Origin of the sequence: Streptomyces sp. NPDC021749 (genome assembly GCF_040640655.1) — a bacterium.
Lineage (GTDB): Bacteria > Actinomycetota > Actinomycetes > Streptomycetales > Streptomycetaceae > Streptomyces.
This window is the reverse complement of the sequence record NZ_JBFACE010000041.1, coordinates 1-57,671: the sequence shown is the minus strand read 5'-3', so window position 1 is coordinate 57,671 and position 57,671 is coordinate 1. Positions and strand designations below refer to the sequence as shown.

The following is a 57,671-nucleotide window of genomic DNA, read 5'->3' as shown; positions in this document are numbered from 1 at the left end:
TGGGCCGCTGCTCGTAGGAGACCGGGGGAGCGGGCTGGGCGGCCCGGCTGGCCCGGAGGGTGACGGTCAGGACGGGCGCCGCGAGCCCGATCCCGGTCAGGGCCATGGTCACCGCCCGGGCGGCCGCCCGCAGCCGCGCCCCCGGCGGGGTCCCGGCCGCCGTCACCAGCCGCACCGCCAGCACCAGCCCGGTCGCCAGGGTCGCCATCGCCGCCGTGTAGAAGTTGCCCGCCCAGGCCAGCGCCACCAGCAGGGTGCCGGCCACCCAGCGGGTGCGCCGCAGGCACCAGTCCGCGGCGATCCCCAGCAGCGGCAGCGCCACCGGCCCCCACATCCACATCGGGTCCGCGGCGCCGTCGTTCAGCACCCAGGCGCACAGCGCGTACCCCACCGACAACAGCGCCCGCAGCGTCCCCGGCCCCGGGTGCAGCCGGCCGAGGAGGACGGTCATCAGGGCGCCGGCCGACCCGATGCACAGCAGCGTGACCAGGAAGACCGGGAGGTCGGCGAGTTCGCGCGGGAAGAGGCCGACGAGCAGCGAGAACGGGTTCATCAGATACGTGCAGAAGTCCGCGAGGAACGGCACCCCGTATCCGCTGCTCCAGTTGAAGAACAGATCGCCGGTGGTCCGGCCGTGCAGCAGGTCCCACAGCCGGGCGTGGAACGGCACGAACTGATTGCCGAGGTCGTTGACGGCGCGCGAGCGGGGGCCGAACGGGTAACTGCCGTACAGGGCCAGCCCCAGGCAGTACGCCCCCATGGACAGCGCCGCCGCGGTGAAGGGGGCGGGCCACCGCCTCGGCGGCCGGTCCGCCGCCGGGCGGCCCGGTCCGGGCAGCGGGCGGGAGACCTCCCGGGGCCGGAGCGCCTCTTGGGGGGTGACGGGCGTCGGAGCCACCGGCACTCCTCCACGGTCGGCGAACGGTCAGTCAAAGTTATATGTCTTAATAGTCCGTTTTGCCTTGCGGGAGTGCTGCGTATGCCGAGAGACACCGAGGACGACCCCCGCACCACACCGATGCCCCGCGCCGCCCCCGCCGTCTCGGTGATCGTGCCCGTCCACAACACCCTGCCCTACCTCGACCGCTGCCTCGGCTCCGTCTTCGCCCAGACCCTCGACCCCCGCCGCATCGAGATCATCGCCGTCGACGACGGCTCCACCGACGGCAGCGCCGACCGGCTCACCGACCTCGCCCGCCGCCACCCCCGCCTGACCGTCGTCCGCCAGGAAGCCTCCGGCGGCGCCGGCAGACCCCGCAACACCGGACTCGCCCGCGCCACCGGCGACTACGTCTTCTTCCTCGACTCCGACGACCACCTCGGCCCCGAAGCCCTCGAACGCCTCACCCGCATGGCCCGGACCCACGGCTCCGACGTCGTCTACGGCCGCATCGTCGGCGCCGACGGCCGCACCGCCCCCGTCGACCTGCGCACCACCAGCCCCGCCGTCTCCGTCTTCGACTCGCCCGTCTACTGGTCCCTCGCCGCCTACAAACTCTTCCGCCGCGCCTTCCTCGAAACCCACCGCCTGCGCTTCGTCGAGGGCCGCCTGCTCGGCGAGGACCTCCCCTTCGGCATCGCCGCACTGCTGCGCGCCCGCACCGTCTCCGTCCTCGCCGACTACGACTGCTACTACCTCCACGGCCGCGCCGACGACAGCAACGCCAGCCGCCAGGACGTCGACTGGCCCGACTACCTCCACTACATCGGCGGCGTCCTCGACACCGTCGCCGCCGAGGTCCCGCCCGGCCCCGACCGCGACAAACTGATGACCCGCCACTTCCACGGCGAGATCCTCATGCCGTTCGGCCCCGCCTACCTCGCCCGCACCCCCGCCGACCGCCGCCGGATGACGGCCGCCGCCCGCCCCCTCGTCCGCCGCCACCTCACCGACCGCCTACGCGCCGCCCTGCCGCCCCGGCTCCGGCTGCGCGCCCACTGCCTCGACGCCGGCCTCGACGACGCCCTGACCGCCGTCGTCCGCGCCGACACCGGCCCGGTCCCCACCCAGGTCGACCCGGACGGCCGGATCCACGCCCGCTACCCGTACTTCCGCGACCCGCACCACCCGCTGCCCGACGCCTGCTACGACCTCACCGACCGCGTCGTCCTCCGCCAGCGGCTGACCGGCTGCCACTGGACCGGCAGCGTCCTCCGCCTGACCGGCACCGCCGCCCTGCCGCACCTCGCCACCACCGCGGTCACCCTCGTCCTGCACCGCACCGACGCCACCCACCGCCTCCCCGCCCACTGCACCGACGGGCACTGGCAGGCCGCACTCGACCCGGCCACCGCCGCCGGCGGCGCCCCCCTCACCGACGGCCTCTGGGGCCTCAAGATCACCGTCACCGGGCACGGCACCGCCACCGAGGACGCCCCGGGCCCCGCCGTCGACCGCACCGCCTGGCTCGTCCCGGAAACCACCCCGTCCGCCGCCGACCTCGCCCCGCGCCCCCTCACGCCCGGACCCGCCACCGCAGCGCTCTTCCTCTCCCACCCGCACGGCCACCTCCACCTGCGGCTGACCACCCCGGAATGAGCCGCCACACCGTGCACCGGCCGCCGCACGGGCGCACTCTGGTAACAGCGGTTCCGGAGGTGATGGTGATGCTGCAGACAGCTGTCGGATGGCACGTCGAGCTGGAATTCGAGGAGGACAACCACCGCACGCGCGCGGCCGCCCTCGTGCGGCTCCCGGACGGCACCGAAGTCCGGTCCCACGGGTACGCCAGCCGCCACCCAGCCGACTCCAACCAGCCACGGGTCGGCGAAGAGGTCGCCGGCGCCAGGGCGCTCAACGACCTGGCGATGAAACTGCTGACCAAGGCCCACGACGAGATCGACGAGGCGTCCGGGCGGACGTCGTACCCGCTGACGACCCGCTGACCCCCGGCGGCCCGCCCCGCCCCCGGCGCCCGCCGGCCGGCGGTCAGGCCCCCGGGTGGTGGTGCCGCCAGCCCGCCCACGCCGACGTGACCATGTCGCGGACGTCGTGCCGGGCCTTCCAGCCCAGCTCCGCGGCGATCCGGTCGGCGGCCGCCACCACCCGCGCCGGGTCACCCGCCCGGCGCGGCGTCACCTCGGGCGTCACGTCCTCGTACCCGGTGACCTCCGCGATCAGACCGATCATCTCGCGCACCGAAACGCCCTCGCCGCGCCCGATGTTCAACGTCAGGTCCCGCACCGGGCCCGGCCCGGCGAGCTTCCGGGCCGCCGCGACATGCGCCTCGGCGAGATCGGCGACATGGATGTAGTCGCGGATGCAGGTGCCGTCCGGCGTGTCGTAGTCGTCACCGAAGATCCGCGGCGCGGCACCCGCCGTCAGCCGCTCGAACACCATCGGCACGATGTTGAAGACCCCCGTGTCGGCCAGCTCCGGGGCGGCCGCACCGGCCACGTTGAAGTACCGCAGACAGGCCGTGGAAATACCGTGCGCCTTCCCCGCCGCCCGCGCCATCCACTCCCCGACCAGCTTCGTCTCCCCATACGGGTTGATCGGCACGCACGGCGTGTCCTCCGTCACCAGCTCCACGTCCGGCATGCCGTAGACCGCCGCCGACGACGAGAACACCAGCCGGCCCACCCCGCCCGCCGCCATCGCCTCCAGCAGCGTCTGCAGCCCGTGCACGTTCTCCCGGTAGTACAGCAGCGGCATGTCGACGGACTCGCCGACCTGCTTCTTCGCCGCCAGATGCACCACATCGGTCACCTGGTGCTCCGCGAGCGTCGCGTCCAGCAGCGCACGGTTGAGCGTCGAGCCGACGACCAGCGGCACGTCCTCGGGGATCCGGGCGGCCACGCCCGTCGTCAGGTCGTCCAGCACGACGACCCGCTCGCCCGCCTGCCGCAGGGCCCGTACGACATGGGAACCGATGTAACCGGCACCACCCGTGATCAAGTAAGACATGATGCCCATCCTAGGAGGGGAAGAAGCCGGACAACGGGAAGGTCAGCGGCGCAGCCGGCGCGCCGCTATCCGCCAGACGCTGCGCAGCCCCGACGCCACCCGCAGCGACAGCGCACCGCCCGTCGTCGCATACGGCTGCACCAGCAGCACCGCATGCCGCCGGCTCGGCAGCACCCGCCGCCGCAGCCCCGGCCCGGTCGCCCGCAGCGCGGCCCGGAAACCCGCCCCGTCGGCACAGCTGACCTGCGCCATCAGGTCCCACGGCTCCGGATCCGCCGCCTTGCCGCCCCGCTCGGTCAGCGCCTCCAGATCCAGCACCACCTCCGCCGTCCAGCACACCGCCGCCGCACCGCCCGGCGCGCCCGCCCGGGTCAGGGCCGCGGTGTGCACCGGGCCCCGCCGGTCGTCCCGCCGCCGCAGCAGCTCCACATCGATGCTCTCCGGCCCCGCCGCCGCCAGCCGCCCGTACATGTCGTGCACCCGCAGCCGCAGCACACTGCGGCCGCCCACCGACGGCTCCGCGTCGATCGTCACCGGCAGCCGGCTTATCGGCTTCGTCCCCAGCGCGTCCAGCTCCACCTCGGGCAGGTCCGCCGACCACACCGCCCGCCCGTCGGCCTCCGCGTACGGCGGCAGCAGCCGCCCCGGACGGCTCGCCAGCTGCGTGATCCGGTCCAGGTCCCGCGGCGCCGGCGACGCCAGCACCACCCGCGCCAGCCACCGCGACGGCGCCCGCGCCGCCCGCAGCGCCGCCTCGTCGAAACCCTCCAGGTACTCCCGGGTCAGCCGCCACCACTCCGCCCGGTAGTCCGCCCCGCGGGTGTGCAGCTCCCGCGCGTACATCCGCAGGTCATGGTCGAGGAACTTGGTGGCCGCCGCCTGCGCCAGCACCGGCGACCCCGCCTGACGGAAGATCTCCACACTCGCCCGGTGCGCCGCGATCCGCGCCTCCCAGTTGGCGACGTCCTTGCGGTTCAGCGAGATCGACTGCCGCGCCGCCGACCGGCGCACATGCCAGACGTAGACACGCTCCGGCACCGTCGCGATCCGCGGCGCCGCCGCCAGCACCTGCGCGGTGAACACGAAGTCCTCGTACGTGAACCGGCCCTCGGGAAACGCGATCGCGTGCTTCGCCAGGAACTCCCGCTCGTACAGCTTGTTCACACACAGCGTGTCCCGCACCAGCTGCGGACTGGCCTCCGCCGACTCGTGCACCGCCGCCTCCCGGTACAGCCCCGGCTGCCACGGCACGTCCCGCCGCGCCGGCAACTCCCGCCGCACGCACGCCCCCGACACCACCGGCGCGTCATGCCGCAGCGCCGCCGACAGCAGCGCCCGCACCGCACCCGGCGGCAGCACGTCATCACTGTCCAGGAACATCACGAACCGGCCGGTCGCGGCCCCCAGACCCTCGTTGCGCGGCGTGCCGCAGCCACCGCTGTTCGCACTGCGGTGGATCACCCGCAGCCGCGGCTCGGTACGGGCCAGCTCGTCCAGGGCGGCTCCGGTGCCGTCGGTGGAGGCGTCGTTCACCGCGATCACCTCGGTGACCGTGTCACCGAAAGCCTCCTGAGCGAGCGCGGAACGCACCGCATCACCGACATGCGCGGCATCGTTGAACGCGATCACGACGATGCTGACCTGCGGGGAGGGCGTGATGGTGGGCCCCGGCAGCGGCTCAGGGGCTTCTTTCACAGTCACTACATCTACATTTCGTGTCGACAGCGTCTCTTGGCGCGAGCGGGGTCCGAACCCATATCCGATGGGTCAGAGGGCGAAACCCGCCGAGCGGTTGCACTCCTCGCCCCGCTTTTCCGCCGTATTGCCGTCTCGTGACCGGGCAGAGCACCGGGCTCGGGTGCGCAAGGCCCCGACAGTCCGCCGCGGACCCCTGCACATGCTGTAACGACGCGAATGGCGTGCGATGCCGATCCGCGCACGATCACCTTGCCGCGGACCGGCAACCCTCACCGCTCCATCACGTCCGCGACCCGCCCCGCCGCACCGCCGTCGTCCCGGTGGCAGAACACCGCACGGAAATCCGCATACGCCTCCGCGCTCTCCGCCGCCACCGCCCGAAGATCCCCCAGCGCCTCGACCAGCTCACCCGTCGACGACAGCAACGGCCCCGGCACCCGCGCCTCGAAATCCAGTGTGAACCCCCGCAGCGCATCCCGGTAATGCGCCAGATCCGGCGTCAGGAACACCATCGGCCGGCCGGTGTTCGCGAAATCCACCGCCAGCGACGAATAGTCCGTCACCAGCACATCCGCCACCAGCAGCAACTCCATCGCGTCCGGATACGCCGACACGTCCACCGCGAACGGCGCATGATGCCCCGGCAGCCGGTCCGCGACCAGCGGATGCCCCCGCACCAGCAGCACATGCCCGTCCCCCAGCTCCCGCCGCGCCAGATCGACGTCCAACGGCAGATCCAACCGGTGATGCCGCGCGTCGTACGCCACGTCGTCCCGCGGCGTCGGCGCATACAGCACCACCCTCCGGCCCGGCTCCAGCCCCAGCCGCTCCCGTACCGCCGCCGCCCGCAGCTCCCGGTCCGCCGCGAACAGCACATCGGTCCGCGGCAGCCCCGTCTCCAGCAGCCGCCCCGAATACCCCAGCGCCGACCGCAGCACCGGAGTGCTGTGCCCGTTCGGCGACAGCAGCACGCTCCACTGCCGGCTCACCCGCGGCCGCGGCGCCAGATGCGCCAGCCCCGCGCACAGCGTCCCCGCCAGATCCGCCCCGATCCGCTTCAACGGCGTCCCGTGCCACGTCTGCACGATCCGCTGACCGCCCCGCCGCGTGAACCACCACGGCAGATGCGTGTTCGTCACCACCCAGCGGCTGTGCGCCAGCGCCCCGTGCCACTCCGCGCTGCCCACCACCACCGCCCGCGCCGTCGCCGGCACCGCCGTCTGCGCGTCCCGCACCGCCCACAGATGCTCCACGTCCATCCCCCGGCGCACCAGCTCCTCGTGCACCGCCCGCGGCGAATCCCCGTACGACCGGCCACCGAAACTGCTGTACAGCACCGTGTCCCGCAGCGGACGCGAACGGTGCAGCACATAGTGCTGCTCCCTCAGCAGCCGCCGCCGGTACGGGCCCCGGTCCGCGGCCGGCACCGCCGGACCCGCCACCACCAGCACCTCGTCCCCCCGCTGCCGGTCCACCACCAGCGGCTTCCCGCGGACCGTGCACGACGCCGGCAGCCCGTCCAGCACCCGCGGCGCCACCCGCACCGGCGCGTCCAGCGGCGAGGCCGCCGCCCCCCGCTCCCGCAGATGCAGCGACCAGCCACCCTCCCGCAGCGGCACCGGGCCGGCCAGCGACGGCAACGCCCCCAGCGGCAGCCGCCCGTGGAACCGGCCCTCGTCATGCGTCACCGGGAACGTCAGCTCCGCCGCATGCACCGCGTGCTTGAGCACCAGCTCCGTCGCATGCGGCGCCGCCGCCGGCAGACCGCCCGCCACCAGCAGCGTCCCGTCCGACCGCCACAGCACCCGGTCCGCGTACGGCTGCGGCGTCCGGTCGTGCAGCACCAGATCCCCCGCCGGCGTGGCCGCCACCACCAGCTCCCGGCCGTGCGGCAACGGATACGCCACCGGTTCCAGCGCCGGATCACATGCCACCCGGTCCGTCCCGCCGTCCGGCAGCACCAGCTCCGCCAGCCAGCTCTCCGTATGCGCCGGCGGAATCAGCGACGGCGCCCCGTCCCGCGGCGGACGCGCCGCCGCCACCGCCTCCACCAGCACCCGGAACGTCACCTCACCCCCCTCCGCGGGCTCCGCCCCCACCGGGAACGACACCACCGTGCCCGTCCCCTGATGCGTCAGCCGCAGCCCCGACGGCACCGGCCCCGGCGCCCGCACCGCCACGTCCAGCGCACCGGCCGCCACCGACCGGTGCCCCGCCAGCCACCGGGTACGCCGCGCCACCGACAGCCGCAGCCCCCCGTCCTCGTACCGCGGCGTCACCCGCACCACACCCCGCGGCCCCTCGTCGGCCACCGAGCACGCCGCCGGCGCCGCCCCCGACCCCGACTCCGGCGCCTCCGGCGACGCCCACCGCACCCCGCTCGCCGACGCCAGCATCACCCCCACCGACCAGTCCCCCTCCTCCCACTGCCCGCCCCGCCGCAGCCGCGCCGGATCCACCCGCAGCTCGAACCCCGACCAGTCGTAACAGTGCAGCTCCTGCCCCGACTCCGCGGTCGCCTCCGGCATCGCCACCGTCCGCAGCGGCACCACGATCCGCCGCCGCCCGCACGACAGCACCGCCGTCCGCACCCCCACCGTGTGCCGGTGCGCCGCATCCACGTTCCGTACGTAGGCATGCCCCCGCAGCACCAGCACCCCGTCCCGCCACACCGCCTCCCGCACCCGCGCACACACCGGGAAGTCCTCCCGGCCCAGCCGCGTCACCCCCAGCGGCAGCTCCAGCGGCGGACTCACCGGCACCACCGCCCGCCGCCGCAACGGCGGCCCCGCCACCGCGAACCCCGCCGGATTCCGCGCCTCGTGCCGCAACAACGCCAGCAGATCCGCCGCCCGCCCCGCCCGCACCAGATACCACCGCATCCGCAGCTCCACCGGCAGCTGAGGGAACACCCGCGGATCCACCCCCGCCAGGAAATCCCGCGCACAGTCCAGGAACGCCGTCCGGGTCTCCGGCGCCGCCCCCGGCAACGCCGCCACCAGATCCGTCAGCCCGTCCGTCAGCTGGAACCGGTCGTAGTCCCGTCGGTACGCCTGCAGCTGCGGCCGCGACGCCTCACCCAGGAACCGCCGGATGCCCGCCACCGCCGCGAACCGCTCCCGCACCCCCCGCGGATCCGGCCGCCGGTGCCGCGCCGCACCCTCCGGCAGCCGCCAGTAACACACGTGCTCCCGCAGCACATCCACTGCACCGGCCAGGAAATGCGCCGGCACCGTCACCGCCTCGTCCAGGCACAACTCCCCCTCGGGGAAAGCGAAACCGTGCCGGTCCCAGAACTCCCGCCGGAACACCTTGTTCCGGGCGAAGGAATCCGCCAGCAGCGTCAGATCCTCCGTCACATGCGTGCCCAGCACCGTCTGCCGGCCCCCCGGATGATGCGCCGACTGACTCCGCCCCGCCGCACCCAGCCGGTACACGTTGCCCGTCGCCAGATCCGCCCCCGACCTCTCCAGCACCCCCACCAGGTCCTCGTACGCCCGTGGCAGCAGCACGTCGTCCGCATCCAGGAACGCCAGATAACCGGTGTGCGGAAAGGCGTGCCGGGCACCGGCGTTCCGCGCCGCACCGCACCCCGGCCCCGCACCACCCGGCACGTGCACGATCCGGAACCGCGGATCCCGCTCCGCCCAGGCATGCGCCACAGCAGAGGGCGGGCCCGCACCCGCGGGCCCGCCCTCCACCAGCACCACATCCAGTTCCGCCAGCGTCTGCGCCGCCACCGACGCCAGGCACTCCTCCAGATTCCCCTCCGCCCCCGCACCACGGGGAACCGGGACGACGACGGTGAGCCGGGGCTTCATAGACGGACCACGCCCTTCCTGTCTCTTGTGGGCGTTCAACTCACCACCGGCGGCACGGTCACCGGATCTGCGCTGAAAGGGTGAGCCCCCCTGGGCCAACCCCCGGTCAGCCCCCGGCCAGCCCCCGGGCGGGTCCCCGCCGGCGCCCGCGCCCCGCCGCCCGCCCGGAGACCTTCCGCCCACCGGGTCGGCGCGCCGCGGCCACCCCGCCCCGGCCCATGCCGTAGACCCGAAGCCGTACACCCGTCGCGCAGCGTTACGGCGCCCCCGCGCCGCGTCCCAGGGAAGGTGACCGCATCCCGATGCCCGGCCGAACCGACAGCCCCGCCCCCACCGACAGCCCGGATGCCCAGCCGCCCACCGGCGACCCCCGCACCACCCGCACCCCCCGCCCCACCGGCACCGCCCCCACCGCCTCCACCGCCCGCCTCCCCGCCGACCCCACCCGCCCCGGCCTCGCCCGCCTGCTGCCCACCCGCACCCCCTACCGCCGGCAACTACGGCGCATCGGCGCCGGCCGCGTCCTGGAAATCGGCTGCGGCGACGGCGACACCCTCGCCGGCTGCACCCCCGGCAGCGTCGGCATCGACCACGACCCCGACGCCATCGCCCGCTGCCGCACCCGCGGCCTGACCGCCTACACCCCCGACGCTTTCCTCGCCGGCCCCCACGCCCGCCCCGGCGCCTTCGACGCCCTCCTCACCGCCCACGTCCTGCACCACCTCGACGACGAACAGGCCGAAGAACTCCTCCGCGCCTACGTCCCCTACGTACGGCCCGGCGGCGGCGTCCTCCTCATCACCCCCCAGGAAGCCGGCCACCGCGCCGGCCCCCCACCCGTCCGCTTCACCGACTTCACCCTGCTGCGCGCCTTCGCCGCCACCGCCGGCCTCACCGTCCGCCGCACCTACTCCCACCCCCTGCCCCGCCCCGCCGGGATGCTGCTGCGCACCAACGTGTTCGTCCTGGTGGGACAGGTCCCGCGCTAGCGGAGGACGGCTACCGCGCCAGGCCCACCGCCCGGCCCGGCGAGCCGGAAAACCCGGAAAACACCGCCACCACACGCCGAAGCCGGGGCGGGCCGCCCCTACGGCAGCCCGCCCCGGCCTCGTCCCACGGTCGTCTAGCGCCCGCCCGCCCGCCTACGGGCCTTCACCAGCGCCCGGGCCACGATCGGCGGCAGCACCTCCCGCGCCACCTTCCGCACCGTCGCCCGCGTCGGCACCGGCGCCCGCCGCACCGGCCGCACCACCGGCCCGGACGGCGCCGCCGCCAGCGCAGGACCCGCCGTGGCCGCCCTGGCCGCCGACGGCGCCGGACGGTGCCGCGACACCGGCTGCACCGGCTCCTTCGCACCCTTCGCGCTCAACCGCACCAGCGGCGCGCCGTTCACGTACTGCACCTCGTGCCAGATGTCACCGCGCTCCTTGATCCACCCCAGCAGCGCCTTCTGGTACGGCTCCGGATCACCCCACGTGCCGTAGAACTTCGTCCCCGTGATGCAGATCGGCCGCAGCCCCTCATTGGCGACCGCCTGCCACGTCGCCGCCGCCACCCCCGGACAGTGCTCCGCGCGGTAGTCGTCCAGCACCACCACACCCCGGCCGGTCAGCAACTCCCGCACCGCCAGGATGTCCCCGTGCACATGCTCGTACAGATGCGACGCGTCGATGTGCGCGAACCGCACCGACCCCTTCTCCACGTGCTCGCTGACCAGCGAACTCAGCCCCTGCACGATCGTCGGCAACTCGTCGTGGAACGACAGGTAGTTGGCCTCGAAGGCACGCCGCGTCAACGACGCGTACGACTTCTTCATCTCCTTCGAGTTCGACGCGTCCTCGGCCGGCGAATCGAAGAGATCGCAGACCGTGAAGCGCTCCCCGGCGCCCAGCCGCGCACCGAGGAATATCGCGCTCTTGCCCATGTACGCGCCCAGTTCCAGCAGATCACCCGCCTCGGAACGCTCCTGCTGATACGCCAGGATCCAGTCGAACAACAACTGATCGGCAGTGAAGAACCAGCCTTTCACCTCGGACAACCGGGCAGGGCGCGGGAGTTGCTCGGCACTCTGGTCTGCGGTGGGGGCAGTCATGTGCGGTCCGTCTCCAGACGGTCGGGAACGTAGGCGGAATGCAACAGGCAAAGCGATGTGGCGGAACACATACGGACGCGTACGGAGTGTGCAGTTATGAACAGGAACGGAGTGTGCAGTTATGAACACGCCCGGCCCCGGCAGGGGGCGGCGCTCGGGCCCCGCCCCACGCAGGGACGGGCACACCCTCGTCCGGCACGGACGACGCGCCGGCGCCGCTACGCAGTCTCCACGACGGAGCCCCGTCGCACCATGCGTTTCACGGCAGTGACCGACATCGTAGGGGGACGGACATGAACGCGGGATAACAACGGACCGACCCGCAACCCACCCCCGTACGCCGTACGCCGTACGCCCCACGCCGCACGACACCCCGCCCCGGCCCGGCCCGCCGCACCCCTCACTTCACCGCGCCCGCCATCACCCCGGATACGAACTGCCGCTGGAACGCAAAGAAAACGATCAACGGCACCACCATCGACAGGAACGCCCCCGGCGCCAGCACATCGATGTTGTTGCCGAACTGCCGCACCTCCTGCTGCAACGCCACCGTGATCGGCGGACTCCCGCTGTCCGCGAAGATCAACGCCACCAGCATGTCGTTCCACACCCACAGGAACTGGAAGATCCCCAACGACGCGATCGCCGGACCCCCCAACGGCAACACCACCCGCAGGAACAGCCGCAACTCACCCGCCCCGTCCAGCCGCGCCGCCTCCAACAGCTCCCGCGGAATCTCCGCGAAGAAATTCCGCAACAGGAACACCGCGAACGGCAACCCGAACGCCGTGTGGAACAGGACCACCCCCGCCGTCGTCTCGAACAGCCCCACCGCCCCGAACAACTTCGCCACCGGAATCAGCGCCACCTGCACCGGCACCACCAGCAGCCCCACCACCACCAGGAACCAGCCGTCCCGGCCCGGAAAATCCATCCACGCGAACGCATAACCCGCCAGCGCCCCGATCACCACCACCAACACCGTCGCCGGCACCGTGATCTCCGCCGTCGTCCACAGCGAACCCATCACCTTGCCGTTCGACAGCAGCCGCTCGTAGTTGTCGGACGTCAGCTGCGCCGGCTCCGCGAACACCCGCCACCAGCCCGACTCGCCGATCCGCTGCGGACTCCGCAACGACGACAACAACAACCCCACCGACGGCATCAACCAGAACAACGCCACCAGCACCAGGACCACGCGCACCGCCCCACCACCGGCCCGCGCCGCCAGCCGTGCCGCCCAGGACGGCCGCGCCCGCACCACCGCCGCACCCGCCGCGCCCCCGCCCCCGCCACCGGCCCGGGCAACCCCCTCCACCGCCGTCATCGGCGACGCTCCTTCCGTATCCGCCGGAGATTCACCCACATCACCGGCAGCACGAGCAGCAGCAGAAACACCGCGATCGCACTGCCCAGCCCCTCATCGACATCCGTCCCGAACGACGACTGGAACAACTGCAACGCCAGCACATTCGCCGACCGCAGACTCGACCCCGGCGCGATGATGTACACCAGGTCGAAGATCTTCAGCACGTTGATCATCAACGTCACCAGCACCACCACCAGCACCGGCGCCAACAACGGCACCGTGATCCGGCGGAACACCTGCCACTCACCCGCCCCGTCCACCCGCGCCGCCTCCAACAACTCCCGCGGCACCCCCGCCAGCCCCGCCGCGATCAACACCATCGCGAAACCGGCCCACATCCACACATACGCCCCGATGATCGCCGGCGTCACCAACGCCGGCCCCAACCACTCCACCCCGCCGTACGCCGCCGCGAAATTCCCCGCCGGCAACCGCAACCGCGCCCCGTCCGCCCGCCCACCCGGCAACACGAACGTCCCGTCCGCCGCCGTCCGCGCCGACGCCACCACCCGGCCGCCCCGCACCGCCTCCACGGTCACCCCGGCCAGACCCTTCTCCGACCCGTCGACCACCTGCGGCCGACCCCCACCACCCCGCGTGAAGTCCAGCCACACCGTGCCCGTCACACTCCCGGGTCGCGCCACCGCACCCGCCGCCGGCCGCGCACCCCGCACATCGTCCGGCTGCACCGCCACCAACGGCAGCATCACCGGCGACCCCGCCCGCACCACCGACCGCGTACTGAACGACCCGCCCCCCGACGCCCGCAGCACCCCGTTCGGCCGCGGCCGCGCCCCCGGGAACGGCGCCGGCTCCGCGAACGTGTCATGCACCCCCACCCACACCGCATTGGCCACCCCACGCTCCGGATTCTGGTCGTACACCAGCCGGAAAATGATCCCGGCCGCCAGCATCGAAATCGCCATCGGCATGAAAACGACCAGCTTGAACGCCGTACCCCACCGCACCCGCTCCGTCAGCACCGCGAAGATCAACCCCAGCGCCGTCGACACCGTCGGCGCCACCACCACCCACACCACGTTGTTCCGCAACGCGGTACGAATCCCGTCGTCCGCGAACAACTCCCCGTAATTCCCCAACCCCACGAACCCGTCACCGGACGCATCGAACAGACTCCGGTACACGGAAAACCCGATGGGATACACCACCAGCGCACCCAACAACACCAACGCCGGCAACAAAAACACCGCAGCCACCCACCGCCGCGTCCCCGACACACGCCGCCCACCACCGACGCCCGCCGCCCTGCCGCCGCCTTCTACGGTCCTGCTGCTGCTCATCGTGAGAAACCCCCGGCAAGAAAGGAAACGGCACGGAAACGGCACAGAAAACGGCACAGGAACGGCGCGGGAAAGAGGACAAGGGGAGGGAGGGGAGGGGAGGGGGGCCGGGGCCTGGGAAAAGAGCGCACAGACGAAGAGGGAGGAGCGGCTGGCCTACCACCGGCCGACTGGTCACCGGCTGGGGGGCCGCCCCACCTGGCCACCGGCTGGCGGTCCGCCCCACTCAACCGGCCCCATTCCCTCACCCACCGAACGACTTGACCGCGTCCCGCTCCAGCCGCGCCTGCGTCCCCGCCACGTCCTTCGGGTTCTTCAGGAAGTCCTGCAAGTCCTTCCACTCACCCTGACCCGGCTTCCCGCCGAACGAAGCCGGCGCCTGATCCGACATGTCGAAGCGGAAATCATCACCGGCCGCGATCAGCGCCTCCGCGATCCTGCGCATCACCGCATCCCCGTACGCCGCCCGGTCGAGCCCCTTGTTGGGCGAAATGAACCCACCCGCCTGCGCCCAGATCCGCGCCGCATCCGTCGACGCCAGGAACGTCAGCAGCGCCTGCGCCGCCTTACCGCCCTTCAGCGCCACCGCCACATCCCCACCCGTCACCACCGGCGACTTCGCACCCACCGCCGGGAAAGGGAAAACCTTGGCGTCCGTACCGATCTTCGCCTTCGTCTGCGCGATATTCGCCGCCGCGAAATCCGCCGACGACACCATCGCCGCCTTCGGCGCGTCACCGCCACTGAACGTCTGCGTCACCGACGTCGGGAAGTCCGTCTGCAACGCCCCCGCATTACCGCCCGCCAGCAGATCCTTACGCCCGAAAAGCTGGCCGAGCGTGGACAGCGCCCGCTGCACCGAGGCATCCGTCCACCTGATCCGATGCTGCGCCAGTCGGTCGTACTTCTCCGGACCGGCCTGCGAAAGATAGATGTTCTCGAACCAGTCGGTCAGCGTCCAGCCGTCCGACCCGCCCACCGAGACCGGCTCCACCCCCGACTCGGAAATCGTCCGCGCCGCCTTCAGGAACTCCGCCCAGGTCTTCGGCTCCTTCACCCCGGCATTCCCGAACGCCGCCGCGTTGTACCACACCAGCGACTTGTTACTCGCCTTGAAATACACCCCGTACGCGGTGCCCTTGTGCGCCCCGAGGTCCCGCCACCCCTTGCCGTAATTCTTCGCCAACTGCGCCTTGGCCTCCGGCCCCAGCGGCTTCAACCAGCCCTTCCCGGCGAACTCGTTGAGCACCCCGACCTGCTGCAGCATCGCCACATCCGGCGGCCCACCCCCGGCAATCTTCGACCCGATGAAACCGGCCATGTCATCGCCGCTCGGCACGAAATCCACCTTCGCCCCGGTGCGCTTGGCGAACTCGTCCAGCACCTTGACGAAGTTCTCCCGCTCCGCCCCCGTCCACACCGCAGTCACCTGCAGCCGCTGCCCCGTCAACTTGGGCAACCGCACCGTGACCGCCGCACCCCCCTTCCCCCCGCCATCCTTCTTCCCCCCACTGTCCCCACTCCCACAGCCGGCCACCCCCACCGCCAGCACCACCCCCACCACAACCCCGGCCGCTCCCCGCCGCCGCAGCCAACCCATCCCTCGACCCCTCATCCCAAACCCCCAATTCCTCACGAATTCCTCACCGACTCCTCAACCAGCGCTGCCCTGTTGCTCACCGCTTGCTCACCGCGTCACCGCAGCCTGCTGACGCGACGTCGACCACACGCAGTGACACGTCCCGCCCGGTGCGTTTGTGGCCGTAATGCGTGGTGCTCGGTGCTTGGTGCTCGGCGCTTCGTGCTTGGTGCTCGTGCGCGGTGCTTGGTGGTGCGTGGTGCTACCCGGTTCGCCGGCTTAAGCGGCCCGTGGTCTCCTGCCCGTGGTCTCTTGGCCGTGTTCCCCTGGCCGTGCCCCCGGACCGTGGTCCCCTGACGCAATGCGCGGTGGTTCGATCACCCAGCAACCCCGGCACTCTGCGCCCCGTATGCCCTGTGTGTCCCGTATCCCGTGTCGTGCGCTGTGCCCCGTGCCCCGTGCGCCGCGTCTCGCGCCCTGAGATCGGTTGAAGCGAGCGCCCGTGGTGCGAAAAACCGTGGTTCCTGCCGCTCCCGGTGCTCCGTTCCCGGTGCCCCGTGCCCGGTTCTCCGTGCGGCTCGACTTGGCTCGGCTCGGGGTCGGCAACCTGACGCGGCGGTGCGCCGCCGTCACGCGGCTATCGCGTACCGCCCGCCCCGTACTGCCTCAGTCCGTGCCCAGCCATGCACGCTGTCCGCACGCTGTGCGACAGATCTGGTCTACGCCCCGCCCCCGGGCTCCGCAATACCGCGTCCAGCCCCAACTCACCTTTCGTAATGGTGCTGTTACGGCCACCCCAAACCCCACCCAGCCCCCTCAAGGAGCGCAACCCCTAGACCCACCCCTCGACCCCAGGGGCCACCCCAAGGAGCGCCCACCTAGCCCGGGCGGCACAGCCGCACTAGCGGTGCGCCCCAGCAGTGCGCCCCGTCGGCCGGCCGAATCCGCCCCGCCTGTCCTGAAACTCCCCTCAAACGCTCACACGAGCGGTGCCGGGGGCTGCGCTCCCGAGGACTGGGCGGCGCGTTGCAGCGCGCTGGCGAGTAGGGCGAGATCCGTCGGGCCGTTGCCGAGTTCGCGTAGCGGGCGGCGGGCCGGCGGGTCGCCCATCCGCTGCCATTCCAGCGGGACGACCGTCGGCCGGAGCGTGGAGGTACGGGGTATCCGGCCGGTCACCCGGCCGGCCTGGAACGGCGTGGCGGAGCCGTCCGCCGCCCGGTGGAGCCGCCCGCGGCCGACCGGGGCGGGCTCGGACGTGTCGTCGGCCACGCCCAATTCGACGCGCAGGGTGGCGAGTTCGCTGGTGGCGGTGTCGGCCGTACGGTCCGGGTGGCTCGTCGCGGCTATGAGGTGGACGCCGAGCGCGGCCCCGTCCCGAGCCACCGCCTCCAGCGCGCGCACCACGGAGCCGGCGGCCGGACGGCCGGGGCTGCCGAGTGCCGGGGCGACCAGTGCGTCGAAGTCGTCGACCAGGATGAAGAGGCGCGGCATCGGGGCCGTGGGGTCGGGCGGGGAGATGGAAGTGGCGGGGGTGGTTGCGGGGTCGGGGTTGGCGTGGAGGCCGGCGTGCGGGTTGGTCGGGTGTTCGGGGGTGGCTGTGGCAGGGGATGGGGAGGTGTGGTGGGGGCGGAGGCGGAGGGTGCCCGTGCTCGGCAGTGTGCCTGTGTCGGACGGGTCCGCCGCCGCTGTGCCGCCTCCTTCGTTACGGCAACGATTACGGAGCGTGATTAGTTCCTGCTCTCCGTGATGATTTCCGTACGGTGTGTAGTCGCCGGTCCCGGGCGGGGTGGACGGGGTGGAGCTGGCGTCGCTGCCGGCTTCGGAGCCCGCCGCGCTCATGCGGCCGGCCTCGCCCATGCGGCCGTCCGGCGTGTGGCGGTTCGCCGTTGTGCGGCCCTCGGGGGTGCGGCCGTCCGGCGTGCGGCCTTCGGGGGCGCGGCGGGGGCTGATGACACGGGGTGCCGGGAGGTGTTTGGTGCGCCATTCGGTGAAGGGGGTGCCGGACAGTATTTCGGTGCGGCGCTTGAGTTCGGAGGAGAGGGCCTGGGCGAACGCGCGCATGCGGACCGGGTCGGAGGCGGCGAGGTACGTCGTGACGTGCGGCAGGTCGGTACACACCCGCAGTCCCTCGCCGCGGTCGGCGCCACCGCCGTCCACCAGCACCAAGGACAGCAGGTCGGGGCGGTCGGCGGCGGCGAGGGAGGCCGCCAGGGACCGGAGCAGTTCGGTTTTGCCGCCGGCGGCCGGGCCCTGGACGAGGAGGGGGGCGCCCTCGGCGGCCAGGTCGGCGCACACCGGTCCGTGCGGTCCGGCCCCCAGGACGGCGGTGGCGCCGGGCCGGTCGGTGTCCAGGGTGGCGGCCCAGCGGGCCATCAGGGAGGCGGGGGTGGCGCGGGCCAGCCCGAGTTCGTCCAGGAGCCGGGCGGTCGTGGGCAGGGGGACGGCAGCGCGGGGTGCCGTACGTCCGCCGCCGGTCGTGGACTCGGCCTCGCGCAGGGGTGCCAGGGCCCGGGCGAACCGCTCGGCCCAGGCGGCGGAGACCGCGTCGACCGTGGCGATCGTGCCGTTCGGGCCGGAACCCGGCTGGACGACGCGCACCGCGGTGGCGACGTCGCCGCTGAGGACGGCCACCGCGCCGCACTCCCCGAAGGCGGGCGACGCGGCCCTGGCCGCCTCGTACGTGGCGGCCAGCGGGAAGGCGGGGGAGGCGGCCGGGGTTTCGGCCAGGCAGAGCAGATGGACGCCGGCCGCCGCGCCGGCCGTGGCCAGCCGGGCGGTGGTCTCGCGCAGTGCGGACGAGCCGGGGTCGCCGTCGACGATCAGGAGGGTGAACGGCCCCTGGTGGCGGGCGGCGGCGAGGGCGATCTCGGCGCGTTCGGCGCTGGCCCAGCCGGGGCCGAGCGGGCAGTCGTCGAGCCGGCGCACGAGTTCGGCGGTGCGGGCGGTGGCCTGTTCCTTGTCGTGGGCGAGCAGCAGCCGGCAGTCCTGGCCGTGGGCGGGGCGGAGGTGTGGCAGCCAGCCGAGCCAGGACCAGTCCGCGATCCGTTCTTCGGTGGGGCGCGCCCGGTCGGTGCTGATCAGCACGATGTCCAGGGTGGCGGGGGAGTGCAGGGCGGCGAGCTGGGCGATCGCGGAACGGGCGAGTCCGGCGAGGCGGGCCCGCGGTCCGGCCAGGCCGAGGGAACCGGCCCGGCGCAGGCCGACCGTGACGGGCAGGGCGGTGCGGCCGCCGTCGCGGCAGGTGGTGCCCAGGCGGACGGTGAGGGTGTCGGGGTGGTGCGGGCCGCGCTCCCAGAGCCGTGGGCCCGGGCCCAGCGCGGTGAGCAGGAGGGCGGCGGCATCCGGCCACCGTTCGTCCGGGGCGGTTCCGGAGGCGGCCGGGGCCATCGCTCCGTCACCGGGGGACGCGGCGGGGGAGGTCTGCGGTGCACCGGATGACGGAAGGCCCGAGGACGGGAGGGCCGATGCCGGAAGGACCGATGACGGGAGGCCGGACGCCGGGAGGTCGTCGTAGGGCCGTTCTCCGGCGGGCCGGCCGCCGGTCAACCGGCGCGCCCAGGCGCCGATCCCGCCGCGGCGGCCGACTCTGCGGGGCGCGGCACCGTAGCGCGCTGCCTCCTCCGCCGCGGCGGCGTCCTCGGCGGGCGCCAGGATCTGCTGCCCACCGTGCGTACGGTCCTCGCCCTGCGTACGGTGCTCGCCGCGGGTACGGTCCTCGCCCTGCGCGGGGTTCTCGCCGTGGGTACGGTCCTGCCCGCCGGCCGGGGCGTGGTCCGGGTAGCGGTGGAGCGGATGCTCGTGGTCCGGATGCTCGCGCATGCCGGCTCCGGCTCCAGCTCCGGCTGTCGTTATGGCGCCCAGGCCCGTTCCGTGTCCCAGGCCATGGGCCGTGGCGGCATCGGGCTGGGGCGGGCCGGCCGGGGTACCGCGCAAGGGGGTATCGCGCCGGCCGTCCGGGTCCGGTGACCAGGCGGTGCGGGGAGGCGGTACGGGGGCTGAGGCTCCCGTGGCCCTCGCCGGGGCATAGGAGGCATATCCGGAAGCCGGCCCCGATGTCGATCTCGGCCCCGCTGCCGGTCCCGGTGCCGCTGCCGGTCCCGGTGCCGCTGCCGGTCCCGACGCCGGTGCTCCGAGCGGACCCGCACCCGGCCCCTCAGTCACATGAGCCGCCCCGGGCGCCCCACTCACCTCGGCCCGGCCACTCCCGTCGCCCGTCTCGCGCCCGCCGTCCTCACCGGCCCTCGCATACCCGCCTCCCGCGCCCGTGGCGATGCGCAGTTGGCCCTCGCCGTCGGGGGTGGTCTCCAGGGCGGGGTCCGGGGTGGTGGGGGCGGACTGCAGGCGCAGGGTGGATTCGCCGATGCGCAGCAGGGCGCCGGGCGGCAGGGGGGCGGGCAGGTCGCCGAGGGCGGTGCCGTCGACGGCGGTGCCGTTCGTGGAGCGCAGGTCGGCGACGTGCACCGAGCCGTCGGGTTCGACGGTCACGGCGCAGTGCAGGCGGGAGACGTCCGGGTCGTCGAGGGGGACGTCGGCGTCGGCGGAGCGGCCGATGCGGATCTGGCCGCCGTGCAGCAGGTGGACGCCGCCGGCGTCGGGTCCGGAGATGACGCGCAGCCGGGCGGTGCCGTGCGGCAGGCCGTGGGCCGGGGCCGGTCCGGGGCCCTGGAGGGAGAGCACCGCGCCGTCGATCAGGGGCGGTTCGCCGATCGCGGTGCGCTGCGGGTCGAGGCGTTCGGTGCCGGCGTAGAGCACGACCGGGCCGCTGCCGCCGCCGGCGCCGGATTCCGCGCCCGGGCCCGGGCCCGCGACGGAGGCCGCGAGGGAGCCGGCCACCGCCGCCAGGGCGGTCCCGGCGGGGGCCGTCACGAGCACGTCGCAGGCCCGTGTGGTGGGGCCGCTGCGCGGCCCGAGGACGGTCAGCCGGATCTGCATCGCCGTCAACGGTCCCTTCTGCCGGGGGCCGGCAGGGGCCGTTCGCTCCCCCGCCCGCCCGGGCACGTCGGCACGGACAAGTCCCAGGTGCACGTCGCGACAAAGGCCGCCCGCCCCCACCGCATCGTGCTGGGTGCATCCTCGCACCTGCGACTGACAACACGCCCGCCGACCGCCACTCCGTGATCTTGTTTTGTCGCGTCCGGACGAAAAACTGCCTGATTGCGGGCGGTGGCCGGACGGATTCGGAACGTTGTGATCAGCCCTGAATCGTCCCTGTCCGGGCGGTGCGCGGTCCGCGGCCGGCCGCGGGCGGCGGGCAACCATCCGCCCGGAACGTGCGTCTTCCCACCAGCCCGGCCCGCCGGACCGAAAAGCTTGTGCGACGGCGTGACGGGCCGCAGGCCCTACAGTGGATCGGGCGGACCGCGCGACGGTGACCATGACCGGACGGCGCGGAGCCGAACGGCCGGTCCGGTGGGCCGGCAGGAGATCCACCACGACCAGGGAGCGCATGACGTGCGGCCGGTAGGCAGCAAGTACCTGCTTGAGGAGCCGCTGGGACGCGGCGCCACGGGCACCGTCTGGCGTGCCCGCCAGCGGGAGACGGCGGGCGCCGAGGCCGCCGTGGCGGGAGAACCCGGTGAGACGGTCGCGATCAAGGTCCTCAAGGAGGAGCTGGCGCACGACGCGGACGTGGTGATGCGCTTCCTGCGCGAGCGTTCCGTCCTGCTGCGGCTGACCCACCCGAACATCGTCCGCACCCGCGACCTCGTCGTGGAGGGCGATCTGCTCGCGCTGGTCATGGACCTGGTCGACGGCCCGGACCTGCACCGCTACCTGCGCGACAACGGCCCCTTCAGCCCGGTGGCGGCCGCCCTGCTCACCGCCCAGATCGCCGACGCGCTGGCCGCCAGCCACGCGGACGGCGTGGTCCACCGCGACCTGAAGCCGGCGAACGTCCTGCTCGCCGGGGCCGACGGCGGCGGCGAGATGCACCCGATGCTGACCGACTTCGGCATCGCCCGGCTCGCCGACTCCCCGGGCCTGACCCGCACCCACGAATTCGTCGGCACCCCCGCCTATGTGGCGCCGGAGTCCGCCGAGGGCCGCCCGCAGACCTCCGCGGTGGACATCTACGGCGCCGGCATCCTCCTGTACGAGCTGGTGACCGGCCGTCCGCCGTTTGCCGGCTCGACGGCCCTGGAAGTGCTGCACCGGCACCTGAGCGAGGAGCCGCGCCGCCCCTCCACGCTCCCCGAGCCGCTGTGGACCGTCATAGAGCGCTGTCTGCGCAAGCGCCCCGAGGAGCGGCCCAGCGCCGAGAACCTCGCCCGTGCGCTGCGCACCGTCGCCTCCGGCATCGGCGTGCACGCCACCCCGGCGCAGGCCGAGTCCGCGCTGGGCGTCGCCGCGCTGCTCGCCCCGGACCCGGCGCCCGCCACGGTGCCCGGCACCGGCGCCGACGGCGGCCAGGGGAGCGGCGACGCCGACCCCACCCAGGTCCTCCCGTCCGGCGCGGGTTCCTACGATCCGGCCGCGGCGACCAGCGTGCTGCCCTCGACGGGCGCCCCAGGAGCACCGGGCGGCCAGGGCGCCGATCCGACCCGGGCGATGCCGCCGGTGCCGCCCATGCCGGCCGGCGCGCCGGCCGGGGGTGCCCAGCAGCCCGACGGCCCCCATCCGTGGGAGTCCCAGATGCGCGCCGCCCGGGACCGCAACGAGCAGACGCAGGTGCAGTACCTGGACCCGAGCCAGGACCCGCTGCGCCGCCGTCCGCAGCGTCGCCCGGCCGCGCCCCAGCAGCCGCCGCAGCAGCCCCCGTACCGCCAGCCGGCCCCCGCGCCGTACGCGCAGGCGCCGCAGGCCCCCCAGCGCCGCCAGGAGCCGCCGCCGCAGCGGTACGAGCCGCAGCGGCCGCCCGCCCCGGAGCCCCGGCCGCGGCGTGAGCCCCGTCCGCGCAGCGCCAACCCGATGCGGATCCCCGGGCTGGGCTGCCTCAAGGGCTGCCTGGTCACGCTGATACTGCTGTTCGTGGCCGCGTGGCTGATCTGGGAGCTCACCCCGCTCCAGGAGTGGATCGGCACGACCCGCGGCTTCTTCGCGCAGATCGGGCACGTGTACAACCAGGTCGAGCACTTCGTGAACAAGATCAACGGCTGACCCCGGCCGCACCGGCCGCCCCGGACCATCGGTCCTGGGGCGGCTTCGTGGATTTGTCGACTTCCAGCGGGCAATTTCGCTCTCAGAAGTGAAGGTTGCCGCTTTCCGGGGCACGGAACCCGGTGGCATCCGCGTAGCTTTGACGCCAACCTCAGCCCCCGCAGGACGCTCGGGGGCCCGACACGTCGGAGCAGTTTTGGCACGGAAGATCGGCAGCCGGTACACCGCCCACCAGATCCTGGGGCGCGGCAGTGCCGGCACGGTATGGCTGGGCGAGGGGCCCGAAGGGGCCGTGGCCATCAAGCTGTTGCGTGAGGACCTCGCTTCCGACCAGGAGCTCGTCGGCCGCTTCGTACAGGAGCGGGCGGCGCTGCTGGGCCTTGCGGACCCGCACGTCGTCGGCGTCCGCGACCTGGTCGTCGACGGCAACGACCTGGCCCTGGTGATGGACCTGGTGCGCGGCACGGACCTGCGCACCCGTCTGGAGCGCGAGCGCCGGCTCGCCCCGGAGGCCGCCGTCGCGATCGTCGCGGACGTCGCCGACGGGCTCGCCGCCGCGCACACCGCGCGGATCGTGCACCGCGACGTCAAGCCCGAGAACGTCCTGCTGGACATGCAGGGGCCGCTCGGCCCCGGTGGCGCGCATCCCGCGCTGCTCACCGACTTCGGCATCGCCCGGCTCGTCGACTCGCCCCGCCGGACCCTTTCCCAAGGGTCGTCGGCCCAGGGGAGGGCCCATGCCGCCAGGGTCATCGGCACCCCCGACTACCTCGCCCCGGAGATCATCGAGGGCCTGCCGCCGCGCGCCTCGGTGGACATCTACGCCCTGGCCACCGTCCTGTACGAGCTGCTCGCCGGGTTCACGCCCTTCGGGGGCGGCCACCCCGGGGCCGTCCTGCGCCGCCACGTGACCGAGAGCGTGGCCCCGCTGCCGGGCATCCCCGACGAGCTGTGGCAGCTGCTGCTGCAGTGCCTGGCCAAGGCCCCGGCGTCCCGGTTGCGCGCCGCGGAGCTGGCCGCCCGGCTGCGGGAGCTGCTGCCGGGGCTGGCCGGGATGCCGCCACTGGACATCGACGAGCCGGACGGCGACCGCCCGGACGACGAGCCGGAGGGCGCGGCCCCGAGCACGCGTGAGGAACCGTTCTACCCGTCGGCCGGCGAGACCGTCCCGCAGCGCGGCGCCGTCCCCCTGGTGCAGGGCTCGGCGCCGGACTCCAACCGGGAGACGCACACCAGCATGCGGGTGCCCGGCCCGGACGAGCTGGCCGGCGGCGCCCACGGCACCGCCCGGGCCCCGCGGGCCGCAGGGGAACGCCGGGCCGGCTCGGCGCGGCACCGGTCCTCCCCGGAGGCGGTGCGCCGCCGCCGGATCAAGCTGGGGGCGGCCGCCGCCGCGGTGGTCGTCGCGGCCGGCCTGGGCGGCTGGCTGGCCTCCGGGGACGACGACGGCGGCGAGGCCCCGCCGGGCGTCCACCAGTCGGAGCAGGAGACCCCCTGACGCCCCCTGGAGCACCCGCCGACGCACCCCCTGGGGCGGCTCACGGCCCGGCCCCGGCAGGCCCGTCCTGCCGGGGCCGGGTCAGGTTCGCCGTGGTAGCCGTTAGGCTGGGTGCGTGGCAGTCGTCGATGTATCCGAAGAGCTGAAGTCCCTCTCCTCGACCATGGGGTCGATCGAGGCCGTCCTGGACCTCGACAAGATGAGGGCCGACATCGCCGTGCTTGAGGAACAAGCGGCGGCGCCGTCCCTGTGGGACGACCCCGAGAGCGCCCAGAAGGTCACCAGCCAGCTGTCCTACCTCCAGGGCCAGCTGCGCCGGGCCGAGGAGCTGCGGGGCCGGGTCGACGACCTCGAAGTGCTCTTCGAGCTGGCCGACGCCGAGGACGACGAGGACGCCCGCGCCGAGGCCGAGGCCGAGCTGGCCGACGTCCGCAAGGCCGTCGAGGAGCTGGAGGTCCGCACCCTCCTCTCCGGCGAGTACGACGCCCGGGAGGCGGTCGTCAACATCCGCGCCGAGGCCGGTGGCGTGGACGCCGCCGACTTCGCCGAGAAGCTCCAGCGGATGTACCTGCGCTGGGCCGAGCGGCACGGCTACAAGACCGAGCTCTACGAGACCTCGTACGCCGAAGAGGCCGGCATCAAGTCGACCACCTTCGCCGTCAACGTCCCGTACGCCTACGGCACGCTCTCCGTCGAGCAGGGCACGCACCGCCTGGTGCGCATCTCGCCGTTCGACAACCAGGGCCGCCGCCAGACGTCGTTCGCCGGCGTCGAGGTGCTGCCCGTCGTCGAGCAGACCGACCACATCGAGATCGACGAGTCCGACCTGCGGGTGGACGTGTACCGCTCCTCCGGCCCCGGCGGCCAGGGCGTGAACACCACCGACTCCGCGGTCCGGCTGACGCACATCCCCACCGGCATCGTCGTCTCCTGCCAGAACGAGCGCTCGCAGATCCAGAACAAGGCGACCGCGATGAACGTCCTCCAGGCGAAGCTCCTTGAGCGCCGCCGCCAGGAGGAGCAGGCCAAGATGGACGCGCTCAAGGGCGACGGCGGCAACTCCTGGGGCAACCAGATGCGTTCGTACGTCCTGCACCCCTACCAGATGGTCAAGGACCTGCGGACGGAGTTCGAGGTCGGCAACCCGCAGGCCGTGCTGGACGGCGACATCGACGGCTTCCTGGAGGCCGGAATCCGCTGGCGCAAGCAGCAGGAGAAGTAGCCGACTGCCCCGCGCCACGGGCCTTCTGACACCGGAACAACTGCCTCCCTCGTGGAGGCAGTTGTTTTTGCTGTGGCGGTTTGGTCACAGTCGTATGTCCATGTACCGCCCAACTCTCAGCAATTCGGGCATCGAGACTTTATTCGGCCTTGACGATACCGTCCGTACTGGGAAGGCTGAGAGCGGCATGCGTATGTTCCGGGGCGCGTGCAGTAACGGGGAGATGAGTGGCCAGTCGGCATTCCGTGGCCGGAACTCGCCTACCCCCAGCGCTGGTCGCCCCGTGCAGCGGTGCACCCATGACGAGTTCAGCTACTGGGGGTAGCAGTACATGACGAAGAAGACGCGGCTGCGCGTGGCGCGCATTGCGGCTGGTGCGGTGATCGCGGCCGGTGCGTCGCTCACCGCCGCCGGTGCCGCTTCCGCGGCCAGCCCGGGTGACGCCGGCGGCTCCGACGGCGGGATCATCGGCGGCATCATCGGCGGGGTCATCGGCGGTGGCGACTCCGGCGGTTCGGACAACGGCGGTCAGACCGGCGGCGAGACCGGCGGCGAGACCGGCGGTTCGGACGACGGCGGCCAGATCGGCGGCGAGATCGGCGGCGACTCCGGCGGTCAGGCCGGCGGCGAGATCGGCGGCGACGACTCCGGCGGTCAGGTCGGCGGCACCGATGACGGCGGTCAGGTCGGCGGCACCGACGACGGCGGTCAGGTCGGCGGCACCGACGACGGCGGTCAGGTCGGCGGCACCGACGACGGTGGCCAGGTCGGCGGCACCGACGACGGTGGCACGGACAACGGCGGCACCGAGAACGGCGGTCAGTCCGGCGGCCACAGCGGCGGTCAGAACGGCGGCAACAACGGCGGCCAGGACGGCGGCAACAACGGCGGCGGTCACAGTGGCGGCCAGAGCGGCGGCCACAGCGGCGGCGGCAACACCGGCGGCGACTCCACCGGCACCGGCACCGACAACGAGGGCTCCAAGCCGATCGAGCAGCCCGGCCAGGGCAAGGAGCAGATCGCTGACACGCCCGGCCAGGCCAAGCAGCAGGCGAAGGGCGGGGAGCTGGCCGAGACCGGTTCCACCGGCACCACCTTCCTGCTGATCGGTGCGGCCACGATGATCGCGGGCGGTGTCGGCTTCCGCATGCTGCCCCGCCTGATCAACAAGAACGGCGGCGGCGCGGCAGCAGCCTGACGCTGACGCGGCACCACAAGGGCCCGGGACGCACACGCGCCCCGGGCCCTCGGCGTTCTCCCGCCCCTCTATTTCCCGATGCACCCGTCACCGGGCGAACATCCCCGTAAGCACCCCGTAACGGACGATGGGCCGCCGTCACGCACAACGGCCCGCTCAAAGCTCTCCACCCGGCCACCCGGCCGCTCGGCCAGTCGGACGGCCGTGCGTCGTCAGACGGTCTGATGCAGCAGCAGCCCCACCGCGAGCAGCAGGACTGTCAAAGCCACCAGCATCGCCGGGCTGACCTGGGCGAACACACCGCCTGCCTGCTGCTGGAGGCGTTCTCTGCTCGCCCGGCACACGGGGCAGCGGCCCTCACTCACAGGGGCCGCGCAGTTGGCGCACACCAGTCGGTCGTACGTCATGCGACCTCCTTCTCCACTGCACCAACGCCCCGGAGGGTGCATTGGTTCCCTCTTCCACTGTGCCAGCTCCCCGGCGGAACGGCGCGCGCCCCGGAATTGTGCGCCCTTTTGTCCCTGTAGGTGCCGTGAATAACCGCACCAACCCCTACGCCGACTGCACCGCCGCGCGAGGTTCGCGTATGGTCACGCACACCGACGGGAGCCGCAACTCGGCAGCCCGTGCCCCTATCCAGGTCGACCGTGGTGCATCAGTGATCCGATTCGACAACGTCTCCAAGACCTACCCGAAGCAGAACCGTCCTGCACTCAGGGACGTCTCGCTCGAAATCGAGCGCGGCGAGTTCGTCTTCCTGGTGGGCTCCTCGGGCTCCGGCAAGTCCACCTTCCTGCGGCTGCTGCTGCGCGAGGAGCGGGCCAGCCATGGCCATGTGCACGTACTCGGCAAGGACCTCGGCAAGCTCTCCAACTGGAAGGTCCCGCAGATGCGGCGCCAGGTGGGCACGGTCTTCCAGGACTTCCGGCTGCTCCCCAACAAGACCGTCGGGGAGAACGTCGCCTTCGCCCTGGAGGTCATCGGCAGGCCCCGCGGCCAGATCCGCAAGACGGTCCCCGAGGTCCTCGAACTCGTCGGCCTCGGCGGCAAGGAGGACCGCATGCCGGGCGAGCTCTCCGGTGGTGAGCAGCAGCGCGTCGCCATCGCGAGGGCCTTCGTCAACCGTCCGCTGCTGCTCATCGCGGACGAACCCACCGGCAACCTCGACCCGCAGACCTCCGTCGGCATCATGAAGCTGCTGGACCGGATCAACCGGACCGGTACGACGGTGGTCATGGCCACCCACGACCAGCAGATCGTCGACCAGATGCGCAAGCGGGTCATGGAACTCGAAAAGGGCCGGCTCGTCCGCGACCAGTCGCGCGGCGTGTACGGCTACCAGCACTAAGCGTGTACGGCCCCCAGTACTGAAAGGACGCCATGCGCGCCCAGTTCGTCCTGTCGGAGATCGGCGTCGGTCTCCGCCGAAACCTCACGATGACCTTCGCCGTCATCGTCTCCGTAGCCCTCTCGCTCGGCCTGTTCGGCGCCTCGCTGCTGATGCGCGACCAGGTCAGCACCATGAAGGGCTACTGGTACGACAAGGTCAACGTCTCCATCTTCTTCTGCAACAAGAACGACGCCGAGACCGGCGCCAACTGCGCCAAGGGCGCGGCCACCCAGCAGCAGAAGGACGACATCAAGGCCGAGCTGAACCGGCTGCCGATCGTGCAGAACGTGCAGTACGAGTCCAGCGACCAGGCCTACAAGCACTACAAGGAGCAGTTCGGCGACACCCCGGTCGCCGGCCTGGTGACGCCCGACCAGCTTCCCGAGTCGTTCCGGGTCAAGCTGAAGGACCCCACGAAGTTCAAGGTCATCAAGTCGGCGTTCTCCGAACGGCCCGGTGTCCAGGAGGTGCAGGACCAACGCGACACCGTCGAGCCGCTGTTCAACCTTCTCAACGGCATGAACTGGGCAGCGATCGGGATCATGGTGCTGATGCTGATCGTCGCGCTGCTGCTGATCGTCAACACCGTGCGGGTGTCGGCGTTCAGCCGCCGGCGGGAGACCGGCATCATGCGGCTCGTGGGAGCGTCCAGCTTCTACATCCAGATGCCGTTCATCCTGGAGGCCGCCATCGCGGGCCTGCTGGGCGCCGCGTTCGCCTGCGTGCTGATCGTCGGCGGCAAGTACCTCCTCGTCAACAACTGGCTGGCGAAGAAGATCCAGGTGATCAACTTCATCGGCTGGGACTCGGTGGCGGCGGTGCTCCCGCTGGTCCTCCTGATCGGGCTGCTGATGCCCGCGCTCGCCGCGTTCTTCGCACTGCGCAAGTACCTCAAGGTGTGAGCTTTGCCAAGGGGCGCCGTACGGTCAACTCGCCGTACGGCGCCCCTTTGTCGCCTAGACTCACCGGCATGTCGGGCCCGTGTGCGTACGGCCGGCCCCGCCGCTACCGCCGCGGGGCGGCCCTGACGTTGTTCCTCGCCGGGGTGCTCGCCACCGGCACGGTGACCGGTACCTGGAGCGATGAGGCCGAAGGCGCGGCAGGTCACGGCATTCCCCGGGGCTCGGCGGCCGGGGCGCGCCCCCCGGAGGCCGCCACCGCCGACCGCGCGGCCGTCGAGCGGGCCGCCGCCGACGCCATCGAGGACGGCAAGTCCGGCTCACAGGCCGCCGCCGAGGTCGTCAGCCGTAGTGGCGACCGCTGGTCGACGATCTACACCAAGGGCGAGTTCGAGGACTTCCAGCGGCAGTTGGACGGCGCCTACGTCGGCGTCGGCCTGTGGGTGCGGCAGCTCGCCGGCGGCCGCACCGAGGTCTCCCGCGTGCAGCCCGGCAGCCCCGCCGCCCGCGCCGGCATCGCCGTCCACGACCTGCTGCGCGCCATCGACGGCCGCACCACCCAGGGGCAGCCGGTCACCGAGACCGTCGCCCGGCTCCGCGGCGACGCCCCGCACGGCTCCCGTACGGCCGCCGCCCGCGCCGGCACCCCCGTACGGCTCGACCTCCAGCGCTCCACCCGGAGCTGGAGCCTCACCCTGCACCGCATTCGGCTGCGCACCCGGAACGTCACCGTCGACCGGCCGGCCGGCCCGCACGGCCCCACCCGCGTCAAGATCACCTCGTTCGCCAAGGGCACCGGCGCCGCGGTCCGCCGCGCGGTCCGCGGCGCCTCCCCGCACGGAGGCCTGCTGCTCGACCTGCGCGGCAATACGGGCGGTCTGGTCACCGAATCCGTCGCCACCGCCTCCGCCTTCCTCGACGGCGGCCTGGTCGCCACCTACGACGTACGGGGCAGCCAGCGCGCCCTGTACGCCCGACGCGGCGGGAACACCCGCCTCCCCCTGGTCGTTCTCGTGGACGGCGGCACGATGAGCGCCGCCGAACTGCTGGCCGGCGCCCTCCAGGACCGTGGCCGGGCCGTCGTCGTGGGCTCCCCGACCTTCGGCAAGGGCTCGGTGCAGATGCCCAGCCGGCTGCCCGACGGCTCGGTGGCCGAGCTCACCGTCGGCCACTACCACACCCCCTCCGGGCGGACCGTCGACGACACCGGCCTCACCCCCGACCTGGTCGTCGAGAACCATGCCGAGCGGCGGGCCCGCACGGTATTGAGTGGCCTCGGGGCCGGCGCATAGTGCGAAAATGGCCGCACTATGGCTAAGCAAAAAGGCAAGGACAAGGACCCCGGGCGCAAGCTCGTGGCGCAGCACAAGAAGGCGCGGCACGACTACCACATTCTGGACACCTACGAGTGCGGGCTGGTATTGACCGGCACCGAGGTGAAGTCGCTGCGTCAGGGCCGGGCGTCACTGGTCGACGGATTCGTCCAGATCGACGGCAACGAGGCCTGGCTGCACAACGTACACATCCCGGAATACGCCCAGGGAACCTGGACGAACCACGCCGCCCGGCGCAAGCGGAAGCTGCTGCTGCACCGCTTCGAGATCGACAAGCTGGAGTCCAAGAGCCAGGAGACCGGGCACACCATCGTGCCGCTCGCCCTGTATTTCAAGGACGGCCGGGCCAAGGTCGAGATCGCGCTGGCCAAGGGCAAGAAGGAGTACGACAAGCGGCAGACCCTCCGCGAGCAGCAGGACCGCCGCGAGGCGGAGCGCGCGATCTCGGCGGCCCGCCGCCGTCAGCGCGCCTGACCACGGCCGGCCCACGGGCGGGCGCACCGCGAGCCGACCTGGGCCGGCGGTGCGGGAGCGGGCCCGGCTTCCGGCCGACGGGCCGGTACGGGGCGGTAGTGGGGCCGGTAGCGGGGCAGTAGCGACGCTGCGCGGGGCTGCGTGGGGCTGCGCGGTGCGGGGCGGGGCGGGGGCGATCTCCGGCCGGTTGGCCGCCCGCGGAATACGCTGGCAACGTCAGGCGTTGTTCACGTACGATGGCTCCGCATCCCACAGAGGGTGCGGGAACCACGGGTGGCCCTGGTGTAGGCGCCCGAGGATCCATCTTGATAAATCAACATGGGGATGATCGGTTTCGACAGCGGATGTCGAAGCAGGGGAAGCGAGTCGAGGAAGCGGCCATGATCTCGTAAACCACAGGCCGAAACCAATAATCGCCAACACCAAGCGCGATTCCTTCGCCCTCGCTGCCTAAGTAGCGACTTGCGAAGTGTCAGCCCGGGGCTGTTCCCGACCCGGATCCTGGCATCAGCTAGGGGACTAAACTCCTGAACCCGGTCACGGGGTGCAGGAGGAAATCAAACAGTGACTGAGCCCGTCGGAGACTTGTTCGCGTGATCTCCGGGGCCGAGAAAAGCGCAGCGAACTGCACTCGGAGAAGCCCTGTTTCCGCACCGTTGGACGCGGGTTCGATTCCCGCCATCTCCACTCATCCCATGTAAAGCAGCTGCCCCGGCGAGTTTCCCGCCGGGGCAGCTGCTTTTTGTCTGCCGCGCTCACTGCTCTCGCTCACTTCTCTGGCTCATCTCTCTCGCCCACCTCTCTCCGAACTCCTCTCTCGGCACTCCTCTCTCCGAACTTCTCTCCCCACGTCTTTCTCGCGCTTCCGTCCCGCGCTCGCCTCCCGCGCTTCGGCTTCTCTTTCACCCCTCAACCCTCGGTATGACAACCCCTGGGTTGATGTGCCTCGATCCCGACCCCGTCACGCTGAGTGCATGAACACAGCACAGCATGCAACCTCATCCCCGTCCCTGGTCGCCGGCCGCGGAAGAAGCGACGGACGGAGTGGCGGACGGGGTGGCGGATCGAGTGACGGACGGGGTGACGGGCAGGGTGCGCGTGGCGGCGGTCAGCAGCGCAAGAAGGACGGCCAGCCCGGCCGCCGCGGCCGGAACTCCGTACGCAACCCCGGCGCCCGCCACATGGTCCACGACCCAGCCCCCCGCCGCCGAGCCGGCGGCGATACCACCCAGCAGCGCCGTCACGGCGAGCGTCATCCCCTCATTCAACTGACCCTCCGGAGTGCGGGATTGGACCAGTCCCATCCCGGTGACCATGGTCGGCGCGGTGGCCATCCCGGCGGCCAGCAGGGCGGCGGCCAGTGCCCCCGGGCGTCCGGTCGACGCCGCGAGGAGGGGCAGCAGCATCAGCACGGCCATCGCGCCCACACACACCAGGAAGCGTCGCCCGCTCCGGCCCGCCGGACGCAGCAGACCGTAGAGCAGCCCCGCCCCGCACGACCCGGCCGCCTGGAGGGCCAGCAGCCCGCCCGCTGCGGACCGCATCCCGAGACCGTCGGCGAAGGCCAAGGTCACGACCTCCATCGACCCGAAGATCGCGCCGGTGCACAGGAACGTGCCGAGCAGAGGGGGAATGCCCCGCCGCCGCAGCGGAGAGCGGACCACTCCGGCACCGCCGGCCGCCCGCCCGGCCACCGGCGGCTCCGTGCGGCGCTGGGCCGCGAAGAGCAGCACCCCGGTCAGCAGCAGGCCCGCACCCACCGCCGTACCTGCCTCGGGCGCGACTGCGGTACAGAGCAGCGTCGCGAGCACCGGACCGAGCATGAAGCACAGTTCGTCCGCGGCCTGTTCGAAGGAGTTGGCGGTGTGCCGGGCAGCCGGGTCGTCGCGGAAGAGGTGCGCCCAGCGGGCGCGGGACATTCCTCCGGTGTTGGGGGTGGTGGCGGTCGCCGCGTAGGAGACGAACAGAGCCCAGTCGGGCGCGCCGAAGCGGACGCACAGCAGCAGCGACAGCGACCCGAGCACCGCGAGCGCGGTGGCCGGTACGGCGATCCGGGCCTGGCCGTGGCGGTCGACCATCCGGGCGGTCCACGGCCCGACCAGCGCGGTCGCCGCCAGCCCGGTCGCGGTGACGGCCCCGGCCAGCGCATAGGAGCCACGCGAGCCGCTGATCATCAGGACCGCGCTGACGCTGAGCATCCCCATGGGCAGGCGAGCCAGCAAATTGGCGGCGGTGAACGCCCGCGCGCCAGGGACGGCGAAGATCTGCCGGTAGGGGGCGAAGAGTCGAAAACGGCGGGGCCGACGGGGGCGGCGGCGCGCAACCGGCCGTACGGGCGGAGCGGTCACCGGCCGGGCAGCAAGGAAAAGGATCATGCCTTTACGATCCCGGGCAGGCCCGCCACCCGTCCAACACCTGATCAGAGCCCATTCACGCACTCGCGATGTAGATCGCTGGATCACTCACCCTGCAGAGATGCAGCTCTGGGGAAGAGGCGTACCCCTGGGCAGGCGAAACGGCAAGGCGACACCGGCCCACAAGCCGACGTGACTCCGGGAGTACGGGAGTGCGGCACCACGGGGCTGGCTACGGGAGTGCGGTACTCCGGCACTGTGGGGGTGCGGTACTCCGGGGCCGGGGGGGCGGCACTCCGAGACCGCGGAACGGGCGGAATGGCGGAACTGCGGAGCCGGAGGACTCCGCGAGACTCCGAGGTTACCGGGCCGGGGCGCTGCAAGGATGGCCCGATGTCGTTCGATATCGATCCGCGATTGCTCCGGGCATTCATCGCCGTGGCCGAGGAACTGCACTTCACCCGCGCCGCGGCCCGCCTCTACGTGGCCCAGCAGGCCCTGAGCCGCGACATCCGGCGACTGGAGCGGGAGTTGGGCACGGCCCTCTTCGTGCGGACGACCCGCCAGGTCGCCCTCACGGCCGACGGTGAGCGGCTACTGCCGTACGCCCGGCGGGTGTTGAGCGCCCACGAGGAACTGGCGGCGGCCTTCCGGCCGGTGCCCGAGCGGCCGCTGCTGGTCGATGTCGGGGTGCCGATCGGTACCGCGCACCGGGTGCTGGAGGACGCCAGGGAACGGGTGCCGGACAGCTGCGAGCTGGTGGCCCGCTTCCACAGCGGGCTGACGGGAGCGGCGGCCGAGCTGGCGGCTGGGCGGCTCGATGTCTCCTTTGGGCGTTACGCGGGCCTGCCACCCGCCGTTCGGGCCGGCCTGGCGCACCAGCCGGTCCGTCTGGAGCCGATGGCGGTGCTGCTGCGGGAGGACCATCCCCTGGCCTCACGGTCCGAGGTGCCGCTCGCGGAGCTGGCCGGCGAGACGCTCTACGCGGCCGCGGGGAATCCGCAGACCGCTGAGTGGACGGAACTGGCGGCCCAGCTGTTCGCGGGGCGGGGCATCGCGATGGCCGAGCCGTTCCCGGAGATCGAGGGCTCGCGGGAGTTCGTACGAGTGGTGCGGAAACGGGGGTGGTCGGTGCTGGCGAGCGTGGAGTTCATCGACGTACCGGGGATGGTGCTGCGCCCGGTCGTGGACCCCGTACCCCTGTCACCCATCTCGATGGTGTGGCGCCGCGACCTGCGCCACCCCGGCCTGACCGCCCTGCACACGGCAGCACGCGAACTCACGAGGGAGAACGGCTGGTTGACCGCACCGAAGGGCGCCTGGCTCCCTCGCGAGGATGCCGATGCGATGGGTGTGGGTGTGGGTGTGGGTGTGGGTGTGGGTGTGGAGTGTGGGTGAGGGCGTGCAGAGGGGACGTCGCGTGGCCGAGTGCGGGTGCGGTGTGCGCTGAGGTAGGCCGCGCTGCGGGCGCTGCACATGGTGTCGTCGTTGCCGGGGTCGCGGCCCACCCAGGACGTGGTGATCAGCCGGACGTCCTGCTGGGCGGCGAGGAAGCACAGGCCGGGGGAGTCGGTGCCGCCGGAGAGGCCGTGAGCGTGTTCGAGTGATTGCTCAGCGCGTTCGATGACACTGCTGACAGTGTCCAGGTCGCCAGCGTCCAGGTCGCCTGCCCTTACCTGTCGAACGAGTGAGGTCAGGGGGCGTGCGAGGCACTTCGGTGTGGCTCTGTCCGGCGCGCGCTCCCCGGCGTCCGCGGTCGCTCACGCACGGGCCCGGTGGTGCGTGAGCGCAAGGTTTCGCCGCGGTCACCTGCTGCCACGGTCCGGAAACCCGCCGTCCCTAGCTTCGTGGGGAGGACCCGACCCCCTGGGAGGCGCGATGACGGCCGAGGCCGCGGCAGGCACCCGTAGCGACAGTAGTAGCGGCAGCAGGAGCGACAGCCCCGACGAAAGCCGTACGGGCGGGCCGACATCCGGCTCGGTATCCAGCTCGACGTCCGGTGGCCGCACGCGCGGCGGCCCCACCCCCGCCGGCCCGACCCCCGTCGGCCGGGCGCGCCGGGGTGGACGGTGGATCGAGCGGTGGGAGCCCGAGGACGAGACGTTCTGGGCGGAGACCGGGGCGCGGGTGGCCCGGCGGAACCTCGCCTTCTCCGTACTGTCCGAGCACATCGGCTTCTCCATCTGGAGCCTGTGGTCGGTGATGGTGCTGTTCATGGGGCCGGAGTACGGGGTCGATCCGGCCGGGAAGTTCTTCCTGGTGGCGGTGCCGACGCTGGTGGGCGGGGTGCTGCGGGTGCCGTACACCTTCGCGGTGGCACGGTTCGGCGGGCGCAACTGGACGGTGATCAGCGCGACGATGCTGCTGGTGCCGGCGACGGCGGCCGCGGTGGTGATGGAGCCGGGCACCTCTTACGCCACGTTCATGCTGGTCGCGGCGCTAGCGGGGGTCGGCGGCGGCAACTTCGCCTCCTCGATGACGAACATCAACTCCTTCTATCCCCTCCGGAAGAAGGGCTGGGCGCTGGGGCTGAACGCCGGCGGCGGCAACATCGGCGTACCGGTGGTCCAGTTGCTGGGGCTGCTGGTGATCGGTACGGCCGGGGCCGCGCAGCCGCGGCTGGTGCTCGCCGTCTACCTGCCGCTGATCGTGGTCGCGGCGGTGCTCGCGGCGCTGTTCATGGACAACCTGGCGCCGGTGCGGAACGACACCGGAGCGGCCCTGGACGCCGCCCGGGAGCCGCACACCTGGGTGATGTCGTTGCTGTACATCGGCACGTTCGGGTCGTTCATCGGCTACAGCTTCGCGTTCGGGCTGGTGCTGCAGATCCAGTTCGCGCGCACGCCCCTCCAGGCGGCGTCGCTGACGTTCATCGGGCCGCTGCTGGGGTCGCTGGTGCGGCCGGTCGGCGGCCGGCTGGCGGACCGGTTCGGCGGCGCCCGGATCACCCTGGGGAACTTCCTGGCGATGTCCCTGGCCACCGGGGTGGTCATCTACGCGTCGGCGGTGCGGTCGCTGTCGGTGTTCCTGGTCGGTTTCATCGCGCTGTTCGTGCTGTCCGGGCTCGGCAACGGCTCCACGTACAAGATGATCCCGGGGATCTTCCAGGCGCAGGCGGTCCGGCGCGGGTTGACCGGTGAGGCGGCCGAGGCCAGCGGGCGGCGGCTGTCGGGGGCGGCGATGGGGCTGATCGGCGCGGTCGGCGCGCTCGGCGGGCTGGTCATCAACCTCGCCTTCCGGCAGTCATTCCTGGCCACCGGGTCGGGTACGCCGGCGTTCGTGTCGTTCCTGGCCTGCTACGCGGTGTGCACGGTGGTGACCTGGGCCGTATACCTGCGGCCGGCGGCGCGGGCACGGCGTACGGCGCGGGCGGGCGCGGAGGCGGCGGCCGGGGAAGCGGAGCGGCAGCCGGTCCACGCCGAGGTGTGAGAACTGGCTTCAGGGCCGGCGTCAGGTCGGCGTGGGGCAGCTGTGGGGCCGCTGGGGGGCCGGTGGCCCGTGGTGGCCGCGCAGCGGCGTAACCCGGGGGAAATACTGGAGGACCGGGCCTGTCATGTGCTGTCGGCAGGCTGGACACCGTGGACTTCTGGACCTCGGCACCCGGGACCATGGCTCCTTCGGGCCCGGGGGCATGAGGTCCGGGGAAGCCGGGATCCCGGGATCCCGGAGCTCCCCGCCGCCCGGGCCGCGGCGGCGGGGAAGCGCGAGGCAGCACAACCACTCTGGGCGGAGCGGGACGACCATGCACGATCAGCAGCAACAGGAGCACGGCGCGCAGGAGCACGGCGAGCAGGAGCCGCGGACGGCGCCCGGCCCCGGGCCGGAAACGGAAACCCGGGGGGCCTCGACGTCCGCGGGAGCCCCGGCGTCCGCGGGAGTCCCGGTGCCTTCCGGAGCCTCGACGTCTGCGAAAGCCTCGACGTCCGCGGAAGCCTCGGCGTCCGCGGGGGTCCCGGTGCCTTCCGAAGCCTCGACGTCCGCGGAAGCTCCGGCGTCCGCCAGAGCCTCGACGCCCCCGGCAGCCCCTGATTCCCCGGACGACGGGCCCTCCGTGCGCCCGCTGGACGGTTTCACCGTCGGTGTGACCGCGGCCCGGCGGGCCGAGGAGCTCGGTGCCCTCCTGGAACGGCGCGGCGCCCAGGTGTTGCACGCCCCCGCGCTGCGCATCGTGCCGCTGCCGGACGACACCGAACTGCTCGCCGTGACCCGCGCGTTGATCGATCGTGTGCCGGACGTCGTCGTGGCCACTACGGCCATCGGGTTCCGCGGCTGGATCGAGGCCGCGGAGGGCTGGGGGCTGGGTGAGGCGCTGCTGGACCGGCTGGCCGGCGTCGAACTGCTGGCGCGCGGCCCGAAGGTGCGTGGCGCGATCCGGGCCGCCGGGCTCACCGAGAAGTGGTCACCGGCCTCGGAGTCGATGGCCGAGGTGCTGGACCGGCTGCTGGCGGAGGGGGTGTCCGGACGGCGGGTGGCCGTACAGCTGCACGGCGAGCCGCTGCCCGGGTTCGTGGAGGCGCTGCGGGCCGGCGGTGCGGAGGTGATCGGCGTCCCGGTGTACCGCTGGATGCCGCCGGAGGACCTCGGTCCGGTCGACCGGCTGCTGGACGCGCTGACCGGAGGCGGCCTGGACGCGGTGACGTTCACCAGCGCACCCGCCGCCGCGTCACTGCTGCGCCGGGCCGATGAGCGCGGCATCCGGGAGGAGGTGCTGGCGGCGCTGCGGCAGGGGGTGCTGCCCGTGTGTGTGGGGCCGGTGACCGCGCTGCCCCTGGAGGCCGAGGGCGTGCCCACACTCCAGCCGGAGCGTTTCCGGCTGGGACCGCTGGTGCAGCTGCTCTGCCGCGAACTGCCGGGCCGGGCGCGCCCGTTGCCGGTGGCCGGGCGACGGCTGGAGATCCGCGGGCACGCGGTCGTGGTGGACGGTGTGCTGCGGCCGGTGCCGCCGGCCGGGATGGCGTTGCTGCGGGCGCTGGCCCGCCGCCCCGGGTGGGTCGTCTCCCGTGCCGAACTGCTGCGGGTGCTGCCGGGGGCGGGGCGGGACGAGCACGCCGTGGAGACCGCGATGGCCCGGCTGCGGGTGGCGCTGGGTGCGCCGAAGCTGATCCAGACGGTCGTCAAGCGCGGCTACCGGCTGTCCTTGGACCCGCATGCGGACACGGACAAGTACGGCGCGGCGTAACCGGGTTCACGGCGGGAGGCAGCCGTTACGGCGGCGTAACCGGGTCCACGGCGGGAGGCAGCCGTTACGGCGGCGGAGGCCGTCCAGGGGCGCCCGGGCAACGGGACAACGGGACAGCGGGACAACAGCAACGGGGCCACAGGGCAACAGAGCAACACGGCAAGAGGGCAACGGGACAACAGGGCAACGCGGCAAAAGGGCCACGTGGCAAAAGGGCCACGTGGCAAAAGGCGGGTCCGGCGGGCCGGCCGCCCCCCCGGACCCGCCCCGGAAAAAATTTCCGCCGCCCGCTGAACACCCCGCCCGTCCCGTCCGTACTCCTCACCGCAAGTCCGATTCATGGCCAGGTCCCCGGCGATCTTGGGTGATCCGGGCTCTCGACCCGGGAGTTGGAGTGCGTAAGGATGCCGTCGTGGCAGACAGGACGACACCTGACGAGGAGCTCATGCGAGCCCTCTATGACGAGCACGCGGGCCCGCTCCTCGCCTTCGTCCTGCGGCTGGTGGCGGGCGACCGGCACCGCGCGGAGGACGTGGTCCAGGAGACGCTGGTGCGGGCCTGGCGCAACGCCGAGCAACTACAGCGCGCCACCGGCTCGATCCGCCCCTGGCTGGTGACCGTCGCCCGGCGGATAGTGATCGACGGGTACCGGAGCCGGAAGGCCAGACCCCAAGAGGTCGATGCAACACCCCTGGAGACGATGCCGGCCGCCGACGTGATCGACCGGGCGCTGCGCACGATGACGATCTCCGAGGCGCTGAGCGATCTGAGCCAGGCCCACCGAGAGGCCCTCGTGGAGACGTACTTCAAGGAGCGTACGGTCAACGAGGCAGCGGAGGTGCTTCGCGTACCCGCAGGGACCGTGCGGTCCCGGGTCTTCTACGCGCTGCGCTCCCTGAAGCTCTCGCTTGAGGAACGAGGAGTGACGGAGTGATCCCGCCCACGCAGCCGGACCGACACAGCGACGTCGGCGCCTATGCGCTGGGCGTCCTGGACGCTGCCGATGCCGAACGGTTCGAGATGCATCTCGTCGGCTGTGACCGGTGCGCGGCCGAGCTTGAGGAACTGATGGGCCTGACTCCGGTGCTGGCCGAGTTCAAGGGGTCCGCCCCCACCCCGGACACGCTCACCGCCGTCCCCGGCCCCCGCCTCCTCGGCGGACTGCTCGACGAGGTCGCCGCCACCCGCCGCGGCCGGGCCCGCCGCCGGCTGTTCCTGGTTGCCGCGGCCGTCGTGCTGATCGTCGGCGGGCCGCTGGCCGCCGTCTCCGTCGTCAAGGGCGGTACGGAGCAGACGCCGGCGCCGGCGGCGCCCCCGCTGGCGAACGCGGTCCGCGCCCAGTACGCCGAGGGCGAGCAGGTCCACTCCATCGACCCGGACACCAAGGTCTCCGCGGGCGTCTCCATGTCGGCCCGCCCGTGGGGCACCCAGGTCGTCCTGCAGCTCGCCCACGTGAAGGGCCCGCTCAGCTGCTCGCTGGTCGCGGTCGGCAAGGACGGTCGCCGGCAGACCGTCACCACCTGGGCGGTCCCCGAGGGCGGCTACGGCATCCCCGGGAGCACGGCCAAGTGGAACCGCGAGCCCCTGTACGCGGCGGGCGGCGCCGCACTCGACCGGAACGAGATCGACCACTTCGAGATCAGCACCCTGGAGGGCAGAAGACTGGCCACGGTGAAGGCGTGAGCCGCAGGAAGTGAGCCGCAGGAAGTGAGCCGGGAGGAGCCGGCGGACATGAGCCGCGCGGAGTGAGCCGACAGGACCCCGGACGGGCGTCCGGGAGAACCCGGGGCGAGCGTCCGGGAGGGCCCGGCGGGAAGGTCGGCGCCCCTCCGCGAGCGGGCCACCCAAGCCACCCCCCGGGAACCCCCAAGCTGCCTCCGTCAACCACCCAAGCCACCTCCCAACCGCCCCAGCCACCCCCCTGGCACCCCCCGGCACCCCCCAAAGCCACCCCCTGGCACCCCCCGGCACCCGCCAAAGCCACCCCCGGTAACCGCCCCACCCCCCTCCCGTGACCGCCCAAGACATCCCGAGTAACGGTCTGCATCAACATCCGACCGAATCCGCCCGGATTTGTCCTTCTCACCAGGTGCGCACGGTGCCCGGTTCGCGTACGGTTGACGGCTGCCCTACGCACAGCAGAAGGGGGCCTGGGTGGCCGCGCAGAACGCCACGCACGCACCGGACCACGCCTCGGAATCGGTTCGCGCCCGCGAGATCGAGGCCGAGCAGACGCACCTGGACCGCGTCTACCGGCGCCTTGAGGAGAAGATCCACGAGGCGGAGTTCCTCATGGACGACGCCGCCAAGCGCGGCCAGGTCGGCACGCCCGGCGCGCTCGCCGAGCGGGACGCCCAGGTCTTCCAGGCCGGTGTCCACCTCCACCGGCTCAACTCCGAGTACGAGGACTTCCTCTTCGGGCGGATCGACCTGCTCCTCGGCAAGGACGGCAAGAAGGGCCCGGACGGCGCGTACACCTCCGTCGAGCCGGCCGACGGCGCGGTCGTGGCCAACCGTGCCGAGATCGCCGAGACGCTGCACATCGGCCGGCTCGGCGTCCTCGACGCGGACTACTCCCCGCTGGTCATCGACTGGCGGGCGCCGGCCGCCGCGCCCTTCTACCGCGCCACCCCGGTGGCGCCCGGCCGGGTCGTCCGCCGCCGGGTGATCCGCTCCAAGGGCCGCAAGGTGCTCGGCGTCGAGGACGATCTGATGCGCCCGGAGATCACCGCCACGCTGGACGGCGAGGAGCTCCCGGCGATCGGTGACGGCGCGCTGATGGCCGCGCTCGGCCGGGCCCGCAGCCACACCATGCGGGACATCGTCGCGTCCATCCAGGCCGAGCAGGACATGGTGATCCGGGCGCCCGCCGCCTCCGTCACCGAGGTCGAGGGCGGGCCGGGCACCGGCAAGACCGCGGTCGCCCTGCACCGCGCCGCCTACCTCCTCTACCAGGACCGCCGCCGCTACGCCGGCGGCATCCTGATCGTCTCCCCGACGCCGCTGCTGGTCGCCTACACCGAGGGCGTGCTGCCGTCGCTCGGCGAGGAGGGCCAGGTCGCCATCCGGGCGCTCGGCTCGCTCGTCGACGGCGCGGAGGCGACCGCGTACGACCCGCCGGCGGTGGCCCGGATCAAGGGCTCGTCGCGGATGCAGAAGCTGCTGCGCAAGGCCGCCCGGGCCGCCCTGGAGCTGTCCCCGGGCGGCACAGCGCCCGCGCCCGGACCGGCGGGCCAGCTCGCGTTCGGCGACGAGGAGGAGACCGCGCCGGCGGTACGGACCGACCGGCTCCGGGTCGTCGCCTTCGGCTCCCGGATCGAGCTGGGCGCCGACGAGCTGCGCGCCGTCCGGCAGTCCGCGCTCGGCGGCACCGCGCCGGTCAACCTGCTGCGCCCGCGGGCCCGCCGCCTGATCCTGGACGCCCTGTGGGCCAAGTCGGGCGCCGGCCGCCGCTACACCGACCCCGAGCTCGCCGCCGAGGCCCGTCAGGGCTTCGACGAGGACCTCGTCACCGAGGCCTCGTTCCAGGAGTTCCTGGACGCCTGGTGGCCCGAGCTGACCCCGCGTGCCGTGCTCGCCGCGATGGCCGACGAGAAGCTGCTGGGCCGCTGGGCGCGCCGCGTCCTCAACCCGCGCGAGGTGCGCCAACTGGCGCGTTCCCTGGGCCGGTTGGACGCCTCCGGGCACGGCCCGCTGTCGGTGCACGACGTCGCCCTGCTGGACGAGCTGCAGCAGATCCTCGGCGCCCCGATGCGCCCGGCCCGCCCGCGCGAGGCCGACCCGCTGGAGCACCTGACCGGCCTGGAGGAGCTGACGACGTACGCGGACCGCAACGGCGGCGGCCGCGGCCGGCGTGAGCGCCTGGAGGAGGAGCGCACCGACTACGCCCATGTGATCGTCGACGAGGCGCAGGACCTGACGCCCATGCAGTGGCGGATGGTCGGCCGCCGCGGCCGGCACGCCACCTGGACCGTGGTCGGCGACCCGGCGCAGTCCTCGTGGTCCGACCCGGACGAGGCGGCCGCCGCCCGCGACGAGGCGCTCGGCACCCGCCCGCGCCGCCGCTTCACCCTCACCGTCAACTACCGCAACCCCGCGGAGATCGCCGAGCTGGCCGGGAGGGTGCTGGCGCTGGCGATGCCCGGCATGCAGTCGCCGAAGGCGGTCCGCTCGACGGGTCTGGAGCCGCGCTTCGCGGTCGTCGGGGACGGCGCCGGGCCCGCCGACGGGGGCGCGCTGGCCGCGGCGACGGTGGCGGAGGCCGAGCGGCTGCTGGGCGAGGTGGACGGCACGGTCGGCGTCGTGGTGGCGATGCACCGCCGTGCGCAGGCCCGCCGCTGGCTGGCCCCGCTCGGGGGCCGGGTGGTGGCGCTGGGCTCCCTGGAGGCGAAGGGCCTGGAGTACGACGCCACGCTGGTGGTGTCGCCGGCCGAGATCGCCGACGAGTCCCCGGCCGGGCTGCGGGTGCTGTACGTGGCGCTGACCCGGGCCACCCAGCAGCTGACCGTGCTGTCCGCCGGGCGCGACGAGCCGGACGCGGCCGGGGTGCCCGACCTGTTGAGGGACTGAGCCCGGCCGGGAGCCCGTACGGAGGGACCTGAAATCCGTACCCGACGACGGGATTCGCTTCCGGAGATGGTTTGTTAGCCTGGGTGACGGCACCGGCTCGATCCAAGCCCCCGGGCCCAACCATCGTCGCTACGAGCGACCACTTGCCGCGAGGCGAGCATGGCGGGTCGGTGTCACTTGCTTCTGAGGCCCACGTCACCAGGTGATGTGGGCCTCTTTGCTTGCCTGGTCATTTCTCGTATGGTGGAAGCCATTTTCCGAAGTCGCCGCCTCCCGGTGAACACAACGTTCGCAACCCCGGGCGGCTACCGCGTACTCAGGGGTAGGTGCGACGATCGGACGGCACAACGCTGTGACACGCAGCGATACACAGCGACACGGTGAAAGCAGAGGAAGTCGGCCATGGCAACGGCGCCCAGCGTCTCCTACTCGATGACGGTCCGGCTGGAGGTGCCCGCGAGCGGAACCGCGGTCTCCCAGCTCACCACGGCCGTCGAGTCCCACGGAGGCTCGGTGACCGGCCTCGACGTCACTGCGTCCGGGCACGAGAAGCTCCGGATCGACGTCACCATCGCGGCCACCTCGACCGCGCACGCCAACGAGATCGTCGAGCAGCTCCGCACCATCGAGGGCGTCTCGCTCGGCAAGGTGTCCGACCGTACGTTCCTGATGCACCTCGGCGGCAAGATCGAGATGTCGTCGAAGCACCCGATCCGCAACCGCGACGACCTCTCCATGGTCTACACCCCCGGCGTCGCCCGGGTCTGCCAGGCCATCGCCGACAACCCCGAGGACGCCCGCCGGCTGACGATCAAGCGCAACAGCGTCGCGGTCGTCACGGACGGCTCCGCGGTCCTGGGCCTGGGCAACATCGGCCCCAAGGCCGCACTGCCCGTCATGGAGGGCAAGGCGGCCCTCTTCAAGCGCTTCGCCGGCATCGACGCCTGGCCGCTGTGCCTGGACACCCAGGACACCGACGCCATCGTGGAGATCGTCAAGGCCATCGCCCCCGGCTTCGCCGGCATCAACCTGGAGGACATCTCCGCGCCCCGCTGCTTCGAGATCGAGGCGCGGTTGCGTGAGGCGCTGGACATCCCGGTCTTCCACGACGACCAGCACGGCACCGCCATCGTGGTGCTCGCCGCGCTCACCAACGCGCTGCGCGTCGTCGGCAAGAAGATCGAGGACGTCCGGGTCGTGATGTCCGGCGCCGGCGCGGCCGGCACCGCCATCCTCAAGCTGCTGCTGGCCGCCGGCGTCGGGCACGCCGTCGTCGCGGACATCCACGGCGTGGTGCACGCCGGCCGCACGGACCTGGTCGACGCCGACCCGGACTCGGCGCTGCGCTGGATCGCCGACAACACCAACCCCGACGGCGTCACCGGCACCCTCAAGGAGGCCGTGGTCGGCGCGGACGTCTTCATCGGCGTCTCGGCGCCCAACGTCCTCGACGGCGACGACGTGGCCAAGATGGCCGACGGCGCGATCGTCTTCGCACTCGCCAACCCCGACCCGGAGGTCGACCCGGCGATCGCCCGGCAGACCGCCGCCGTCGTGGCCACCGGCCGCTCCGACTTCCCGAACCAGATCAACAACGTCCTGGTGTTCCCCGGTGTATTCCGCGGCCTCCTGGACGCCCACTCCCGTACGGTGAACACCGAGATGATGCTGGCCGCGGCCCGCGCCCTCGCGGACGTCGTCCTGGAGGACGAGGTCAACCCGAACTACATCATTCCCAGCGTCTTCAACGAGAAGGTCGCGGGAGCGGTGGCCGGTGCGGTGCGGGAGGCGGCCAAGGGCAGCGACCCGGCTGTGACGACGGCCACGACGGTCTGACGACGGCGCGTCGCGGGACACGCCGTCACGACGGCCCCCATAGGGTGGCGGGCAGCAATGGCCGCCATCCTGTGGATCCGGCCCGGAGCGGAACGATGCGGAACGTCACCACCGCGTGGCAGTGGCGCTTTTCGTGTGACCCGCCAGGGCGCCGGATTGGCTTTACTGCCGCAGGTAGGGGCAGGATGCGTATTCGGGCGCGAGGGTCTGGCAGGCAGACCCGGGTCCGGGGACTGTCCGAGGACCCTGGCAGCATCGGCTTCGCTGTGCCCAACATGCGGCTCCGCGCCGCGTGGCACGCCTCATTGGCAAGAAGAACACGGGAGTACAAACATGAACCGCAGTGAGCTGGTGGCCGCTCTGGCCGATCGCGCCGAGGTGACCCGCAAGGACGCCGACGCCGTTCTGGCCGCCCTCGCCGAGGTGACCGGCGAGGTCGTCGCGAAGGGCGACGAGAAGGTCACCATCCCCGGCTTCCTGACCTTCGAGCGCACCCACCGTGCCGCTCGCACCGCGCGCAACCCGCAGACCGGCGACCCGATCCAGATCCCGGCCGGCTACAGCGTGAAGGTCTCCGCGGGCTCCAAGCTCAAGGAAGCCGCTAAGGGCAAGTGACGCCCTGACCCGGCGTAACGAGGCGGCTGCCCCCTGGGGCGGCCGCCTTTGTCGTACCCGCGCCCCGCGCGGCCCTGCTGCACCCCTTCCTGCCGGCCTCCGGGGCGCCACCGCGGCCGTACGGGGCCGCGTACGCCGCCCGGCACCTCCCGGGTCATCCCGTGGCCCGGGCGGGCCCCAGACGGCCCTGAGGGGCGGCCACCGGTTTCGGTGGCCGCCCCTCAGGCGTGTTCGTACGGGCGTCGGCGCGGGCCGTGCCGCCCGGGCGCCGTCAGTGGCTCAGCGCCCCGTTGGGCAGCTCCACGTGGCCGCCCAGCTCGACGAGCTTCTCCATGAAGTTCTCGTAGCCGCGGTTGATCAGGTCGATGCCGTGCACCCGGGAGGTGCCCTGCGCCGCCAGCGCCGCGATCAGGTACGAGAAGCCGCCGCGCAGGTCGGGGATGACCAGGTCGGACCCCTGCAGCTTGGTCGGCCCGGAGACCACCGCGGAGTGCAGGAAGTTGCGCTGGCCGAAACGGCAGGCCGAGCCGCCCAGGCACTCCCGGTAGAGCTGGATGTGCGCGCCCATCTGGTTGAGCGCGGAGGTGAAGCCGAGCCGGGACTCGTACACCGTCTCGTGGACGATGGACAGGCCGGACGCCTGGGTGAGGGCCACGACCAGCGGCTGCTGCCAGTCGGTCTGGAAACCGGGGTGGACGTCGGTCTCCAGGGCGATGGCGTTGAGCGAGCCGCCCGGGTGCCAGAAGCGGATGCCCTCGTCGTCGATCTCGAAGGCGCCGCCGACCTTCCGGAAGGTGTTGAGGAAGGTCATCATGGAGCGCTGCTGGGCGCCCCGGACGTAGATGTTGCCCTCGGTGGCGAGCGCCGCGGACGCCCAGGAGGCGGCCTCCAGGCGGTCCGGGAGGGCCCGGTGGGTGTAGCCGTTGAGCTTGTCGACACCGGTGATCCGGATCGTCCGGTCGGTGTCCATGGAGATGATCGCGCCCATTTTCTGCAGCACGCAGATCAGGTCCTCGATCTCCGGCTCCACGGCGGCGTTCGACAGCTCGGTGACGCCCTCCGCCAGCACGGCGGTCAGCAGCACCTGCTCGGTCGAGCCGACCGACGGGTACGGCAGCCGGATCTTGGTGCCGCGCAGCCGGTGCGGCGCCTCCAGGTACTGCCCGTCGGCGCGCTTCTCGATCTTCGCGCCGAACTGGCGCAGCACGTCGAAGTGGAAGTCCACCGGGCGGCCGCCGATGTCGCAGCCGCCCAGACCCGGGATGAAGGCGTGGCCGAGGCGGTGCAGCAGCGGGCCGCAGAACAGGATCGGGATCCGCGAGGAGCCGGCGTGCGCGTCGATGTCCGCGACGTTGGCGCTCTCCACGTGCGAGGGGTCGAGGACCAGCTCGCCGGGTTCGTCGCCCGGGCGGACCGTGACGCCGTGCAGCTGCAGCAGTCCGCGCACCACGCGTACGTCGCGGATGTCGGGCACGTTGCGCAGCCGGCTGGGTCCGCTGCCGAGCAGGGCGGCGACCATGGCCTTGGGCACAAGGTTCTTCGCACCGCGAACCCGGATCTCGCCCTCCAGCGGGGTGCCGCCGTGGACAAGCAGTACGTCGTCAGTAGAGACGGTCATGGATCTCGCGTTCCTGGAGACGGGCAGGGCCAAGCAGAAATGGTAAGGGCGTCCGAGGGGGTGTCCGTAGGCCCGTGCAGCCTCTGACCGTGTAATGGCTTTGTCACAACACCCTCCGCTACGGTCACCCTTTGATCTGTAATCGCCTTTTGGCGGAAAAGCTGCGGATTGTCTTAAATGCACTGTGAGAAAGCCGTGTGGAAACCGGCGCTCTTCCGCCGGCGCCGCCGTGCGCCGGGGCTGCCGCCGTACGCCCTGCCCTGCGCTCGCACCGGTCCCGGCTTTGACCCCCCGCTCGGGGCAGAAGTGCGGGATCATGTGGCCATGACCGAGGTGTCCTCGCTCACAGGCCGGCTGCTCGTCGCGACGCCCGCGCTTGCGGACCCGAACTTCGACCGCGCGGTGGTGCTGCTCCTCGACCACGACGAGGAGGGCTCCCTCGGCGTGGTCCTCAACCGACCCACCCCGGTGGGCGTCGCGGACATCCTCGCGCCCTGGGCCGCGCTGACCGGTGAGCCGGGCGTGGTCTTCCAGGGCGGCCCGGTCTCGCTCGATTCGGCGCTCGGGGTGGCCGTGGTGCCCGGCGGCGCCTCCGGCGAGAGCGACATGCCCCCCATGGGTACGGGCGCCGGTCCGGGCGCCGAGTCGGGGGAGACGGCCGGCGCTCAGGTCGCCGACCGCGCGGGCGTCCAGCCGGGCGAGGAGCCGCTGGGCTGGCGCCGGGTGCACGGCGCGATCGGCCTGGTCGATCTGGAGGCCCCGCCCGAGCTCCTCGCGGCCGTACTGGGCAGTCTGCGGATCTTCGCCGGATACGCGGGCTGGGGCCCGGGCCAGCTGGAGGACGAGCTGGTCGAGGGTGCCTGGTACGTCGTCGAGTCCGAGCCGGGCGACGTCTCCTCGCCCGACCCGGAGCAGCTGTGGCGCGCGGTCCTGCGGCGGCAGCGCAACGAGTTGGCGATGGTCGCCACGTACCCGGACGACCCGTCGCTGAACTGATCACGGCGGCCGCCGGGCCGGTCGCGTGCGGGGCCCGGGGGAGTGCCGGGCCGTCTCGCGGAACGCCGGATTTTTCGTTGAGCGTTGGATTACTGTGACGGCCTCGTCATGAGGAATTGTCAGTGCCCGTCGCTATGGTTCGCGTGACGGGGACGGTGCGCGGCCGCGACGGCGGGGCCGCGCGGGACAGCGGGGGAGAGTGCATGCACAGGCCGAGTGTGCCCGGGGACCTCGATCATCCGGAGCGGCTGTGGGCGCGGGCCGCGACGCTCGCGGTGGTCGCCGCGGCGGTGGACGACTCGGACGAGTTCTCCTGGGGGAAGCACGGACTTGAGTGCTGGAACGGCGGCGGCAGCTACTGGTGGCGGCTGAAGCTGTACGACGGCGGCCGGGCGCTGCTCTGCGGCCAGGACTCGGACGGCAGCTACACCCACAGCGGCGACCGCCAGATCGACTTCCTGGCCGGCGGCCCCGAATGGCTGCCCTGGGAGCAGTTGCGGGACGACGCCCAGGGCAACCTCTTCGGGTTCGTCTACTGGTGGCAGGACGGCGCCTGGGCGCGCGCCCCGTATCCCGAGAAGCTGCCGGACGACGGCCTGGAGATGGCGATGAGCTGGGCCGCGCCCGGTGACGCGTCGATCGACCGGATCGTCGACGACCTCGTGGCCCGCACGGAGAGCGAGGTCGACGCGGCGGACGCGGTCCGCGCCTTCATGGCCGCCGCCGAGGCCCGGGCGGTCGGCGCGCCGGAGATCGCCGCGCTGCTGGACGCGGTCTGCGACAAGGACTCCTGGTACGAGGTCCGGCCGGAGGCCGCGCTGGCCTTCGCCGAGAGGCTGGGCCTGACGTCCGGCGACCGGGACGGACTGGCGGTGGCTTCCTAGCGGACCGGTGGCGGCCTCCTAGCGGACCGGCGGCGGCCTCCCGGGGGCGGTGTCGGCCGGCCCCGCTCCCGGCCGCCCGCGGGAGCCCGCCCCCCGTCCGACCGGCGCTCGCCGTCGGCCTGTGCCCGTACGCGCCGCCGTGGGTGGCGACCGTGGTCGCGGCGGCGGGTCTCGCGCTCCATCCGGCGGCGGGCCGTCGCTGCCGGGTCCTCGCGGGCGTGAGTACCCTTGGCAGCTATGAGCACTCTTGAGCCCGAGCGCGGGACTGGTACCGGGACCCTCGTAGAGCCGACACCGCAGGTGTCGCACGGCGACGGCGACCACGAGCGCTTCGCCCACTACGTCCAGAAGGACAAGATCATGGCGAGCGCGCTCGACGGTACCCCCGTCGTGGCGCTGTGCGGCAAGGTCTGGGTCCCGGGCCGCGACCCGAAGAAGTACCCGGTCTGCCCCATGTGCAAGGAGATCTACGAGTCCATGGGCGCCGGTGGCGACAAGGACAAGGGCGGCAAGGACGGCGGCAAGAAGTAACCGCCGGCCGGCCCGCGGGCACGGGCCCGGACCTCTCGGGGCCCGGGCCCGCCGTCGTGCCCGCACACCCCGGTGCTCCGCCGGGAATCACGGGACGGCCGGGTGGCGAGATCGCCGGATGACGGGGCGGCCGGATGACGGGATGGCCGGATTGCGGGCCTGAGTGCGCCGGCAGATGGCAGCATCGGCCCCGACACTGCTCGTGACACCGCCCGCGGCACGGGCGGGTGCTCTCCGTACGCCTACAGCGCCGGCCGGTCCCGCACCCGGGGGCGCGGTGGAGGACTGACGGCATGCCGGACACAGACGGCCCCACGCGACAGCCGGACACCCCCGCGGCCCGACCGGCCCCCGGCGCCCCGCCCGTACTGGGAACCCCTCCCGACCCCGGCGCCCCTCCCGTACCGGGCGCCGGACTGATCCCGGCACCGCTGAGCATCGACGGGCCCACCGGCAGCGCCGTCCGGCTCGGCCCGGACACCGCGCTCGCCGCCGCACCCGGCACCGAGGACACCGCGCTCTGGCTGCGGGTCACCCTCGGCGAGGCCTTCGGCCTGCCGCTGCCGCCCGGCTCCGCCGACGCCACCGACACCCTCGCCCTGGACCTCGACCCGGCCCTCCCCGAGGAGGGCTACCGCCTGGAGGCCGACGCCCGCTGGGGCGTACGGATCACCGGCGGCGGCCCGGCCGGTGTCTTCTGGGGCGCCCAGACGCTCCGTCAGCTCCTCGGCCCGCACGCCTTCCGCCGCGCCCCGCTCACCCCCGGGCAGCCGGCCGTCCTTCCGCAGCTGACCGTCGAGGACGCCCCCCGCTTCGGCTGGCGCGGCATGCTGCTCGACGTCGCCCGGCACTTCCTGCCCAAGGACGGCGCGCTGCGCTACCTCGACCTGCTCGCCGCGCACAAACTCAACGTCCTGCACCTGCACCTGACCGACGACCAGGGCTGGCGCATCGAGATCCGGCGCTACCCGAAGCTGACCGAAACCGGCGCCTGGCGCGAGCGCACGAAAATCGGCCACCGCGCCTCCCCCCTCTGGGACGAGCGCCCGCACGGCGGCTACTACACCCAGGACGACATCCGCGAGATCGTCGCCCACGCCGCCCGGCGGCACATCACCGTCGTCCCCGAGATCGACGTCCCCGGTCACTCGCAGGCCGCCATCGCCGCGTATCCCGAACTCGGCAACACCGACGTCATCGACACCGCCTCCCTGAAGGTCTGGGACACCTGGGGCGTCAACCCCAACGTACTGGCACCCACCGACACCACCCTGCGGTTCTACGAGCACGTCCTCGAAGAGGTCCTCGAACTCTTCCCGTCCCGCTTCGTGCACATCGGCGGTGACGAGTGCCCCAAGGACCAGTGGCGGGCCTCCGCCGCCGCACAGGCCCGGATCGCCGAACTCTCGCTGGCCGGCGAGGACGAACTGCAGAGCTGGTTCATCCGGCACTTCGACCGCTGGCTCACCGACCGCGGCCGACGGCTCATCGGCTGGGACGAGATCCTGGAGGGCGGCCTGGCCGAAGGGGCGGCGGTCTCCTCGTGGCGGGGCTACGCCGGCGGGGTCGCAGCGGCCAAATCCGGCCACGACGTCGTCATGTGCCCCGAACAGCAGGTGTACCTGGACCACCGTCAGGACCCCTCCCCGGACGAGCCGGTGCCGATCGGCTACGTACGGACCCTGGAGGACGTCCACCGCTTCGAGCCGGTACCGCCGGAACTGACGGACGAACAGGCCGCGCACATCCTCGGCACCCAGGCCAACGTCTGGACCGAGGCCGTGGACGGCCGGCAGCGCCTCGACTACCAGGTCTTCCCCCGGCTCGCCGCGTTCGCCGAGGTCGCCTGGTCGCACCTGCCGGCCCCGGCCGACCGCGACCACCAGGACTTCACCCGCCGGATGGCCGCCCACTACGGCCGCCTCGACGCCCTCGGCGTCGACTACCGCCCGCCCGGCGGCCCCCGCCCCTGGCAGAAACGCCCCGGGGTGCTCGGACGCCCGATCGACGGGGCGCCCCCAAACGTGTGAGCCCCGGTGCAAGGAGGGCGCCCGTACGGCCGGATCCTGGGACGGTGGTGCTCACGGCGGTTCCTCCCCGCACCGCCGTACGAGCACCGCCGTACGACGGGGTGCGCCCCGCCCGGGCGCATCCCGCACCCGCACCACGCCCCCGCCGGCGGGCCCCGACCGCGGACTTCACCGGCGGTGGCGGACGAATCCGGACCAGCACCCTGCCCGGGGACGGATCGTCCCTTCGCGGACCCTCGCGCCGAGGGCCCGGGAAGATGTGCCAGAGTTGCCACGTCCGGGCCGTGAGCACGTACCGTACGGCGGAGCGGAACTGCCGGGACACCACCGGGGAAGGGGCAGCTGGCTTGACCACGCACGCACCGCACGCGTCGCACACGGTGACGTTGCCGGCCTCGCTCGACGAGGCCGTGGCGGCACTCACCGCGATGCCCGCCGCCGTGCCCGTCGCGGGCGGCACCGACCTCATGGCGGCGGTCAACGCCGGACTCCTCAGACCCGCCGCCCTGGTGGGCCTCGGCCGGATCAGCGAGATCCGCGGCTGGCAGTACCTGGACGGCCATGCGCTGCTCGGCGCCGGCCTGACCCTCGCCCGTATGGGGCGCCCCGACTTCGCCGCCCTCATCCCCGGCCTGGCCGCCGCCGCGCGCGCGGCCGGCCCGCCGCAGATCCGCAACGCCGGCACCCTCGGCGGCAACATCGTCACCTCCGCCCCCACGGGCGACACGCTTCCGGTGCTGGCCGCCCTGGAGGCCACGGTGATCATCGCCGGCCCCGAGGGCGCCCGCCGCGAGATCCCGGTCAGCCACCTCCTGGCGGGCCACGAGATGCTGCACCCCGGCGAACTCGTCGGCTACGTACGGGTGCCGCTGCTGCACGCCCCGCAGGCCTTCCTCAAAGCCACCGGCCGCACCGGCCCCGGCCGGGCCACCGCGTCGGTGGCGCTGGTCCTCGACCCCGCCCGGCGCGGGGTGCGCTGCGCGGTCGGCGCGGTCGCCGCGATGCCGCTGCGGCCCCTGGAGGCCGAGCAGTGGGTGGCCTCGCTCATCGACTGGGACGGCGAACGCGGCCTGGTGCCCGAGGCGCTGACGGCCTTCGGGGACTACGTCGCCGCCGCCTGCATCCCCGACCCGGCCCCACCGGAGGACGGTTCCGAACCGGCGACCCTGCCGCCGGCCGCGCTTCACCTGCGCCGTACGGTGGCAGCCCTGGCCCGCCGCGCACTTGGGAGGGCGCTCTCGTGAGCGAAGACAACCGTCATCCGCAGCAGCCGCACGCCGACCAGGGCTGGCAACCGCTGCCCCAGGGCGGCGAGTACGAGTCCGAGGCGACGGCCTTCGTCCAGCTCCCGGAGGGCTTCACCACCGGGGTCTACGGCGGCCGGACGCCCGGCTACCCCACCCCGGGGGCCGACCCGCTCGCCGCGCCCGGTCACGGCTACACCCCGCCGGCGTCCTTCACCCCGCACGCGCACACCCCGCAGGCCCCCGCCGCGGGCACCGACCCCGCGGCCACCGGGCAGTGGACCATGCCGTTCACCGACCGGGCGGCCGGGTACGCCGACCCCTCCGCCGGATACGGCGCGCCCGCACACGACCCCGCCCACCAGGGCGGCGCCGCGCACTACCAGGGCGGCGCGCCCGAGGCCGCCCGTGCGTGGGGCCCGGACACCGTGGAGTGGCCGGTGGCGGGCAGCGCCGAGGCCTCCGCCTCCTGGAGCATCCCGGCGGCTGACGACGGCCTGGAGGAGTCCGGCGAGTACCTGGTCGGCGACGACCGGCTGACGGGCCACCCGGGCCACCCCACCGGCCAGCCCGGCCACCAGGGCCACCCCGGCCACCAGGGCCACCCCGGGCACCAGGGCCTCACGGGCACCGGCGCCGGCTACCAGGGCGGCTACCCGGGCTCCGGCGCGTACGAGAGCGCCACCACGGCGGACACCGCCCGCACCGGCCACTGGAACTTCACCGCCGGCCTGAGCGCCACCAGCGGCGCCCCCGCGGCCACCGAGGAGCCCCAGGAGGCCGCCCCGGCACCGTCGGCGGACGATCCCTACAGCGGCCCCCTGAACGGCGGTTACGCGCCCGGCAACGGCCTCGCGGACCACGGCCGGGCGCCCGGCCACGACCAGGACCCCGGACCGGACCCCGCGGCCGCCGGCGCGACCGGCCACTGGTCGCTGCCCGCCGACGCGCTGGCCCAGTGGCCGCCCGCCCCGGACACCGACCGGCCGTCGCACGACGACGCGGCGGCGGACCACCACGACGCCGCGCCCGACCACCACGACGCCGCGCCCGACCACCACGACGCGGCGGCGGACCACCACGACGCCGCAGCCGACGCGCCCGCCACCCCGGCCGCCGCCGGTGCCTGGACGGCCCCCGAGGCCGGGGAACCGGCACCACAGCACCGGCCGGACCACGCCGCGGAGCAGCCGGACCACGCCATGGGGGAGCCCGAGCACACCGCACAACGGCCGGACCACGCCGCGGAGTTCGGCGCGGCCACGGAGGGCCCGGCCCCGGAGCCGTCCGCCGCGCCCGCCGCGTCGCCTTCACAGGACGCGTCGCCTTCGCCGGATGCGCCCGAGGGCTCCGCCGACGAGGGAACGGCCGGCTCCGAGCCTCCGGCAGCCGCCGAGGACCGGGCCGTCACCGAGGAGCGGCCCGCCCCCGACGAGGCGGCCGCCGGCGCGGGCGACGACGACCCGTCCACCACCCCGTCCCTCCCCGCGGACGAACCGGCCTTCCACGACGAACACCCCAGCGCCTCCTACGTGCTGCGCGTCAACGGCATCGACCGGCCGGTCACCGACGCCTGGATCGGCGAATCGCTGCTGTACGTGCTGCGCGAGCGGCTCGGTCTGGCCGGGGCCAAGGACGGCTGCTCCCAGGGGGAGTGCGGCGCCTGCTCGGTCCAGGTGGACGGGCGGCTGGTGGCCTCCTGCCTGGTGCCCGCGGCCACCACGGCGGGCAGCGAGGTGCGTACCGTCGAGGGGCTCGCGGAGAACGGCGTGCCCTCCGACGTGCAGCGTGCGCTCGCCGCGTCCGGTGCCGTGCAGTGCGGCTTCTGCGTACCGGGCATGGCGATGACCGTGCACGACCTGTTGGAGGGCAACCACGCCCCCAGCGAACTGGAGACCCGTAAGGCGCTGTGCGGCAACCTGTGCCGCTGCTCCGGATACCGGGGTGTCCTGGAGGCCGTCGAAGAGGTCGTCAAGGCCCGTGCGGAGGCCGCCGAGGCCGCCTACGAGACGGCGGACGACGAGGCCGCGGCGCCCCCGGCGGACACCGCACGCATCCCCCACCAGGCGGGCCCCGCCGATTCCATGGGCCACGCCCCGCACGACCAGGATCCGCACCCGGGAGGCTCGGCATGACCGGAACGTCCGAGGGCGCCGGCACCGTCACCGCAACCCCCGCCGCGGGCGTCGAGATGCCCGACGACGCGCCGCCGCACGGCCTGGGCGTCTCCCTGCCGTCCGCCGACGCGGCCGCGAAGACCGAGGGCACCTTCCCGTACGCGGCCGACCTGTGGGCCGAGGGCCTGCTGTGGGCGGCGGTGCTGCGCTCCCCGCACCCGCGCGCCCGGATCCTGTCCGTCGACACCAAGCACGCCGCGGAGATGCCCGGCGTGCGCGTCGTCGTCACGCACGAGGACGTGCCCGGGGACGCGGGGCACGGCCGGGGCGTCGCCGACCGCCCGGTGTTCGCCAAGGACGAGGTCCGCCACCACGGTGAGCCGATCGCCGCGGTGGCCGCCGACCACCCCGACACGGCGCGGCTGGCCGCTGCCGCCATCGCCGTCGAGTACGAGGTCCTGGAGCCGGTCACCGACCCCCAGCTCGCCTTCGAGGCCGAGCCGCTGCACCCCGACGGCAACCTCATCCGGCACATCCCGCTCCGCTTCGGTGACGCCGACGCCGTGGGCGAGGTGATGGTCGAGGGCCTCTACCGGATCGGCCGCCAGGACCCGGCACCCATCGGGGCCGAGGCCGGACTCGCCGTGCCGCGCCCCGACGGCGGGGTGGAGATCTACACCGCCTCCACGGACCCGCACACCGACCGCGACCTGGCCGCCGCCTCCTTCGGCCTGGCCCCCGAGCAGGTCAAGGTCGTGGTGACCGGCGTCCCCGGTGCCACCGCCGACCGCGAGGACCCCGGCATCCAGCTCCCGCTCGGCCTGCTGGCGCTGCGCACCGGCTGCCCCGTCAAACTGGCCGCCACCCGCGAGGAGTCCTTCCTCGCGCACGCCCACCGCCACCCGACGCTGCTGCGCTACCGCCACCACGCGGACGCCGACGGCAAGCTGGTCAAGGTCGAGGCGCAGATCCTGATGGACGCCGGGGCGTACGCGGACACCTCCGCCGACGCGCTGGCCGCCGCGGTCTCCTTCGCCTGCGGCCCGTACGTCGTCCCGCACGCGGTCGTCGACGGCTGGGCGGTGCGCACCAACAACCCGCCGTCCGGGCACGTCCGTGGCGAGGGCGCGATGCAGGTCTGCGCCGCCTACGAGGGCCAGATGGACAAGCTCGCCGCCCGACTGGGCCTGGAGCCGCACGAGATCCGCCTGCGCAACGTCATGGCCACCGGCGATCTGCTCCCCACGGGCCAGACGGTGACCTGCCCCGCCCCGGTGGCCGAGCTGCTGCGCGCCGTGAAGGAGGCGCCGCTGCCCGAACTGCCCAAGGACACCCCCGAAGCGGAATGGCTGCTGCCGGGCGGTCCCGAGGGCGCGGGCGAACCCGGCGCGGTGCGCCGCGGCGTCGGCTACGCGCTGGGCATGGTGCACATGCTGGGAGCGGAGGGCACCGACGAGGTCTCCACCGCCACCGTCAAGGTCAGCGGCTCGGTCGCGACCGTCATCTGCGCCGCCGTGGAGACCGGTTCGGGCTTCTCCACCCTGGCCCGGCAGATCGTCCAGGAGACCCTCGGGGTCGAGGAGGTGCACGTCGCCGGCGTCGACACCGACCAGCCGCCGGCCGGCCCGGCCTGCCACGGCCGCCACACCTGGGTCTCCGGCGGCGCCGTGGAACGCGCCGCCAAGATGGTGCGCACCCAGCTCCTCCAGCCGCTGGCCCACAAGTTCGGCATGTCCACCGAGCTCCTCCAGATCAGCGACGGCAAGATCACCTCGTACGACGGCGTGCTCAGCACCACCGTCGCGGAGGCCCTGGACGGCAAGGAGCTCTGGGCCACCGCCCAGTGCCGCCCGCACCCCACCGAGCCGCTCGACGACAGCGGCCAGGGCGACGCGTTCGTGGGCCTGGCGTTCTGCGCGATCCGCTGCGTCGCCGACGTGGACATCGAACTGGGCACCATCAGGGTCGTCGAGATGACCGTCGCCCAGGACGTCGGCCGGGTCCTCAACCCCGCCCAGCTGAGGGCCCGCATCGAGGCGGGCGTCACCCAGGGCATGGGCGCGGCCCTGATGGAGAACCTCCGCACCACGCGCGGCCAGGTCCGCCACCCCGACCTGACCGGCTACGCCCTGCCGACCGCGCTCGACGCCCCCGACATCCGCATCGTCGAACTCGTCGAGGAACGCGACGTGGTCGCCCCCTTCGGCGCCAAGCCCGCCAGCGCGGTCCCGGTGGTCACCTCCCCGGCCGCCGTGGCGTCCGCGGTCCGCGCCGCCACCGGCCGCCCCATCGGGCGCCTCCCGATCCGCCCCCAGGCGGCGGTCGCCCAGGTGATCCAGCAGTAGTCACCGACACGAAAGCGGCCCGCCACGGGAGGCGGTTTCTGGGGGTCGTCGCAACACGTGGTTGTGTTGATCAGGCCGCGAGCAGTTTATGCAGGCGCTCGGCTGGGGTTTCCCAGTCGAGCGTTTTGCGTGGGCGGCCGTTGAGTTCGGCGGCGACGGCGGTCAGGTGCTCGCGCGTGTGGACGGACAGGTCGGTGCCCTTGGGGAAGTACTGCCGCAGCAGGCCGTTGGTGTTCTCGTTGCTGCCGCGCTGCCATGGGCTGGCCGGGTCGCAGAAGTAGACCGGGACGTCGGTGGCGACGGTGAAGGAGCCGTGGGCGGCCATCTCGGCGCCCTGGTCCCAGGTCAGGGACCGCATCAGGTGCAAGGGCAGCGTCTGGACGGTTTCGACCAAGGCGTCGCGGACGTGTTCGGCAGTGCGGCCGGCGGGCAGATGCAGCAGCATGACGTAGCGGGTGGCACGTTCGACGAGGGTG

General features: G+C 73.1%; 39 protein-coding genes and 1 other RNA gene (1 of these 40 running past the window's edge). 27 read left to right on the top strand and 13 right to left on the bottom strand.

Going from position 1 to position 57,671, the window contains the following annotated elements; genetic code table 11:
- Window positions 1–898 carry the start of a YfhO family protein gene (locus AB0G35_RS30490; protein ID WP_360956167.1) on the bottom strand. Its footprint begins 1,754 nt before the window's first position, so the window shows 898 of its 2,652 coding nt (coding positions 1–898); it begins with the start codon at window positions 896–898; its stop codon lies off the left edge, out of view.
- 81 nt (window positions 899–979) lie between these two features.
- On the opposite strand from AB0G35_RS30490, the gene AB0G35_RS30485 reads away from it, so the two are divergent.
- Window positions 980–2,539: a glycosyltransferase gene (locus AB0G35_RS30485; RefSeq protein ID WP_360956165.1), complete on the top strand. Its 1,560-nt coding sequence runs from the start codon at window positions 980–982 to the stop codon at window positions 2,537–2,539.
- Window positions 2,540–2,607: 68 nt separating this feature from the next.
- Window positions 2,608–2,886 carry a DUF1876 domain-containing protein gene (locus tag AB0G35_RS30480; protein WP_030416676.1) on the top strand — a complete coding sequence of 93 codons (279 nt, stop codon included), beginning with the start codon at window positions 2,608–2,610 and terminating at the stop codon, window positions 2,884–2,886.
- A 43-nt stretch (window positions 2,887–2,929) separates the two neighbouring features.
- On the opposite strand, the gene galE is transcribed toward AB0G35_RS30480, so the two are convergent.
- The 3 genes from galE to AB0G35_RS30465 all read right to left on the bottom strand — a co-directional run bounded on the left by galE (window position 2,930) and on the right by AB0G35_RS30465 (window position 9,426).
- Window positions 2,930–3,907, bottom strand: a complete 978-nt coding sequence (gene galE, locus AB0G35_RS30475) for a UDP-glucose 4-epimerase GalE (protein ID WP_360956163.1) — start codon at window positions 3,905–3,907, stop codon at window positions 2,930–2,932.
- A gap of 42 nt (window positions 3,908–3,949) precedes the next feature.
- The gene (locus tag AB0G35_RS30470) at window positions 3,950–5,602 is read right to left on the bottom strand and encodes a glycosyltransferase family 2 protein (protein WP_360956161.1); all 1,653 of its coding nucleotides are present in this window, start codon (window positions 5,600–5,602) and stop codon (window positions 3,950–3,952) included.
- A 272-nt stretch (window positions 5,603–5,874) separates the two neighbouring features.
- Complete coding sequence (locus AB0G35_RS30465) at window positions 5,875–9,426, bottom strand: CDP-glycerol glycerophosphotransferase family protein (protein WP_360956159.1); 3,552 nt, start codon at window positions 9,424–9,426, stop codon at window positions 5,875–5,877.
- A gap of 302 nt (window positions 9,427–9,728) precedes the next feature.
- Here AB0G35_RS30465 and AB0G35_RS30460 point away from each other — a divergent pair, with 302 nt between their 5' ends.
- Window positions 9,729–10,415 carry a class I SAM-dependent methyltransferase gene (locus AB0G35_RS30460; protein ID WP_360956157.1) on the top strand — a complete coding sequence of 229 codons (687 nt, stop codon included), beginning with the start codon at window positions 9,729–9,731 and terminating at the stop codon, window positions 10,413–10,415.
- Between the two features lie 134 nt (window positions 10,416–10,549).
- On the opposite strand, the gene AB0G35_RS30455 is transcribed toward AB0G35_RS30460, so the two are convergent.
- The 5 genes from AB0G35_RS30455 to AB0G35_RS30435 all read right to left on the bottom strand — a co-directional run bounded on the left by AB0G35_RS30455 (window position 10,550) and on the right by AB0G35_RS30435 (window position 20,699).
- Window positions 10,550–11,518 carry a class I SAM-dependent methyltransferase gene (locus AB0G35_RS30455; RefSeq protein ID WP_360956155.1) on the bottom strand — a complete coding sequence of 323 codons (969 nt, stop codon included), beginning with the start codon at window positions 11,516–11,518 and terminating at the stop codon, window positions 10,550–10,552.
- Window positions 11,519–11,918: 400 nt separating this feature from the next.
- Window positions 11,919–12,845, bottom strand: a complete 927-nt coding sequence (locus AB0G35_RS30450) for a carbohydrate ABC transporter permease (RefSeq protein ID WP_360956153.1) — start codon at window positions 12,843–12,845, stop codon at window positions 11,919–11,921.
- Window positions 12,842–14,188, bottom strand: a complete 1,347-nt coding sequence (locus tag AB0G35_RS30445; RefSeq protein ID WP_360956183.1) for a sugar ABC transporter permease — start codon at window positions 14,186–14,188, stop codon at window positions 12,842–12,844. The genes AB0G35_RS30450 and AB0G35_RS30445 overlap by 4 nt, the downstream gene beginning before the upstream one ends.
- A gap of 244 nt (window positions 14,189–14,432) precedes the next feature.
- Window positions 14,433–15,788: an ABC transporter substrate-binding protein gene (locus tag AB0G35_RS30440; RefSeq protein WP_360956151.1), complete on the bottom strand. Its 1,356-nt coding sequence runs from the start codon at window positions 15,786–15,788 to the stop codon at window positions 14,433–14,435.
- A 957-nt stretch (window positions 15,789–16,745) separates the two neighbouring features.
- A complete protein-coding gene (locus AB0G35_RS30435) occupies window positions 16,746–20,699 on the bottom strand; it encodes an FHA domain-containing protein (RefSeq protein WP_360956181.1) in 3,954 nt (1,317 codons plus the stop codon).
- A 519-nt stretch (window positions 20,700–21,218) separates the two neighbouring features.
- Here AB0G35_RS30435 and AB0G35_RS30430 point away from each other — a divergent pair.
- The 4 genes from AB0G35_RS30430 (at window position 21,219) to AB0G35_RS30415 (ending at window position 26,780) form a co-directional block, all read left to right on the top strand.
- Window positions 21,219–22,862, top strand: a complete 1,644-nt coding sequence (locus AB0G35_RS30430) for a serine/threonine-protein kinase (protein ID WP_360956149.1) — start codon at window positions 21,219–21,221, stop codon at window positions 22,860–22,862.
- A gap of 196 nt (window positions 22,863–23,058) precedes the next feature.
- Window positions 23,059–24,360, top strand: a complete 1,302-nt coding sequence (locus AB0G35_RS30425) for a serine/threonine-protein kinase (protein ID WP_360956147.1) — start codon at window positions 23,059–23,061, stop codon at window positions 24,358–24,360.
- 115 nt (window positions 24,361–24,475) lie between these two features.
- A complete protein-coding gene (gene prfB, locus AB0G35_RS30420; protein WP_360956145.1) occupies window positions 24,476–25,582 on the top strand; it encodes a peptide chain release factor 2 in 1,107 nt (368 codons plus the stop codon).
- A 331-nt stretch (window positions 25,583–25,913) separates the two neighbouring features.
- Complete coding sequence (locus AB0G35_RS30415; protein WP_360956143.1) at window positions 25,914–26,780, top strand: LPXTG cell wall anchor domain-containing protein; 867 nt, start codon at window positions 25,914–25,916, stop codon at window positions 26,778–26,780.
- Window positions 26,781–26,992: 212 nt separating this feature from the next.
- Here the strand turns inward: AB0G35_RS30415 and AB0G35_RS30410 are convergent, their stop codons facing one another.
- Entirely contained in the window at window positions 26,993–27,187 is a 195-nt protein-coding gene (locus tag AB0G35_RS30410; protein ID WP_360956141.1) for a hypothetical protein, read from the bottom strand.
- 251 nt (window positions 27,188–27,438) lie between these two features.
- On the opposite strand from AB0G35_RS30410, the gene ftsE reads away from it, so the two are divergent.
- From ftsE to ssrA, 5 genes are all read left to right on the top strand, one after another.
- Entirely contained in the window at window positions 27,439–28,128 is a 690-nt protein-coding gene (gene ftsE, locus AB0G35_RS30405) for a cell division ATP-binding protein FtsE (RefSeq protein ID WP_360956139.1), read from the top strand.
- 32 nt (window positions 28,129–28,160) lie between these two features.
- The gene (gene ftsX, locus AB0G35_RS30400; RefSeq protein WP_360956137.1) at window positions 28,161–29,072 is read left to right on the top strand and encodes a permease-like cell division protein FtsX; all 912 of its coding nucleotides are present in this window, start codon (window positions 28,161–28,163) and stop codon (window positions 29,070–29,072) included.
- A gap of 68 nt (window positions 29,073–29,140) precedes the next feature.
- The gene (locus tag AB0G35_RS30395; RefSeq protein WP_360956135.1) at window positions 29,141–30,361 is read left to right on the top strand and encodes a S41 family peptidase; all 1,221 of its coding nucleotides are present in this window, start codon (window positions 29,141–29,143) and stop codon (window positions 30,359–30,361) included.
- Window positions 30,362–30,379: 18 nt separating this feature from the next.
- On the top strand, window positions 30,380–30,877 hold the full coding sequence (smpB, locus tag AB0G35_RS30390) for an SsrA-binding protein SmpB (protein WP_360956133.1): 498 nt from the start codon (window positions 30,380–30,382) through the stop codon (window positions 30,875–30,877).
- 320 nt (window positions 30,878–31,197) lie between these two features.
- Window positions 31,198–31,567, top strand: a transfer-messenger RNA (tmRNA) gene (gene ssrA, locus AB0G35_RS30385).
- Window positions 31,568–31,875: 308 nt separating this feature from the next.
- Here ssrA and AB0G35_RS30380 read toward each other — a convergent pair.
- Entirely contained in the window at window positions 31,876–33,252 is a 1,377-nt protein-coding gene (locus tag AB0G35_RS30380) for an MFS transporter (RefSeq protein WP_360956131.1), read from the bottom strand.
- 372 nt (window positions 33,253–33,624) lie between these two features.
- On the opposite strand from AB0G35_RS30380, the gene AB0G35_RS30375 reads away from it, so the two are divergent.
- From AB0G35_RS30375 to AB0G35_RS30340, 8 genes are all read left to right on the top strand, one after another.
- Window positions 33,625–34,629 carry a LysR family transcriptional regulator gene (locus AB0G35_RS30375; protein WP_360956129.1) on the top strand — a complete coding sequence of 335 codons (1,005 nt, stop codon included), beginning with the start codon at window positions 33,625–33,627 and terminating at the stop codon, window positions 34,627–34,629.
- A gap of 480 nt (window positions 34,630–35,109) precedes the next feature.
- Window positions 35,110–36,660 (top strand): nitrate/nitrite transporter, encoded by a 1,551-nt coding sequence (locus AB0G35_RS30370; RefSeq protein ID WP_360956127.1) that lies wholly within the window; start codon window positions 35,110–35,112, stop codon window positions 36,658–36,660.
- A 622-nt stretch (window positions 36,661–37,282) separates the two neighbouring features.
- Entirely contained in the window at window positions 37,283–38,410 is a 1,128-nt protein-coding gene (locus AB0G35_RS30365; protein ID WP_360956125.1) for a uroporphyrinogen-III synthase, read from the top strand.
- A 412-nt stretch (window positions 38,411–38,822) separates the two neighbouring features.
- Window positions 38,823–39,344, top strand: coding sequence for a sigma-70 family RNA polymerase sigma factor (locus AB0G35_RS30360; protein ID WP_360956123.1), 522 nt, complete (start codon window positions 38,823–38,825; stop codon window positions 39,342–39,344).
- Complete coding sequence (locus tag AB0G35_RS30355; protein WP_360956121.1) at window positions 39,341–40,093, top strand: zf-HC2 domain-containing protein; 753 nt, start codon at window positions 39,341–39,343, stop codon at window positions 40,091–40,093. The genes AB0G35_RS30360 and AB0G35_RS30355 overlap by 4 nt, the downstream gene beginning before the upstream one ends.
- A 471-nt stretch (window positions 40,094–40,564) precedes the next feature.
- Window positions 40,565–42,979, top strand: a complete 2,415-nt coding sequence (locus AB0G35_RS30350; protein ID WP_360956120.1) for a UvrD-helicase domain-containing protein — start codon at window positions 40,565–40,567, stop codon at window positions 42,977–42,979.
- A gap of 402 nt (window positions 42,980–43,381) precedes the next feature.
- Window positions 43,382–44,815 carry an NAD-dependent malic enzyme gene (locus tag AB0G35_RS30345; protein ID WP_360956119.1) on the top strand — a complete coding sequence of 478 codons (1,434 nt, stop codon included), beginning with the start codon at window positions 43,382–43,384 and terminating at the stop codon, window positions 44,813–44,815.
- A gap of 333 nt (window positions 44,816–45,148) precedes the next feature.
- Window positions 45,149–45,430 carry an HU family DNA-binding protein gene (locus AB0G35_RS30340; RefSeq protein WP_006605312.1) on the top strand — a complete coding sequence of 94 codons (282 nt, stop codon included), beginning with the start codon at window positions 45,149–45,151 and terminating at the stop codon, window positions 45,428–45,430.
- A gap of 271 nt (window positions 45,431–45,701) precedes the next feature.
- On the opposite strand, the gene murA is transcribed toward AB0G35_RS30340, so the two are convergent.
- Window positions 45,702–47,048, bottom strand: coding sequence for a UDP-N-acetylglucosamine 1-carboxyvinyltransferase (murA, locus tag AB0G35_RS30335; RefSeq protein ID WP_201807702.1), 1,347 nt, complete (start codon window positions 47,046–47,048; stop codon window positions 45,702–45,704).
- Window positions 47,049–47,372: 324 nt separating this feature from the next.
- Here murA and AB0G35_RS30330 point away from each other — a divergent pair, with 324 nt between their 5' ends.
- From AB0G35_RS30330 to AB0G35_RS30300, 7 genes are all read left to right on the top strand, one after another.
- Window positions 47,373–48,044: a YqgE/AlgH family protein gene (locus tag AB0G35_RS30330; RefSeq protein WP_360956116.1), complete on the top strand. Its 672-nt coding sequence runs from the start codon at window positions 47,373–47,375 to the stop codon at window positions 48,042–48,044.
- Between the two features lie 203 nt (window positions 48,045–48,247).
- A complete protein-coding gene (locus AB0G35_RS30325; protein WP_360956114.1) occupies window positions 48,248–48,928 on the top strand; it encodes a hypothetical protein in 681 nt (226 codons plus the stop codon).
- Between the two features lie 237 nt (window positions 48,929–49,165).
- The gene (locus AB0G35_RS30320) at window positions 49,166–49,459 is read left to right on the top strand and encodes a DUF3039 domain-containing protein (RefSeq protein ID WP_360956112.1); all 294 of its coding nucleotides are present in this window, start codon (window positions 49,166–49,168) and stop codon (window positions 49,457–49,459) included.
- Window positions 49,460–49,752: 293 nt separating this feature from the next.
- Window positions 49,753–51,489, top strand: a complete 1,737-nt coding sequence (locus tag AB0G35_RS30315) for a beta-N-acetylhexosaminidase (RefSeq protein ID WP_360956110.1) — start codon at window positions 49,753–49,755, stop codon at window positions 51,487–51,489.
- A 347-nt stretch (window positions 51,490–51,836) separates the two neighbouring features.
- The gene (locus AB0G35_RS30310) at window positions 51,837–52,733 is read left to right on the top strand and encodes an FAD binding domain-containing protein (RefSeq protein ID WP_360956108.1); all 897 of its coding nucleotides are present in this window, start codon (window positions 51,837–51,839) and stop codon (window positions 52,731–52,733) included.
- On the top strand, window positions 52,730–54,868 hold the full coding sequence (locus tag AB0G35_RS30305; protein WP_360956106.1) for a 2Fe-2S iron-sulfur cluster-binding protein: 2,139 nt from the start codon (window positions 52,730–52,732) through the stop codon (window positions 54,866–54,868). The genes AB0G35_RS30310 and AB0G35_RS30305 overlap by 4 nt, the downstream gene beginning before the upstream one ends.
- Complete coding sequence (locus tag AB0G35_RS30300; RefSeq protein WP_360956104.1) at window positions 54,865–57,195, top strand: xanthine dehydrogenase family protein molybdopterin-binding subunit; 2,331 nt, start codon at window positions 54,865–54,867, stop codon at window positions 57,193–57,195. The genes AB0G35_RS30305 and AB0G35_RS30300 overlap by 4 nt, the downstream gene beginning before the upstream one ends.
- A gap of 70 nt (window positions 57,196–57,265) precedes the next feature.
- On the opposite strand, the gene AB0G35_RS30295 is transcribed toward AB0G35_RS30300, so the two are convergent.
- Window positions 57,266–57,671 (bottom strand): IS30 family transposase (locus tag AB0G35_RS30295; protein WP_360956102.1); only part of this gene is annotated, 406 nt, incomplete at its 5' end.

Excerpts from the sequence above, each read along its gene's own strand:
- AB0G35_RS30445 (WP_360956183.1), bottom strand. The coding sequence starts at position 14,188 with ATGAGCAGCAGCAGGACCGTAGAAGGCGGCGGCAGGGCGGCGGGCGTC.
- AB0G35_RS30370 (WP_360956127.1), top strand. The coding sequence starts at position 35,110 with ATGACGGCCGAGGCCGCGGCAGGCACCCGTAGCGACAGTAGTAGCGGC.
- AB0G35_RS30485 (WP_360956165.1), top strand. The coding sequence starts at position 980 with ATGCCGAGAGACACCGAGGACGACCCCCGCACCACACCGATGCCCCGC.
- AB0G35_RS30320 (WP_360956112.1), top strand. The coding sequence starts at position 49,166 with ATGAGCACTCTTGAGCCCGAGCGCGGGACTGGTACCGGGACCCTCGTA.
- AB0G35_RS30345 (WP_360956119.1), top strand. The coding sequence starts at position 43,382 with ATGGCAACGGCGCCCAGCGTCTCCTACTCGATGACGGTCCGGCTGGAG.
- murA (WP_201807702.1), bottom strand. The coding sequence starts at position 47,048 with ATGACCGTCTCTACTGACGACGTACTGCTTGTCCACGGCGGCACCCCG.
- AB0G35_RS30440 (WP_360956151.1), bottom strand. The coding sequence starts at position 15,788 with ATGGGTTGGCTGCGGCGGCGGGGAGCGGCCGGGGTTGTGGTGGGGGTG.
- AB0G35_RS30380 (WP_360956131.1), bottom strand. The coding sequence starts at position 33,252 with ATGATCCTTTTCCTTGCTGCCCGGCCGGTGACCGCTCCGCCCGTACGG.
- AB0G35_RS30465 (WP_360956159.1), bottom strand. The coding sequence starts at position 9,426 with ATGAAGCCCCGGCTCACCGTCGTCGTCCCGGTTCCCCGTGGTGCGGGG.
- AB0G35_RS30330 (WP_360956116.1), top strand. The coding sequence starts at position 47,373 with ATGACCGAGGTGTCCTCGCTCACAGGCCGGCTGCTCGTCGCGACGCCC.
- AB0G35_RS30450 (WP_360956153.1), bottom strand. The coding sequence starts at position 12,845 with ATGACGGCGGTGGAGGGGGTTGCCCGGGCCGGTGGCGGGGGCGGGGGC.
- AB0G35_RS30325 (WP_360956114.1), top strand. The coding sequence starts at position 48,248 with ATGCACAGGCCGAGTGTGCCCGGGGACCTCGATCATCCGGAGCGGCTG.
- galE (WP_360956163.1), bottom strand. The coding sequence starts at position 3,907 with ATGTCTTACTTGATCACGGGTGGTGCCGGTTACATCGGTTCCCATGTC.
- ftsX (WP_360956137.1), top strand. The coding sequence starts at position 28,161 with ATGCGCGCCCAGTTCGTCCTGTCGGAGATCGGCGTCGGTCTCCGCCGA.
- smpB (WP_360956133.1), top strand. The coding sequence starts at position 30,380 with ATGGCTAAGCAAAAAGGCAAGGACAAGGACCCCGGGCGCAAGCTCGTG.
- AB0G35_RS30300 (WP_360956104.1), top strand. The coding sequence starts at position 54,865 with ATGACCGGAACGTCCGAGGGCGCCGGCACCGTCACCGCAACCCCCGCC.
- AB0G35_RS30395 (WP_360956135.1), top strand. The coding sequence starts at position 29,141 with ATGTCGGGCCCGTGTGCGTACGGCCGGCCCCGCCGCTACCGCCGCGGG.
- AB0G35_RS30480 (WP_030416676.1), top strand. The coding sequence starts at position 2,608 with ATGCTGCAGACAGCTGTCGGATGGCACGTCGAGCTGGAATTCGAGGAG.
- AB0G35_RS30315 (WP_360956110.1), top strand. The coding sequence starts at position 49,753 with ATGCCGGACACAGACGGCCCCACGCGACAGCCGGACACCCCCGCGGCC.
- AB0G35_RS30415 (WP_360956143.1), top strand. The coding sequence starts at position 25,914 with ATGACGAAGAAGACGCGGCTGCGCGTGGCGCGCATTGCGGCTGGTGCG.
- AB0G35_RS30455 (WP_360956155.1), bottom strand. The coding sequence starts at position 11,518 with ATGACTGCCCCCACCGCAGACCAGAGTGCCGAGCAACTCCCGCGCCCT.
- AB0G35_RS30375 (WP_360956129.1), top strand. The coding sequence starts at position 33,625 with ATGTCGTTCGATATCGATCCGCGATTGCTCCGGGCATTCATCGCCGTG.
- AB0G35_RS30410 (WP_360956141.1), bottom strand. The coding sequence starts at position 27,187 with ATGACGTACGACCGACTGGTGTGCGCCAACTGCGCGGCCCCTGTGAGT.
- AB0G35_RS30435 (WP_360956181.1), bottom strand. The coding sequence starts at position 20,699 with ATGCAGATCCGGCTGACCGTCCTCGGGCCGCGCAGCGGCCCCACCACA.
- AB0G35_RS30340 (WP_006605312.1), top strand. The coding sequence starts at position 45,149 with ATGAACCGCAGTGAGCTGGTGGCCGCTCTGGCCGATCGCGCCGAGGTG.
- AB0G35_RS30460 (WP_360956157.1), top strand. The coding sequence starts at position 9,729 with ATGCCCGGCCGAACCGACAGCCCCGCCCCCACCGACAGCCCGGATGCC.